General features: G+C 50.5%; 49 protein-coding genes and 1 other annotated feature (1 of these 50 running past the window's edge). Of the genes, 3 read left to right on the forward strand and 46 right to left on the reverse strand.

The features are described from left to right. Positions 1–444: 444 nt before the first annotated feature. The 19 genes from leuS to HMPREF9443_RS07035 form a co-directional block, all read right to left on the reverse strand. The gene (gene leuS, locus HMPREF9443_RS06945) at positions 445–2,934 is read right to left on the reverse strand and encodes a leucine--tRNA ligase (protein ID WP_009145856.1); all 2,490 of its coding nucleotides are present in this window, start codon (positions 2,932–2,934) and stop codon (positions 445–447) included. Between the two features lie 60 nt (positions 2,935–2,994). Further along, positions 2,995–3,191: a binding site (T-box leader), on the reverse strand. A 62-nt stretch (positions 3,192–3,253) separates the two neighbouring features. Further along, a complete protein-coding gene (gene uvrB, locus HMPREF9443_RS06950; protein ID WP_326569846.1) occupies positions 3,254–5,266 on the reverse strand; it encodes an excinuclease ABC subunit UvrB in 2,013 nt (670 codons plus the stop codon). 82 nt (positions 5,267–5,348) lie between these two features. Then, positions 5,349–6,101, reverse strand: coding sequence for an exodeoxyribonuclease III (locus HMPREF9443_RS06955; RefSeq protein WP_040565230.1), 753 nt, complete (start codon positions 6,099–6,101; stop codon positions 5,349–5,351). A 170-nt stretch (positions 6,102–6,271) separates the two neighbouring features. Beyond that, a complete protein-coding gene (locus HMPREF9443_RS06960) occupies positions 6,272–6,754 on the reverse strand; it encodes an N-acetyltransferase (RefSeq protein ID WP_044484792.1) in 483 nt (160 codons plus the stop codon). A gap of 161 nt (positions 6,755–6,915) precedes the next feature. Further along, positions 6,916–7,638, reverse strand: a complete 723-nt coding sequence (gene nuoB / locus HMPREF9443_RS06965) for an NADH-quinone oxidoreductase subunit NuoB (protein WP_009145861.1) — start codon at positions 7,636–7,638, stop codon at positions 6,916–6,918. A gap of 12 nt (positions 7,639–7,650) precedes the next feature. Then, on the reverse strand, positions 7,651–9,159 hold the full coding sequence (locus tag HMPREF9443_RS06970) for a hydrogenase large subunit (RefSeq protein WP_009145862.1): 1,509 nt from the start codon (positions 9,157–9,159) through the stop codon (positions 7,651–7,653). 4 nt (positions 9,160–9,163) lie between these two features. Continuing rightward, entirely contained in the window at positions 9,164–10,639 is a 1,476-nt protein-coding gene (locus tag HMPREF9443_RS06975; RefSeq protein WP_009145863.1) for a hydrogenase 4 subunit F, read from the reverse strand. Between the two features lie 8 nt (positions 10,640–10,647). Next, positions 10,648–11,277: a hypothetical protein gene (locus HMPREF9443_RS06980; protein ID WP_009145864.1), complete on the reverse strand. Its 630-nt coding sequence runs from the start codon at positions 11,275–11,277 to the stop codon at positions 10,648–10,650. Positions 11,278–11,287: 10 nt separating this feature from the next. Then, positions 11,288–12,178, reverse strand: a complete 891-nt coding sequence (locus HMPREF9443_RS06985) for a respiratory chain complex I subunit 1 family protein (RefSeq protein WP_009145865.1) — start codon at positions 12,176–12,178, stop codon at positions 11,288–11,290. Next, positions 12,175–14,184 (reverse strand): proton-conducting transporter transmembrane domain-containing protein, encoded by a 2,010-nt coding sequence (locus HMPREF9443_RS06990; RefSeq protein WP_009145866.1) that lies wholly within the window; start codon positions 14,182–14,184, stop codon positions 12,175–12,177. Before HMPREF9443_RS06990 ends, HMPREF9443_RS06985 begins: the two co-directional genes overlap by 4 nt. A gap of 167 nt (positions 14,185–14,351) precedes the next feature. After that, positions 14,352–15,281 (reverse strand): WYL domain-containing protein, encoded by a 930-nt coding sequence (locus HMPREF9443_RS06995; RefSeq protein ID WP_009145867.1) that lies wholly within the window; start codon positions 15,279–15,281, stop codon positions 14,352–14,354. Next, positions 15,268–16,518, reverse strand: a complete 1,251-nt coding sequence (locus HMPREF9443_RS07000) for a WYL domain-containing protein (RefSeq protein ID WP_040565232.1) — start codon at positions 16,516–16,518, stop codon at positions 15,268–15,270. Before HMPREF9443_RS07000 ends, HMPREF9443_RS06995 begins: the two co-directional genes overlap by 14 nt. A 117-nt stretch (positions 16,519–16,635) precedes the next feature. Beyond that, entirely contained in the window at positions 16,636–18,465 is a 1,830-nt protein-coding gene (gene glmS / locus HMPREF9443_RS07005) for a glutamine--fructose-6-phosphate transaminase (isomerizing) (RefSeq protein ID WP_040565233.1), read from the reverse strand. A 514-nt stretch (positions 18,466–18,979) separates the two neighbouring features. After that, positions 18,980–20,320 (reverse strand): phosphoglucosamine mutase, encoded by a 1,341-nt coding sequence (glmM, locus tag HMPREF9443_RS07010; protein ID WP_009145872.1) that lies wholly within the window; start codon positions 20,318–20,320, stop codon positions 18,980–18,982. A 243-nt stretch (positions 20,321–20,563) separates the two neighbouring features. Then, on the reverse strand, positions 20,564–22,168 hold the full coding sequence (locus HMPREF9443_RS07015) for an NAD(P)/FAD-dependent oxidoreductase (protein ID WP_009145873.1): 1,605 nt from the start codon (positions 22,166–22,168) through the stop codon (positions 20,564–20,566). Between the two features lie 7 nt (positions 22,169–22,175). Continuing rightward, a complete protein-coding gene (locus tag HMPREF9443_RS07020; RefSeq protein ID WP_009145874.1) occupies positions 22,176–23,108 on the reverse strand; it encodes a CdaR family protein in 933 nt (310 codons plus the stop codon). Beyond that, positions 23,105–23,944 carry a diadenylate cyclase CdaA gene (gene cdaA, locus HMPREF9443_RS07025; RefSeq protein WP_009145875.1) on the reverse strand — a complete coding sequence of 280 codons (840 nt, stop codon included), beginning with the start codon at positions 23,942–23,944 and terminating at the stop codon, positions 23,105–23,107. The genes HMPREF9443_RS07020 and cdaA overlap by 4 nt, the downstream gene beginning before the upstream one ends. Before the next feature lie 48 nt (positions 23,945–23,992). Further along, entirely contained in the window at positions 23,993–25,792 is a 1,800-nt protein-coding gene (gene lepA / locus HMPREF9443_RS07030; protein WP_009145876.1) for a translation elongation factor 4, read from the reverse strand. A gap of 155 nt (positions 25,793–25,947) precedes the next feature. Beyond that, a complete protein-coding gene (locus HMPREF9443_RS07035) occupies positions 25,948–26,322 on the reverse strand; it encodes a MerR family transcriptional regulator (RefSeq protein WP_009145877.1) in 375 nt (124 codons plus the stop codon). Positions 26,323–26,513: 191 nt separating this feature from the next. Between HMPREF9443_RS07035 and rpsT the strand changes: the two genes are divergently transcribed. Beyond that, positions 26,514–26,777: a 30S ribosomal protein S20 gene (gene rpsT / locus HMPREF9443_RS07040; RefSeq protein ID WP_009145878.1), complete on the forward strand. Its 264-nt coding sequence runs from the start codon at positions 26,514–26,516 to the stop codon at positions 26,775–26,777. 334 nt (positions 26,778–27,111) lie between these two features. Here rpsT and HMPREF9443_RS07045 read toward each other — a convergent pair whose 3' ends face one another. The 6 genes from HMPREF9443_RS07045 to HMPREF9443_RS07070 form a co-directional block, all read right to left on the reverse strand. After that, positions 27,112–28,827, reverse strand: coding sequence for a B12-binding domain-containing radical SAM protein (locus tag HMPREF9443_RS07045; RefSeq protein WP_009145880.1), 1,716 nt, complete (start codon positions 28,825–28,827; stop codon positions 27,112–27,114). Between the two features lie 74 nt (positions 28,828–28,901). Then, positions 28,902–30,380 carry a polyphosphate:AMP phosphotransferase gene (gene pap, locus HMPREF9443_RS07050; RefSeq protein ID WP_009145881.1) on the reverse strand — a complete coding sequence of 493 codons (1,479 nt, stop codon included), beginning with the start codon at positions 30,378–30,380 and terminating at the stop codon, positions 28,902–28,904. Positions 30,381–30,418: 38 nt separating this feature from the next. Continuing rightward, positions 30,419–31,021: a hypothetical protein gene (locus HMPREF9443_RS07055; protein ID WP_009145882.1), complete on the reverse strand. Its 603-nt coding sequence runs from the start codon at positions 31,019–31,021 to the stop codon at positions 30,419–30,421. A gap of 14 nt (positions 31,022–31,035) precedes the next feature. After that, positions 31,036–32,043: a flotillin-like protein FloA gene (gene floA, locus HMPREF9443_RS07060; protein WP_009145883.1), complete on the reverse strand. Its 1,008-nt coding sequence runs from the start codon at positions 32,041–32,043 to the stop codon at positions 31,036–31,038. Between the two features lie 4 nt (positions 32,044–32,047). Beyond that, on the reverse strand, positions 32,048–32,521 hold the full coding sequence (locus HMPREF9443_RS07065) for an NfeD family protein (protein WP_009145884.1): 474 nt from the start codon (positions 32,519–32,521) through the stop codon (positions 32,048–32,050). 496 nt (positions 32,522–33,017) lie between these two features. Continuing rightward, positions 33,018–34,385: a restriction endonuclease subunit S gene (locus HMPREF9443_RS07070; protein ID WP_040565234.1), complete on the reverse strand. Its 1,368-nt coding sequence runs from the start codon at positions 34,383–34,385 to the stop codon at positions 33,018–33,020. A 123-nt stretch (positions 34,386–34,508) separates the two neighbouring features. Here HMPREF9443_RS07070 and HMPREF9443_RS11215 point away from each other — a divergent pair, with 123 nt between their 5' ends. Then, entirely contained in the window at positions 34,509–34,595 is an 87-nt protein-coding gene (locus HMPREF9443_RS11215; RefSeq protein WP_374111448.1) for a putative holin-like toxin, read from the forward strand. Between the two features lie 326 nt (positions 34,596–34,921). Here HMPREF9443_RS11215 and HMPREF9443_RS07075 read toward each other — a convergent pair whose 3' ends face one another. From HMPREF9443_RS07075 to prmA, 8 genes are all read right to left on the reverse strand, one after another. Further along, on the reverse strand, positions 34,922–36,334 hold the full coding sequence (locus tag HMPREF9443_RS07075) for a class I SAM-dependent DNA methyltransferase (protein ID WP_009145886.1): 1,413 nt from the start codon (positions 36,332–36,334) through the stop codon (positions 34,922–34,924). Beyond that, positions 36,331–39,606 carry a type I restriction-modification system endonuclease gene (gene hsdR / locus HMPREF9443_RS07080; RefSeq protein ID WP_009145887.1) on the reverse strand — a complete coding sequence of 1,092 codons (3,276 nt, stop codon included), beginning with the start codon at positions 39,604–39,606 and terminating at the stop codon, positions 36,331–36,333. The genes HMPREF9443_RS07075 and hsdR overlap by 4 nt, the downstream gene beginning before the upstream one ends. Before the next feature lie 220 nt (positions 39,607–39,826). Beyond that, positions 39,827–40,276, reverse strand: a complete 450-nt coding sequence (locus HMPREF9443_RS07085; RefSeq protein ID WP_009145888.1) for a GatB/YqeY domain-containing protein — start codon at positions 40,274–40,276, stop codon at positions 39,827–39,829. A 15-nt stretch (positions 40,277–40,291) separates the two neighbouring features. After that, a complete protein-coding gene (rpsU, locus tag HMPREF9443_RS07090) occupies positions 40,292–40,468 on the reverse strand; it encodes a 30S ribosomal protein S21 (protein ID WP_021720854.1) in 177 nt (58 codons plus the stop codon). A 117-nt stretch (positions 40,469–40,585) separates the two neighbouring features. Continuing rightward, on the reverse strand, positions 40,586–40,924 hold the full coding sequence (locus HMPREF9443_RS07095) for a histidine triad nucleotide-binding protein (protein ID WP_009145890.1): 339 nt from the start codon (positions 40,922–40,924) through the stop codon (positions 40,586–40,588). Positions 40,925–41,010: 86 nt separating this feature from the next. Next, positions 41,011–42,324 (reverse strand): tRNA (N(6)-L-threonylcarbamoyladenosine(37)-C(2))-methylthiotransferase MtaB, encoded by a 1,314-nt coding sequence (gene mtaB, locus HMPREF9443_RS07100; RefSeq protein ID WP_009145891.1) that lies wholly within the window; start codon positions 42,322–42,324, stop codon positions 41,011–41,013. A 6-nt stretch (positions 42,325–42,330) separates the two neighbouring features. Next, positions 42,331–43,074 carry a 16S rRNA (uracil(1498)-N(3))-methyltransferase gene (locus HMPREF9443_RS07105; protein WP_009145892.1) on the reverse strand — a complete coding sequence of 248 codons (744 nt, stop codon included), beginning with the start codon at positions 43,072–43,074 and terminating at the stop codon, positions 42,331–42,333. A 12-nt stretch (positions 43,075–43,086) separates the two neighbouring features. Further along, a complete protein-coding gene (prmA, locus tag HMPREF9443_RS07110; RefSeq protein WP_009145893.1) occupies positions 43,087–44,022 on the reverse strand; it encodes a 50S ribosomal protein L11 methyltransferase in 936 nt (311 codons plus the stop codon). 153 nt (positions 44,023–44,175) lie between these two features. On the opposite strand from prmA, the gene ilvA reads away from it, so the two are divergent. Further along, complete coding sequence (gene ilvA, locus HMPREF9443_RS07115) at positions 44,176–45,390, forward strand: threonine ammonia-lyase (RefSeq protein WP_009145894.1); 1,215 nt, start codon at positions 44,176–44,178, stop codon at positions 45,388–45,390. Positions 45,391–45,688: 298 nt separating this feature from the next. Here ilvA and glmS (HMPREF9443_RS07120) read toward each other — a convergent pair whose 3' ends face one another. The 13 genes from glmS (HMPREF9443_RS07120) to htpX all read right to left on the reverse strand — a co-directional run. Continuing rightward, on the reverse strand, positions 45,689–47,527 hold the full coding sequence (glmS, locus tag HMPREF9443_RS07120) for a glutamine--fructose-6-phosphate transaminase (isomerizing) (protein WP_009145896.1): 1,839 nt from the start codon (positions 47,525–47,527) through the stop codon (positions 45,689–45,691). A gap of 39 nt (positions 47,528–47,566) precedes the next feature. Further along, complete coding sequence (gene galE, locus HMPREF9443_RS07125; RefSeq protein ID WP_009145897.1) at positions 47,567–48,583, reverse strand: UDP-glucose 4-epimerase GalE; 1,017 nt, start codon at positions 48,581–48,583, stop codon at positions 47,567–47,569. A 118-nt stretch (positions 48,584–48,701) separates the two neighbouring features. Further along, positions 48,702–49,286, reverse strand: coding sequence for a hypothetical protein (locus HMPREF9443_RS07130; RefSeq protein ID WP_009145898.1), 585 nt, complete (start codon positions 49,284–49,286; stop codon positions 48,702–48,704). Between the two features lie 16 nt (positions 49,287–49,302). Then, complete coding sequence (gene udp, locus HMPREF9443_RS07135; protein WP_040565236.1) at positions 49,303–50,103, reverse strand: uridine phosphorylase; 801 nt, start codon at positions 50,101–50,103, stop codon at positions 49,303–49,305. A 14-nt stretch (positions 50,104–50,117) separates the two neighbouring features. Further along, complete coding sequence (locus HMPREF9443_RS07140; RefSeq protein ID WP_040565237.1) at positions 50,118–51,341, reverse strand: phosphopentomutase; 1,224 nt, start codon at positions 51,339–51,341, stop codon at positions 50,118–50,120. Positions 51,342–51,406: 65 nt separating this feature from the next. Continuing rightward, positions 51,407–52,045: a lactate utilization protein gene (locus HMPREF9443_RS07145; RefSeq protein WP_009145901.1), complete on the reverse strand. Its 639-nt coding sequence runs from the start codon at positions 52,043–52,045 to the stop codon at positions 51,407–51,409. Positions 52,046–52,082: 37 nt separating this feature from the next. Continuing rightward, on the reverse strand, positions 52,083–52,634 hold the full coding sequence (gene pyrR, locus HMPREF9443_RS07150) for a bifunctional pyr operon transcriptional regulator/uracil phosphoribosyltransferase PyrR (protein WP_009145902.1): 552 nt from the start codon (positions 52,632–52,634) through the stop codon (positions 52,083–52,085). Positions 52,635–52,703: 69 nt separating this feature from the next. Further along, the gene (locus tag HMPREF9443_RS07155) at positions 52,704–53,648 is read right to left on the reverse strand and encodes an RluA family pseudouridine synthase (protein ID WP_009145903.1); all 945 of its coding nucleotides are present in this window, start codon (positions 53,646–53,648) and stop codon (positions 52,704–52,706) included. Beyond that, a complete protein-coding gene (gene lspA, locus HMPREF9443_RS07160; protein ID WP_009145904.1) occupies positions 53,606–54,055 on the reverse strand; it encodes a signal peptidase II in 450 nt (149 codons plus the stop codon). Before lspA ends, HMPREF9443_RS07155 begins: the two co-directional genes overlap by 43 nt. Positions 54,056–54,179: 124 nt before the next feature. Next, positions 54,180–55,574, reverse strand: a complete 1,395-nt coding sequence (locus tag HMPREF9443_RS07165) for an alanine/glycine:cation symporter family protein (RefSeq protein WP_009145905.1) — start codon at positions 55,572–55,574, stop codon at positions 54,180–54,182. A gap of 238 nt (positions 55,575–55,812) precedes the next feature. Next, positions 55,813–56,325: a cob(I)yrinic acid a,c-diamide adenosyltransferase gene (locus HMPREF9443_RS07170; RefSeq protein WP_009145906.1), complete on the reverse strand. Its 513-nt coding sequence runs from the start codon at positions 56,323–56,325 to the stop codon at positions 55,813–55,815. Positions 56,326–56,397: 72 nt separating this feature from the next. Next, complete coding sequence (ndk, locus tag HMPREF9443_RS07175; protein ID WP_009145907.1) at positions 56,398–56,811, reverse strand: nucleoside-diphosphate kinase; 414 nt, start codon at positions 56,809–56,811, stop codon at positions 56,398–56,400. Between the two features lie 80 nt (positions 56,812–56,891). Next, on the reverse strand, positions 56,892–57,671 hold the 3' portion of the coding sequence (gene htpX, locus HMPREF9443_RS07180) for a zinc metalloprotease HtpX (protein ID WP_009145908.1). Its footprint extends 63 nt past the window's final position; the window shows 780 of its 843 coding nt (coding positions 64–843); the start codon falls outside the window, past its right edge; its stop codon occupies positions 56,892–56,894.

Here is a 57,671-nt window from a genome sequence, read left to right on the forward strand (position 1 = left end):
TGTGCAACTGTTTTCTGAACTCTATCCCCTCTCAGTTACCCTTACGGGTGACAGCTCCCCCCTAGGGGAGCCTCCTTTAAATTAATCGCTGGATAAACATCACAAAAAAACAAAAAGAGCCCCCAAGAATAACAATTACGTTATTCTCAGAGACTCTGAAAATGTAAGCGTTATTTAGTACTACTAAATAATGTCATTGCTGACATGCACTGCTTATTTTTTTGTCCGCGCTACAGTCTGCGGAAACTGCCTGTTGCAGGACAGCTGTAACTGCGGTGGTCGCGGTTAGTAATTAGTGGTTAGTGGCCAGTAATACTAAAGCTCGCGACAGATTTTATTTCTAATTTTATTTCTCCCCTCTTCTTGCTCGCTATCCGCTCGCAACGGGGATTCGTTCCACCATTTCACTTTCTCGCTTCGCTATTGCTCGCGACAAAGTGGGTGTCACTTCGCTACGATGTTTACCAGACGGCCGGGTACGCAGATAACCTTACGTACGGTTGCATCGCCGATGTGAGCCTGAACGTTAGCGTCAGCCATAGCAATCTTCTCCAGCTCTTCCTTGGTAGCTTCAGCCGGAACAGTCAGACGACCGCGAACTTTGCCGTTAACCTGCAGAACGATTTCTACATTGTCAACCTTCAGGGCTTCTTCATCGCACTCAGGCCAGCTTTGTTCATGTACGCTGCTGTTGGCATCGATAGCACCGCGCCACAGCTCTTCGGTGATATGCGGAACAAACGGGCTCATCATCTTGATAAGGTCGGAAATTGCTTCGTAAACCAGACCAGCATTCGGCTCTTTAGCAGCTTCTTTATAAGCATAGAGAGCGTTAACCAATTCCATCATAGTGGAAATAGCAGTGTTGAAGTTGAAGCGGGTTTCGATATCGTTGGTAACCTTCTTAATGCTGCTATGCAGTACACGGCGCAGGTCCTTATCTGCTTCGCTCAGGTTGCTGTGATCGTATTCGGTAACCTTTTGTGCCAGAACAGCTTCAAATGCTTGTACAATACGCCAGATACGGTTCAGGAAGCGGAAGGAGCCTTCAACGCCCTGGTCGCTCCACTCCAGCTCTCTTTCAGGAGGAGCAGCGAAGAGGATGAACAGACGCGCGGTATCAGCACCGTATTTGGAAAGAATTTCTTCAGGGGAAACAACGTTGCCCAGAGATTTACTCATCTTAGCACCGTCTTTGATTACCATGCCCTGAGTCAGCAGGTTGCTGAACGGTTCATCGTAATCAACCAGGCCTGCATCGCGCAGAACCTTTACAAAGAAGCGGGAATACAGCAGATGCAGAATAGCATGCTCAATACCGCCGATATATTGGTCTACAGGACCCCAATAGTTATTGAGCTCCTTGTCAAACGGCATCTTGTCGTTGTGTGCGTCGGTATAACGCAGATAGTACCAGGAGGAGCACAGGAAGGTGTCCATGGTATCGGTTTCACGGGTTGCGTCAGCACCACATTTCGGGCATTTGCAGTGAACAAATTCTTCGGATGTTGCCAGCGGAGATTTAGCACCGGCATTGAAGCTTACGTCCTCAGGCAGGCGAACCGGCAGCTGGTCTTCCGGAACCAGAACCTCGCCGCAGTGCGGGCAATAAATGATAGGAATCGGAGCGCCCCAATAACGCTGACGGCTGATCAGCCAATCGCGCAGACGATAGTTTACACGGCGTTTACCGAAGCCTTCAGCTTCAGCCTTATCCATGATAGCGCTCATAGCCTTGTGCATTTCCATGCCGGTGAATTCGCCGGAGTTAACCAGCATGCCTTCTTTTTCTTCGTAAGCGCAGGTCATTTCTTCCAGCTTCAGCTCTTTGCCAATAGGGCAGATGGTAACGATTTTTTCAATGCCGTATTTGTCAGCAAACATCCAGTCACGTTGGTCACCAGTAGGAACGCCCATTACAGCGCCGGTACCGTAATCATACAGTACATAGTTGGTTACCCAGATTTCTACCTTGCGGCCGGTGAACGGGTTGATGCAGTATACGCCGGTGAATACGCCCTCTTTTTCGGATTCGCTGGAGGTACGTTCAATTTCGGACTGATTGCGTACACGCTCGCAGAAGGCGTTGATTTCGTCAGCCTTCGGATTGTTTTCGCAAATCTTTTTAATCAGCGGATGCTCAGCAGCCAGAGCCATGAAGGTTACGCCGTAAGCAGTATCCGGACGGGTGGTGTAAACAGCAACAGTATCGTTAAGTGCCGGGATTTCAAAGGAGAATTCCAAGCCTTCGCTACGGCCGATCCAGTTATGCTGCATGGTTTTTACGCGCTCGGGCCAGCCCGGCAGCAGGTCAAGATCCTTCAGCAGCTCATCAGCATAATCGGTGATTTTGAAGAACCATTGGCTCAAATCCTTTTTAACAACCTCATGGTCGCAGCGCCAGCATTTGCCGTCGATAACCTGCTCGTTAGCCAATACGGTGTTACAGGTGTCGCACCAGTTTACGGCAGATTCCTTTTTAACTGCCAGACCGCGTTTGTAGAACAGCTCAAAGAACCATTGAGTCCATTTGTAATAATCTTCCTTACAGGTGGTAACCTCGCGGTCCCAATCGTAGGACAGACCGAGAGCCTTCAGTTGGCGAGTCATGTTAGCGATGTTTTCCAGAGTCCATTTTTTAGGCGGAATATTGTGTTTGATAGCAGCGTTTTCAGCAGGCATACCAAAGGAGTCCCAACCCATCGGATGCAGAACGTTGAAGCCCTTCATGGTGCGGAAACGTGCGATTACGTCGCCGATGGAATAGTTACGAACGTGACCCATGTGCAGGTTGCCGGACGGATAGGGGAACATTTCCAGAACGTAGGATTTAGGCTTATCCTTATCCATCTCTACTTTAAAGGTTTTGTTTTCTTCCCAGTATTTTTGCCATTTAGCTTCAATATCATGGGGAGCATACTTTTCTTGAATCATTTCATTACCTCCCAGGTATTATAGTTGGTCGAAAATAAAAAATCCCCGACCTTAAAGAAGGTCAGGGACGAAAAATTCGCGGTACCACCCTGATTGCGGCTACAGCCGCCACTCAATTAGCCTTAACGCAGCATCACGTCCGCACATTTCCTTGCGGCTTCTTCACGGTGAGTTCATCTGCCCTAACTGCCGGCTCGCATCAACCGCCGACTTTCTGTAAGATACTGCAGACTACTGCTCCGCTTCACAGAATTTGAATAAAAATATATTGTATATTATATAACGCCAAACAGGAAAAGTCAAACTTCCGCATCGGCATTTATTTTTTCTTTTTCTTCGGCACCAGCTTCTGCCCCAGCTGTCCTTTGACGATAATCAGCTGGTCACGCAGCTCGGCCGCCGCCTCGAAATCCAGCGCCTTCGCCGTCTCCTGCATCCGTCTTTCCAGCTCGCGGGCCAGCGTGTTCAGCTCCTTAGTTGATTTCTGCTTCAGCTTCTTACTGCTACCATAGGACGTTGCCTCCTCGGTGTCTGCCACCTTCGTCAGCTTAATCAGCTGGCGCTGCTCCTTGTAAATCGTCTTAGGCGTAATGTGGTGCTCCTCGTTGTACGCCTGCTGCTTTTCACGGCGGCGATTAGTTTCGTCTATCGCCCGCTGCATGCTGTCGGTAATACGGTCGGCATACATAATAACACGACCGTGAGCATTACGCGCAGCGCGTCCGATAGTCTGAATCATCGCCGTATCACTGCGCAAAAAGCCTTCCTTATCGGCATCCAGAATCGCAATCAGCGATACCTCGGGCAAATCAAGGCCTTCACGCAGCAGGTTAATGCCTACCAGCACGTCAAACTTACCGGCACGCAGGCTGTCGATGATCTCCGCTCTTTCAATCGTGGCGATTTCCGAATGCAGGTAGCGCACACGCACCCCTGCTTGCTTCAGATATTCCGTCAAGTCCTCCGCCATGCGCTTCGTCAGCGTAGTCACCAGCACACGCTCGCCTGCGGCGGCAACCTTGTTTATTTCGCCCAACAAATCGTCAATCTGTCCCTTAATCGGGCGGATTTCAATCTGCGGGTCCAGCAGTCCGGTCGGACGAATAATCTGCTCGACAACATTGTCCGCCTGCTCCAGCTCATACTTCGCCGGCGTAGCAGAAACATAAATCGCCTGCTTAATCTGTGCCTGAAACTCATCAAAGGTCAGCGGTCTGTTATCATAGGCCGAAGGCAGACGGAAGCCATGCTCCACCAGCATCTCCTTACGCGAGCGGTCACCGGCATACATAGCGCGAATCTGCGGCAGCGTTACATGCGACTCATCCACTACCAGCAAAAAATCCTTAGGAAAATAATTTACCAGCGTAAACGGCGGCTCACCGGCCTTACGGCCAGCCAGATGGCGCGAATAGTTTTCGATGCCGGAGCAATAGCCCATCTCCTGCATCATCTCGAGGTCATAATTCGTACGCTGCTCAAGACGCTGTGCCTCCAGCAGCCTGCCATGCTTATTCAGCTCATCCAGGCGCTCGTCCAGCTCCTCGCGGATATCATTCATAGCGCGTTCAAGATTCTCACGGCTCGTTACATAGTGGCTCGCCGGGAAAATTGCCACATGATTGCGCTGCGCCAGAATCTCGCCCGTCAGCACATCAAATTCCACAATGCGGTCAACCTCATCATCGAACATTTCAATACGCACTGCCTTCTCGCCGTAGGCCGCCGGAATAACCTCAATCACGTCACCGCGCACACGGAAGGTGCCGCGCTTAAAATCAATATCATTGCGCGTATACTGAATCTCCACCAGCTTATGTAAAATCTTCTGGCGGTCGATAATCTGCCCCAAGCGCAGCGACAGCACCATATCATAATACTCCTGCGGAGCGCCTAAGCCGTAAATACAGGAAACGCTGGCTACGATAATAACATCCTTGCGCTCAAACAAAGCGCTGGTCGCACTGTGGCGCAGCTTATCAATCTCATCGTTAATCGAAGCATCCTTCTCAATATACGTATCCGACTGGGGAATATACGCCTCCGGCTGATAATAATCATAATACGAAACAAAATATTCCACCGCATTCTCCGGGAAGAACGCCTTCAGCTCACTCGCCAGCTGTGCCGCCAGCGTCTTATTATGCGCAATCACCAGCGTCGGCTTGCGCACCTTATTGATTACCTGCGCAATCGTATACGTCTTACCTGTACCCGTTGCGCCCAGCAAAACCTGCGTGCGCAGGCCCTGCTCTACGCCCTCCGCCAGGTTGGCAATCGCCTGCGGCTGGTCGCCGGCAGGCTCAAACGGAGCCTGAATTTTAAAATCCATGTTCATCACCAACTAAAAAACAAAAACCAAAACCGTAAAAATGAAAGTACAAAATATGCAATTGCAACGCCAGACTCAACCCTTACACATCCAGCTCAATACTTACCGGACAATGGTCGCTGCCGAAAACCTCATTGTGAATCTCCGCACTCTGCAACTTATCCGCAATCCTGTCCGACACCACAAAATAATCAATACGCCAACCCGCATTCTTCTCGCGCGCCTTAAAGCGATAGCTCCACCAGCTGTACTTAACCTCCTCCGGATGCAGATAACGGAAGCTGTCCGTAAATCCAGCGGCCTTCAGCTCACGGAACTTAGCACGCTCCTCATCCGTAAAGCCTGCATTCCTGCGGTTAGTCTTAGGATTCTTCAAATCAATCTCCTCAGCCGCCACATTCAGATCACCGCAGACAACAACCGGCTTCTTCGCATCCAGCTCCTGCAGATAAGCACGGAACACATCCTCCCACACCATGCGGTAATCAAGACGCGCCAGGCCATCCTTGGAATTAGGCGTATACACCGTCACCAGATAAAAGCTCGCAAACTCCAGCGTAATCACACGGCCTTCCTTATCGTGCTCCTCCTGTCCCAAGCCATAGGTAACAGCCAAAGGCTTAACCTTCGTAAACACAGCAGTACCGCTGTAGCCCTTGCGCTCCGCACTGTTCCAATACTCCTCATAGCCGGGGAACACAAAATCAGCCTGCTCACGCTGCATCTTCGTTTCCTGCAGACAAATAATATCCGGTGCTGCCTCCTGCAAAAATTCGGCAAAGCCCTTCGTCATGCAGGCACGCAAACCGTTAACATTCCAGGAATATAATTTCATAAAATCAACCTCTTTTCCGTAAATTTATCCGGTATAACAACGGTAAAATTACCGTGTAAAATTTATACTCTGTCTTTTTATTTTAACATTCGATGCAAAAAAATAAAAGAGCTGCCCTCAGCGCAGCCTCGTCATCAGCGATGACAAATGTGCACGGCAGCCCTTAAATTTTAGAATTTGATTTGCGACGGCTCATAATCAACTGTTGTCTTGATGAAAGCAATCTCATTGCAGTACGGATACTGCGGACAATACACGCATTCCTTCCATACCTTCTGCGGCAGCTTATCCTTCGCAGTTTCAATATAATCGCACTTGGCAAAAAATCCCGGCTGATAGGTCAGAGTGAAAAACATCGTCACTCCGCGCTCAATGCCCTCCTTTTCCAAATGCTCCACCAGCTGACGGCCTATACCTGTTTTCTGCAAGCTCGGTTCCACCGCCAGCGAGCGGATTTCTGCAAAGCGGTCCCAGACAAAATGCAGCGCACCGCAACCCAACAAGCGGTTGTTTTCCACCGCTAAAATATAATCGCGCAGATTCTCATAAATTGCATTGCGCGCACGTGGCAGCATCAAGCCTTCCTTTGCATAATAATTCAGCAATTTGTGTATATGTTCTACATCGCTGAAAGTTGCCGGTCTAAAAACAATCATTTTTCAAACCCCCTCATTTGTATTCCCCATATCAGTTTATCTAACGTAACTGATTTTCTATATATTATCACGTATTACAGCAGAGTACAAGTATAAAAATGCAAAAAAAGAATTAATCAGTGTAATAAAATACTGATTAATTCTTTTTTAAAACAAGGTTACATTCTTTCCTTCAGCATGTCTGCCGCAGCACACAAAGCCACAATAATTGCAGCAGGTCGCGGCGGGCATCCAGGCACAGCAATATCAACCGGCACCACGTCAGCCGCACGTCCTACAACAGCATAAGTGCTGCCATAGGTTTCGCCGCCACAGGCACAGGCACCGCAAGCCATAACCATTTTCGGTTCAGGCATAGCGTCATAGGTCATACGCAGCGCCTGCTCCAGGTTGCGCGTAACTACGCCGGTAACCATCAGCATATCCGCATGACGCGGAGAAGCAACGAAGGCGATACCGTAACGGTGTAAATCATAAACAGGATTGCTCATCGCACCCAGCTCAAAGTCGCAGGCATTGCAGCTGCCAGCGTCAAGATGACGTACATGCAGAGAGCGTCCCAGCTTTGCCGTAACAGCCTCGCTGACCTCCACGGCACTGTCAGCCAGAATCTGCGCCAAAGCATCATGGTTCGTATGCACCAGCGCCTTACGCGCGCAGGCCTCCACACAGCGTCCGCAGAAAACGCACTTACTGTAATCTATTTTTGCTTTACCGTCAGCCACACTCACAGCGCCGACCGGGCAGGCAGCGGCACAGGCACCGCAGCCGTCACAGCCGCCGTCGCACTGCAGCTGACCGCGCAGACGCTTGTGGCCCGTAGTATCAATATTTTCGGTAGCAATCTTTCCGTGAAAAATTGCCTCCAGCATTTTTAACATCTTGCCACCTCCTTAGCGGTCTATGCAGGCATAGCATAACTCAAAGCTCTTATTTATTAACGGGAAGTCCGGAATGATGTCGCCCTGTACTGCCACAGTTAGTGCCGGCCAGTTAGGATAGGAGGCACTGCGCACAAACAGGCGGTCTATGCGGCCTTCCTTATCCAGCAGCAGGCAGTGCAGATTATCACCGCGGGCAGATTCGCTGATGCCCCAGGTAAAATGACCTTCCTCCTGCTGCAGCTCGCCCAGCTCTACCGCCAGCTGCGTTTCCGCGTTGCGGCGCAGCTTGCTGATAAGCTGACGCACCAGCTTCAGGCTCTGGGCAACCTCACCGATACGCACCTTGATACGTGCTTCGACATCCCCAGCTGTTTCCGTAATAACCTCAAAATCAAGCTCATCATAAATACCGTAGCCGATATCCTTACGGCTGTCACGGGTACTGCCGCTGGCACGCGCACCCACGCCTACCATAGCCAGATCAAAGGCAGTTTCCGGACGCACTCTGCCGGTGGTACGGATACGGTTGACGAAGTTCGCCTGCTCCCACATGATATGCACCATATCGGCATAAACAGCCTCTACCTCACGCAGAACCTCCTCGATTTCCTCCAACATTGCGTCAGTAACATCGTACTGCACACCGCCGGGGATAATCAGGCCGCGCAGGAAACGGTTGCCTGCCAGCATTTCGTTAAGCTGCATCAGGTATTCCTTCAGACGCGCCCCCATGCTGATTACAGGCGAGAAGCCGACACCGGCGCAAATATTGCCCGTATCGCCCACATGGTTATACAAGCGCTCCATCTCCGCAGCCAGTGTACGGATTAACCACGCACGGTAAGGCACCTCCGCCTCCGAACATTTTTCCACCGCCTGACAGAAGCTCAGCGTATTTGCTACACTGCAGGCACCGCAGATGCGTTCTACAATCGGCAGTGCCTCCATCGGAGTAAGACCTTCGACAGCCTTTTCAATGCCGCGATGGGTAAAGAACAGCTTGGCATCCAGCTGCAGCATAGCCTCGCCTGCCTGACTGAAGCGGAAATGACCGGGCTCGATGATGCCTGCGTGGATAGGACCTACAGGAACCTCAAAGAGGCCTTCGCCCTGAGAGGTAAGCATTTCGTATTCACGATTTCCGCGTGCATCGTAATTCTTAGGATATTTTTTCAGCAGCGGATGAAAGCCTTCGGGAAAGCTCTCATGCAGCACCAGCGGACGCATATCGGGATGTCCCTGCGGCTCGAAGCCGAACATATCATGCAGCTCACGCTCATACCAAGCAGCAGCCGGCAGCAGCGTAGTCAGCGACTGATATTCCAGCGGACCATCCGCAGGGAACGGAGCCTTCAAAACATCAATATCGCGTTTGGCAGCATTATAGAACAGGCAGTAGATGGCCAGACCGCCGCCCTGCAGCGTTTCGTCTGCGCCGAACATGGCAGCCAGCGGACGCTTGCCGCTGTCGCTGCAGATATTGGCAGCACCACGCAAATTTTCCGGTTTAACTAGCATTATCTCAGCCTCCTATAATCCGCACAGCCTGGGTCAGCAGATTGTTGAGCCAGGGAATATTTTCAAAGCCGGCGCCCACTACGCAGGTCAAAAGCAGCAGCACAGCCAGCACAGATACGTCGGTCGCGCCCAGCAAATCGCCCAAGGGCTGACGCTTCGATTTATCGCACAGCATACGCATGCCGTGGTACAAAATACCGATTAAAACGCCGGCCAGCAGGATAATCAGCAGACTGCCTGCTACCCAATGTCCCTCACGGAACATAGACGCCATAATGTAAAACTTACTGAAGAAAAGGCCCATCGGCGGCAGGCCCAAAATGCCCAGCATACCCAAAAGCCAGAAGGTCGCGGTATGCGGTACATCCTTAATCATACCATGAATACGCATCATATTACGTGTCTGATATTCTTGGATAATAGTGCCGGCAATATAGAACAGAACAAACTTAATCATCGCATGGCTGTACATATGCAGCATTACAGCCTTCAGGGAAAAAGCGGAAAAGACGCCGATACCGGCAACCATAATGCCGATGTTTTCCATGGAGGAATAAGCCAGAATACGCTTAACGTCGCGCTGTACAACAACGAACGGTACCGCAATGGCCACAGTCAGCACGGCAAAGAACAGCAGCATGCTGCTCATCATCGCAGCGCCTGCTGTCGGCAGCAGGATAACCAGATTACGCAGCAATACATAGATAGCACAGCTGCAGAGTGCACCGCTCAGCATACCGCTGGTCAGCGACGGAGCCTCGGCGTAGGCATCAGGCAGCCAGGTATGCATCGGCGCCATGCCTGCCTTCGTACCGTAGCCGATAACGATAAACAGCAGTGCCAGCTTAGTCATAGCCGGGTTCAGGCTTTTGGCATGCTCATGCAGGTACAGCCAGCTGAGCGCCTTTTCGCCGCCCAACGCATCAAGCTGTGCATAATACAGCACCAGTGTACCCAAAAGTGCCAGACAAATGCCGACGGTACAAACCATGATGTATTTCCACGTTGCTTCCAAAGCAGCGCGGGTGAATTTAAAGGAAATGAGCAACGCACTGATTAAGGTAGTCGCTTCGATGGCTACCCACATCAGACCCAAGTTTTTTACCAGCAGTACGATGAACATCGTCCAGCAGAAAAGCTGCATCAGCGCAAAGTAACGGCCGGTCTGCAGCTGCTCGCCCTTGAGTACGCCGCAGCGCTCTTCACGCGTAAGATAATTACGCGCAGTCCAGGTCGCTGCCAGATAAAGTGTGGTAATAATAATGATTACCCACATATTCAACGCATCAATGTAAAAATAATCGTCTACATAGGGCACAGCGGGATTAAAGGACTTTGCCATCAGCGCTACGCACACACCTACCGCAGTTGCCGTCAGGCGGTGCAGCCAATGCAGGATATTATTGCCGAAGCCCGCAGCCAGTGCCAGCACCGCGCACAAGGGTGGCAGGCATAACAGTACCAAAATATATGTTAACATTACATCCCCTACCCTTTCAGCTTGTCCAGCACATTTGTATCCGTCGTTTTAAACGACAGACGCAGACGCGAGGTTAAAATAACAAGAATAACAACAGCAATCAGCACATCAAGGAAAATACCCAGCTCGATAATCAGCGGCAAGCCTTCTGTCATAATCAGACCGAGCAGGTAAATGCCGTTTTCCAAGGTAATCAGGCCGATCATCTGCATAATGGCACGGCTGCGCATAACAATCAGCGCCAGACCGGTCATAATCATAAACATAGAGGTCGCTAAAATATCGCGTCCCTCTGCCTGCGGCAGCAGACCGTCAATTACCATGTAGCCGAGTGCCATACTGCAGGCTGCAAAAGCAGTGGAATAGTTAACATTGATATCACTGACAATTTCACGCTCATCGCGCAGCTGATTTACCACGCGCAAAATAGCGTAAGGAATAAAGAGCACCTTAACGGCAATCGTCAGCACACCGGGCAGCCAGGCATGCAGGCCGCTGCCATGGCTCATGCCTACGACGAGGCAGGCTGCCGCAATCAGTGCAGACTGCAGCGCCAGGCACAGAGTTGCGCGGCGCAGCTCCACAAAGCGCGTCTGCAGGAAAACGATAAACATTAAACTTACAACCAAATATTCCATCGTTACCTCCTTACTGTGCCACTACTGCCAGCAGCAGCATCAGGCCCGCTGCGGCCAGATATACACGCACCTTGAAAAGGCGCATCTTATTGTTCAAGGTTTCAACCACACCTACAGCCACCGCACTGATAAGCACCTTAAATACAACCGGCAAATCCAGCGGCAGATACAGCATAGCGAAGAGCACTAAGAATACCAGCAGCTTAAGCTGGCTTGCCCAATGGATGAGCGCCAGCAGACGGCCGGAATATTCCAGTGTCATGCATTCATGAATCATCGTCAGTTCCAGATGCGTATCAGGGTTATCAACCGGGATACGGCTGTTTTCTGCGAGCAGCACCAGGAAGAAGGCAATGCAGGTCAGCACGCCTGCTACCGTCAGGTTAACCTCATCCGTACGCAGGCTCATGCCTGCCAGCGAGGTGCTGTTGGTGTGCAGCACGTTGGAAAGCACGGCCAGCATTACCACAGGCTCAACGAAGGCTGCCACATAAACCTCACGGCTGCCGCCCATGCCGCCGAAGGCGGTGGCTGCATCCATCGAGGAAACTGCCATAAAGAAGCGTCCCAAAGCCAACAGATAAACAAATACAAAAACGTCGCCGAAGCCGGCCTGACCGCCTAAGAATCCCGGCAGCATGCAGGCTGCCGCAAAGGTCGTCAGAAAATATACGCAGGGTGCCAGACGGAAGGTGATGCTGGTATAAGGAGTAAGCATAGTAGGCTTGCCCCACCATTTGCGGATATCGTAATATTCCTGCCAGATGCTGCTGCCGATACGGTTCTGCATCCAGGCCTTTACCTTTTTAACAATGCCGGTTACCAGCGGAGCGCACAAAAGCAGCAAAACTGCCTGCGCCATACCGAGGGCCAGCTGTAACAATTCATTCTCTAAAATCATTTATAAAGCGCCCCCCATACCAGTACAAACATCATTGCCACCATAACATAGGCAACATATAAACGCACACTGCCCTGCTGCAGACGGCGCAGGAAGTTGGAAACACTTACAAAATGCTTCTGCAGGGGCTGATAAAGCTTTTCTGTAATCATATCGGGAATTTCCAGCTTGTAGGAAAGCTGACGGCCGAAGTAAGCATGCTCCTTGCGCATGTAGGTTACCTGACGCTTGGGCTTCAGCAGATAATCGAAGGCACGACGTACAGGCTTACTGAAGCCGGTTGCGGAATACTGCTGACGCTGCGTCGGATAGGTACCGCAGTTCCAGGTAACATCCTCCACAACAAAGCAATCCTTAACAGCGAGCCACAGCACTGCGCCCAGTACCAGCAGCAGAGCCAAGAGCAGCAGCGGCTTGTAGCAGACAGCAGTGCCTACACCGGCCCACGCCAGATTCATACCGAAGGCATCAAGTGCGACAGGCATGCCCAACGCCAGCATTGCTGCACGTACAACAGGCAGCGGATAAAGACCGCAAGCAACAACTAAAACAGATGCTACGCCCATAGCAGCGAGCATAAATTTATCGGATTCGTGCGCATGCTCCACGATTTCACTGCGAGCACGGCCCAGGAAGGTGATGCCGAAGAAGCGTACAAAGCAGCCTAGAGCCAGTGCTCCGGTAAAGCCCAGCAGAACAAAGGACACTGCCGTCCACAGGCGGATATCCTGACCTGCGCAGCTTGTACCCAGGCTGATAAAGCTCTGCAGCACCAGCCATTCACCGGTAAAGCCGTTCGTCAGCGGAATAGCGGCGAGTGCCAGCGAGCCGACGAAAGCAAAAACAGCGGTATACGGCATTTTGCGTGCGAGGCCGCCGAACAGCTCCAGGTTTTTGCTTCCGGTACCGTGCATAATACTGCCGGCACACATAAACATCAGCACCTTCATAATGCTATGGTTAAAGGCATGCACCAACGCAGCCACAAAGCCAAGCATATAAAAGCTGCTGCCGGAAGCCTTCATCAGCATACCGCAGCCGAAGGCAGCAAAAATTACGCCCATATTTTCCACGGAGGAATAAGCAAGCACGCGCTTGATATCCGTTTCCATCTGGGCATAGAGTACGCCCAAAAATGCGGATACTACGCCTGCCAGCAGTACAGCAACGCACCACCAGTAATTCCAGGCAGGCAAAAAGCTGAACATAAAACGACCGAAGCCATAAAGCGCAATCTTCAGCATAACACCGCTCATCAGCGCGGAAACGTGACTGGGTGCTGCCGGATGCGCCTTAGGCAGCCACACATGCAGCGGCACCAGACCGGCCTTCAAAGCAAAACCGACAAAGGCACAGACAAAAACAAGATGCTGCCAACTGCCATCCAACGTATTCTTGGCCATAGCAGCAAAGCTGAAGCCCTCGCTGGCAGAGCCTGTCAGCAAAAAGGCAATCATAATCGCCGCCGTACCTACGCTGGTCATAACCAGATACTGATAGGCAGCATTCCAGGTAGCACGCTTTTCGGATTCATGGTTAACCAGCATAAAGGAGGCTACGGCCATAATCTCCCAGAAAAGCAGGAAGCTGAAGGCATCGCCGGCCAGCAGCACCAGTACCATAGACATGATAAACAGGCACCACATACCTCCCAAAAGGCGCAGACGGCTGCCCTCATAACCACGCGCATAACCAAGCGCGTACAGGCTGGTAACAACACCGGCGATACCGATCAAAAGCAGAAAGACTGCGCTCCAGCCATCGCAGCCTAAAGAATACGAGCCCCAGATCAGGGGTGCGGGGCTCACGCCGCCGAAAAGCAGCAGGCCTGCTGCATAAGCGCAGACAGCGCTGCCAAAAAGGGCAGCGCTGTTAGCAAGCCAGTGTGCAGCACGCTGCATGCCGTGGGGAAGCAGCATGGTTAATACGCCGATGCCATAGAAGCCCACAGACACCAAAAACATTTCCATTTCATCACCTACACATAAAAATTTCAACTTCTTCACAAAAATGACATGTATTGTTAATTATAACACATTTGTTGATTGCGTAAAAGCAAATTACTGTTAAGAATACAAAAAAATACACCGAACCTGCAGAAATTCCACAGATTCGGTGGTTTATAATAAGGCTTCGGCATCAAATGAGCTTCCGGCAAATTATATTTTTACCCTTACTCTTTAGCCCGCAGCGCCAGCTGCTTACGCAGCCTGTGACGCAGCAGCTCAATAAAGCCTGCCGCCTCCTGCACCCGCAGCAACGGTCCGAAGGATAAAATACGGATAACCATTTCCGTTTCATCACTTTTGTTATACATCAGCTGCAGCCTGTAATGCTTTTCATCCAAGCGTTCCGTTATCTTTTCCAGATGCGAAAAATGCAGCATCGCCCGCTCCAGAGCATTGCGCTCGTCCGTCAGCAGGACGGTAACCGCACATCGCTCCGGCTCCAGCAGCATGCAGGCCTCCTCACCCGTCTGCTCCAGCATTTTGCAGCTTTTTATGCGCCCCACATTAACGTAATGCAGATGGCGCTCGCACACCGCCTTCAGGCGGAACTTGTCATCCTTCGCCGAATATTCCAGCTGCAGCGGCAGATATTCTTTCCGCACGCTCTCGTTTTTGCCGCTGATAAAGCTGATTTCTACCCTGCGCTTTTCCGTTATCGCCTGCAGCAGCAAGCGAAAATGCTGTTTGTACTCGGGATCATCATAATTATCACCGTCGCTGTAACGGTCGAAATACACAAACTGTTCCTCACTGAACAGCGGCTCCACATTCTCCAGTCCGCTGGAATCTACATCAAAAAGCTGTATCCGCTTATCCGTCAGCAGGCTTTTCAGCCAGCGACGCTGCAATGTTGTCAACGGCATCGCCGGTGCATGCCGCAGCGGCGTAGTCATATCCTTCTGCAGCAGCGGCCAGCTTCCGTCCTGCAGTGCCTTGGGAATGGTCAGGCAGCTGTCGGCAAAGGCCTGCTCCCGCACCAACAGCTCCAAGCTGTCCTTCGTCAGCTGTTTTTCCTGCGCCTGCCGCAGAATACTGCTCACAACATTAAAATAGGTGCCGTATATTTCGTTAAAAAAGCTGTCATTTTTCGCCATCCGCTTGCACCTCCTGCAGATAATAGGCTGCCGTCTGCTCCAGATCATCATAAAAAATGCGCTCTATTTCCTCGTTACTGCAGCTAAAAGCAGTAATACGCCCGATAAAGGTGCGTATCCACGGCAATAGCTCACGCGCATCATACACGGCAGCACTGAAGCAATAATGCTCCGCATCCAGCTGCTGCACCGTTCCGCAGCGCTTTTCGCGCTCCAGGCGCTGCACAATAAACTGCTCGTCAGCTGCCGCCTCCACCGTAAAGCTGATTTCCTCCAACCGATCTGTCCTGAGCATGCCTGCGCCCCAGATGTGCGGCGCCACCTCTTTGGCCAGCTGCAGAAACTCCTCATAACGTCCTTCTGCGCGTTTAACCTCAATACTCTCGATATGGTCCAAGCGGTTGAACAACAGCTTCCGTGCAGCATAGCTATAGCTCAAAAGATACTGTCGTCCTGTCCTTGTGCTACAGTAAATTTTCAAAGGACAAACATATTGCGGTATGCTGCTGCCGTCCTTGTCACAGCGGTAAAGCGTTACGGACTGCCTGCTGTTCATCGCCTCCAGCAGCTCAAACAAAAGCCTGCTGTCCATAGTATAAAGAATAAAGTGATGCTTAAAAGCAAACGCTTCGCAGTCCTCGGCAAATTTATCCAGCAGATAGGAGCCAACCTCTCCCAAAGGCGCTGCCTCGGAAAAGAAGGCGCAGGCAAGCTGCCAACTGCGCCAGTTCACTTCATCACGCGCCAGGCAGTAAAGATTGCGCCGTCCCTGCTTCACTAGCCGCAGCATTCCCAGCGCAGTATATTCATTCAGCTTGTTGCGCACCGTCGATTCATCGGGCTGACGCAGCCGATTATCGAAACAGTTAAAATAACGGCCGCTCAGCAGCTCCAACAGCTCTGCCGCCGAATAGGCCTTGCCGTCTGCAAGAATATCCAGCAGATAAAAATGCAGCGTAATATCCATGGACGTAAAGCTCTTGGCCTTCCAGCTTTTATACAAAGGATTATGACTGATACTGCTGCTGTCGAAGGAAATGCGGTAGGCTCTGCCGTCCGCTTCGCTCTTGAAGCTCATGTAATCCTCCAGCCAGCTGTCCAGACGCCGGCGATTATCATCGTAGCTTCTGGAGCTTTTGGCGGTAAAATCCTGCCGCTTTTCAAAGCCATATACATAAAAGCGCCGCATAAAATTGCGTATATCACTGTAATTTTTAAAAAGCTCGCTATAAGCCATCTGCTTCTGTTCCCCTTCCGCGCTAAATTAATATTAGTATAACATAAGCAACGTATCTCTGTAATTACAAAAACGGCGCAACAGATTTTTACATCCGTTACGCCGTTAATTTATTTTTTATTCAACTGTTACACTCTTTGCGAGATTACGCGGTTTATCAACATCACAGCCACGAGTCAGCGCCGCATAGTAGGCCAGAAGCTGCAAGGGCAGCACTGCCATCAGCGGTGCCAGATATTTGTCCGTACGCGGGATGTAGATAACGTGATCCGCATATTTTTCCAGAGAGGTGTCGCCCTCAAAGCCGATAGCAATAACCACAGCCTCGCGCGCCTTAACCTCCTGCAGGTTGCTGACGGTTTTATCATATACATCCATCTGCGTTGCCAGCACGATTACCGGTACACCGGAAACAATCAAAGCCAAGGTGCCGTGCTTCAGCTCGCCTGCTGCATAAGCCTCCGCATGAATGTAGGAAATTTCCTTCAGCTTCAGCGCACCTTCAAGCGCTACGGCATAATCAAGGCTGCGTCCCAGGAAGAAGGCATCCTCACTGCTGCCGTATTCACGCGCAAACACCTTAATCTGGTCCACGTTTTCAAGCATTTTATGAATCTGCTCGGGTACAAAGGTCAGGCCCCGCACCAGCTCCTGCTCACGCTCGGCACTCATGCTGCCGCGCAGACGGCCTACATAAATCGCCAGCATCAGCATTGCCAGAAGCTGTGTAGTGTAAGCCTTGGTAGATGCTACGGCAATTTCCGGACCGGCATATGTATAAACAACCTGGTCTGCCTCGCGCGCAATAGAGCTGCCGACAACATTTGTAACTGCCAGAGTGCGGGAACCAAGACGCTTAGCCTCGCGCAGCGCTGCCAGTGTATCACTTGTTTCACCGCTCTGGCTGATAACAATCGTCAGGCTGTTGCCATCAACAAGCGGATCGCGGTAACGGAACTCGCTGGCAATATCCACCTCAACCGGCACACGTGCCAGCTGCTCCAGATAATATTTGCCGACAATGCCTGCATGGTAAGCGGTACCGCAGGCCACAATAAAGATTTTATTGATTTCCCGCAGCTCCTCGGCTGTCCAGTTCAGCTCGGGGAAGCCGATGGTTTTTGCTGCCGCATCCAGACGACTGGTCATGGTATCGCGCAAAGCCTTGGGCTGTTCATAAATTTCCTTCAGCATGAAATGCTCAAAGCCGCCCTTTTCCGCTGCTTCGGCATTCCAGTTAACGACAAACACCTTCTTGCTGATGGGAGTTCCGTTGATATCCTGCACCCATACACCGTCTGCCGTTACCGTAGCGATTTCGCCGTCGCTCATGATAAAGGTACGGCGCGTATGGTTGATAATTGCCGGAATATCGGAAGCGATAAAGTTTTCACCCTCACCCAGGCCGATAATCAGCGGATTATCCTTTTTGGTGCAGATGATTTTATCAGGCTCGTATTCGCACATAAACACCAAGCTGTAGGAACCCTTGATGAGCTTCAGCACCTTTTTGACGGTTTCTTCGAAATCTCCGTCATATTGGTCCGCCATCAGATGAGCTACAACCTCACTGTCTGTTTCGGACAGGAATTCATGTCCCTTGGCAATCAGTTCTTCCTTCAAGCCAAGATAGTTTTCAATAATACCGTTATGGACAACGACAAACTTACCGCTGCTGTCCGTATGCGGATGCGCGTTGCGATCCGACGGACGGCCATGTGTTGCCCAGCGTGTGTGACCGATGCCTACATTGCCCACAGGCATATTATCCGCTAATTTCTGACGCAGTGCGTCAAGACGGCCTACACATTTTTCTACACGGATGCTGTTGTTTTCATAAACAGCAATGCCGGCAGAATCATAACCGCGATACTCTAGCTTGCTCATACCGTCAAGCAAAAAGGGGGCTGCTTCGTGATTACCGATATAACCTACAATTCCGCACATAAGTAGTAATCCTCCTCTACGCTGCAAGGTATAAGGCATCATCTGCTTCGTCAGGTTTTCTCGTATCTGATACCTTCTCCCTTGCGAGCCTGTATTATATTCTTTGCCCTTTCTGCCACCGTGCTTTTCTCTCCCCCGTTACCGGAGGACTTTGTACACGGTTTGCGGCCTGCAGCCGGCCGTGAGGCATCCGCTGACTGATCGATAACCTCATTCCTCGTCCACCGCCTAAGCGGTACATGCGCTTACATCCTTCACTGTCTGCTTTTAGCAGCAAAGACAAGGCTCTGCTGATTTATGAGCAAACAGACAATGAGCCGCGCAGGCAGGCAGTCCCACGCGGCACATCCTCAGACTAATTTAATTTTACAATATGATGACTGACAGGTCAAGAAAACATTCCTTGAATTTTTTATACCAAAAAAGAAATGCCAGATAAAAAACTAGACCTTTACCAACTGCAAATACGGTAAAAGTCTAGTTTTACTTTAAAAATATTTTAGCAAAGGCCTGCTTATGCCAGCTCCTTGGTTACAACGTCGGCAATAGCGTTGGCAATCTGTTCCAGACGCTCCTGCTTCGGTCCTTCGGCCATAATACGGATTAAAGGTTCGGTGCCGGAAGCACGTACCAGAATCTGACCGTTTTCGCCCAGCTCCTCCTGATATTTTTTGATTACTTCCTGAATAGCAGCCTTTTCTTCCCAGCCGTTTTTATTCTTCACGCGTACATTCAGCAGAATCTGCGGGAATTTAGTCATTACGGCGCCCATCTCGGACAAAGGCTTGTTGTTGCGAACCATTGCGCACAACAGCTGTACAGCAGTCAGAATGCCATCACCAGTTTTAGCGAATTCGGAGAAAATGATATGACCGGATTGCTCGCCGCCGATAGAATAATTATGCTTGAGCATTTCTTCCAGTACATAGCGGTCACCTACCGCGGTTTTGACAGTCTTGCCACCATGAGCCTTCATAGCCTGATGCAGGCCGACGTTACTCATAACAGTGGTTACCAGCATATTGTCATGCAGCTTGTTGCGCTTCATCAGCTCCAGAGCGCAAATCAGCATAATTTGGTCGCCGTCCATAGCCTCGCCGTTTTCGTCAACTACCAGGCAGCGGTCGGCGTCGCCGTCATTGGCGATACCCACATGAGCGCCAACCTCGACAACCTTCTTCTGCAAAGCCTCCAGATGAGTGGAGCCGCAGCCGTTGTTGATGTTGATGCCGTTAGGCTCGTTGAAAATTGCCACAACCTCAGCACCGAGGCTGCGCAGGATAACCGGTGCGATTTCGCTGTTGGCACCGTTGGAGCAGTCCATAACAATCTTCAGACCGTTCAGCTTAGCATAAGCAGTGCTCAGAATGTGCTTAATATACAGCGCAGACAAATCCTTTTCATGAATAATCTGGCCGACGCTGCTGCCGCTTACTGCCTGAGTGTAATCAATCGGTGCAGCAACGATAGCTGCAATTTCGTCCTCTACTGCATCAGGCAGCTTGTGGCCTGTCTGAGAGAAGAATTTGATACCGTTATCTTCAAACGGATTGTGAGAAGCAGAAATTACTACACCGGCGTTAGCCTTAACCTCACTGGTCAGGAAAGAAATTGCCGGAGTAGGCATAACGCCCAGAAGATGTGCATTGCCGCCGGCGCTGCAGATACCTGCTGCCAAAGCGCTTTCCAGCATTTGTCCGCTGCGGCGTGTATCTCTGCCGATAATAATTTTCGGGCAGGAAACCTCGCGGCCAAAGTATTTTGCGGCAGCATAGCCCAGCTTAAAGGCCAGCTCCGGAGTAAGCTCTACGTTCGCTACACCGCGAACACCATCAGTACCAAATAATCTTGCCATTTTTTGTAATAACCTCCCTAATGTTAATTCGTTTATATGTGAGTTGGGAATTGTTGAGCTAAAAAATCAAATTGATAGGCTCCCCTTGGGGGAGCTGTCACCCACAGGGTGACTGAGAGGGGTTGGTACTCGCTATGCTTACTAACAGCGTTATGTTGAGCGCGCCCCTCTCCGTCATCGCTACGCGATGCCACCTCTCCCCTAGGAGAGGCTTTATCACCGTATTTTTCGTATTTTATTATCCTACTTCACCGGCGCAAATCGTTCCATAATCGCGCGCGCTACATGATAGCCGTCAAGCGCGGCGCTCATAATGCCGCCGGCATAGCCTGCGCCTTCGCCGCAGGGATAAAGCAAATCATGCGTCAGCGATACATAGCTCTGTCTGTCGCGCTCGATGCGAACCGGCGCCGAGGTGCGTGTTTCCACACCCGTCAGCAACGCGCCGCCGTCGGCGTAACCAGCCAGCTTGCGTCCGAAGCTCGTAATGCCCTCGCGCAGAGTATCCGTAACGTAAGCAGGCAGCACCTTGTCTAAGCTGCAGGCCGTCAGTCCCGGACGATAGCTTGGCTGCACCAGACATTCCAGTGACGGAGTGCTGCGCTTCAAAAAGCTGTCCAGATCTTGCGCAGGCGCATAATAGCTGCTGCCTGCCGCCGCATAAGCAAGCTGCTCATAGCGGCGCTGGAATTCTACACCTGCCAGCGCACCATCACCGAAATCCCTGCTGTCCACATTCACCACCAACGCGCTGTTGGCAATGCCGCTGTCACGCTTAAACATGCTCATGCCGTTGACAACCACGCCACCGGCCTCCGAAGCAGCGGCAACTACCTGACCGCCAGGGCACATGCAGAAAGAATAGGCTGTGCGTGTTTTATCCTGAGTATGGTAAACAAGCGCGTAATCCGCTGCGCCCAGCAGATGATGTCCGGCAAAGCTGCCGTACTGCGCCCTGTCAATCAGCTCCTGCGGATGCTCGATGCGCACACCGATAGCAAAGGGCTTCGCCACAATGCCTACGCCCCTACGTGCCAGCATAGCGTAGGTATCGCGCGCGCTGTGACCGCAGGCCAGTACCACGGCTCCTGCCGCCAGTCTTTCGCCGCCGTCGAGGATTACCCCCTGCACAGCATTATTTTTAATATCCAGATCAACAACATGCGCATCATAGCGCACGCTGCCGCCCAGCTCCGCAATGCGGCGGCTGAGCCCCTGCACCATCGCACGCAGCTTATCCGTGCCTACGTGCGGCTTGTGCTCGTACAAAATATTTTCCGGCGCGCCTGCATCTACAAACAGTTGCAGGATTTCAGCCATCATAGGATCATTCACACGTGTAGTCAGCTTGCCGTCCGAAAAGGTGCCTGCACCGCCCTCGCCAAACTGAACGTTGGACGCGGGGTTAAATTCTCCCGTCTGCCAAAAGCGCTGCACATCCTGCACGCGCTGCGCCACCGGCTTGCCGCGCTCCAAAAGCAGCGGCTTGTAGCCATGCTCCGCCAGCTGCAGTGCCGCCAAAAGTCCCGCAGGACCGGCACCGATAACCACAGGCGGTGCGCTCAGCGGCAGTGTGCCAAGCTCCAGCGTCGGCTGCTGCTGCTCCTGATATTGTGTAATATCACGGTCCGCCAGCAGACGCTTCGCCTGTCTGCCGCCTGTTTCAACCTCTGCCAGCACATGGTAGTTGAGGCAGATATCATTTTTCTTGCGCGCATCCACTGCCTTGCGTACTATCCTCACACTGCCCAAAGCCTCGCGCGGTATACCGCATTTGCGGCACACCGCCTGCTCCAGCGTCTGCTCCTGTCGCAGGCTGATACGCACATTATTTATTTTCAGCTTCATCTATAAATCAGTTCTGCCTTTCTACCGATATTTTAATCTGCACCGTACGTCTTTCTGGAATAACCTTTTCCGGCAAATCAAGCTCAGCTGCAACAACAGTACTGCCATTGAGCTTGCTTACATCCAAGGGCTTAGTTTTGACATCCTTCAGCTCCTTCAGCACGGAAGGCGGTGCGGTAACGCGAACGCTTGTCGGCACAATCTCTGTTTTGGTAACAATAATACCGGCAGGCAAATCACCGCTCATAACCAGCTTAACCGGAATATCAAGCGAATGCATCTGGCTTACCATATTGGCCTGCACCATAACGCGCTCAGGGATAATTCTCATATTAGGAATATCGTAACCGTCGTCACTCACGGCAACCAGCTCGCTTTCCGTCTGGAAGCTGCCGCTATGGTTGCTGATATCTATCGGAGCAACCACACGGTTTACCTTGTCAATACGATGTGTTGCACCACGCAAAGTAACCTCCGCTGGAGTAATTATACTGCTGCCGATGGTCATATCACCGTTCACCGCGCCAACGATACGCGTAGTAACGGGAACCTTTTTCTCGCTTACCGTATCCACATATACGGAAACCTCCTTAGGCGTTACGGATACAATCTCGCCGCCGGAGTAGGTTACCGTAATCGGCAGGCTCTGCTGACCTTCGGTTATATTTTTTAAATTGATAGAAGCATTGATTTCGGCACTCAGATTATCGGAACTCAGCTTGGCACGCGAACCGCGCACCTTTACCAGAATTTTATCGGGAGCATTAAAGACCATCATATTTTGCGGCAGATTTCTCTGCTGCAGGCGCACCTCGATATTGCGCTCGATTATCGGGTTCTGGTCGGTCATTACATATACCCACAGGCCGCAGGCCATGAGCAGGCAGATAATCCTTGCCAACAGGTTTTCCTTACGCGCCAGCCTTTGCAAAAATCTCATTTTTTCTCACCGCCCCACAAGCTCTTGATTTTATCAACCAAAGAATTCTTAACTGCTGCATGCGAACGGAAAATTGCCGTGCGCAAAATTTCCTTCACATCATCCACCGTCAGATAACGCATCAGCTCGCCGTTGCGGGCAATGGAAATCGTACCGGTTTCCTCGCTGACAACAAGAATCATCGCATCGGACTGCTCGGACATACCGATAGCGGCACGATGGCGGGTACCAAGCTCCTGGCTCAGATTACGGTTTTCCGTAAGCGGCAGCAAGCAGCAGGCAGCAACAACGCGGTTGCCGCGGATAACGACAGCGCCGTCATGTAGCGGTGTATCCTTAACAAAAATGTTCTGCAGCAGTCCCGAGCTCACCAGACCGTCAATCGGCACACCGGTTTCGATACGCTCTGCCAAACCGGTAGCACGCTCAAAGACCATCAGCGCACCTACCTTGTTTTTGCTCATCACCTTAGTGGCATGAGCAACGGAATCCAGCATTTCCTCCAGCTCCTGCTCGTCCAGCTCGCTGCCCTTATGAAACAGCTTGCCGCGGCCGATTTGCTCCAAAGCACGTCGCAGCTCCGGCTGAAAGACAACAGGCAGGGCGACCATAATCACCGTCATGCTCTTTTCCAGCAGCCAGCTGATAACATGCAGGTTCAGCCAACGGCAGATAAGCGTGAAGCCTATCAGCACCATAAGCCCCTTACCCAATGTTGCGGCACGGGTGTTTTTCAGCATCAGGAACAAACGGTAAAGAAAATAGGCAACGACGACAATATCTATAACATCCAAAAATGTGATTGTCGAAAGCAAGCCTTGCAGTTGTATCATCATAATTGCATTGCTCCTATCTATCAGACACTATCGACTAAGCGCTAAGCCTTAGTCCATTTTCAGAATCGCCATGAATGCCTCCTGCGGCAGCTCTACACTGCCAACCTGCTTCATGCGCTTTTTACCTTCCTTCTGTTTTTCCAACAGCTTACGCTTACGGCTGATATCACCGCCGTAGCATTTCGCCAGTACGTCCTTACGCATAGCGCGGACGTTTTCGCGGGCAATAACCTTGTTGCCGATTGCTGCCTGTACCGGAATTTCAAACATTTGACGCGGAATCAGGCTGCGCAGCTTTTCAACCAGCTGACGGCCGCGAACAGTAGCAAATTCCTTATGCACAATCGCGGAAAGCGCATCGACAGGCTCGCCGTTCAGCAGGATATCTACCTTCACCAAATCGGAATAGCGATAGCCGGACAGCTCGTAGTCCAAAGAAGCATAACCGCGGGTAGCGGATTTCAGACGGTCAAAATAGTCAAAGATAATCTCACTCAGCGGTAATGCGTAGTGAATCATTACGCGGGTATCATCAAGATAGGTCATATTATCGTATTCACCGCGTTTTTCCTGGCTCAGCTCCATAACAGCGCCGACGTAATCCTTCGGCACAATGATGGTTGCATTAACGAAAGGCTCCTCAACATGGTCGATAACGGTCGGGTCCGGGAAGAGGGACGGGTTATCTACCATTTCAACGTCACCGTTGGTGCGGAACACCTCATAAATAACGTTCGGTGCGGTAGTAATCAGGCTCAGATTATATTCGCGCTCCAGGCGCTCCTTGATAACGTCCATATGCAGCAGGCCCAAAAAGCCGCAGCGGAAGCCAAAGCCCAGCGCGGTAGATGTCTCCGGCTCAAATACCAGAGAAGCATCGTTCAGCTGCAGCTTTTCCAAAGCATCACGCAGGTTATCGTAATCGGAATTCTCTACCGGATACAAACCGCAGTATACCATCGGTGTAGCCTTGCGGTAACCGGGCAACGCTTTTTCGGCAGGATTATCGGCATCGGTTACGGTATCGCCTACGCGTGCATCCTTAACATTTTTGATGCTGGCAGCAAAGAAGCCTACCTGGCCCTCCTCCAGCTCATCAACATTGACAAGGCCGGGTTTGAAGTAACCGACCTCGGTAACATCAAATTCCGCACCGGTTGCCATCATGCGAATCTTCATGCCCTTGCGCAGACGGCCCTGCATAATGCGTATATATAAAACTACGCCCTTGTAAGCGTCAAATTTGGAGTCAAATACCAAGGCCTTCAGCGGTGCTTCCGCATCGCCCTGCGGCGCCGGCACGCGCGCTACGATTGCTTCCAGTACGTCCTCGATGCCAATGCCTGTCTTGGCACTGCACAAAACTGCGTCGGAGGCATCAATACCGATAACGTCCTCAATTTCCCTTTTAACATGCTCCGGGTCCGCACTCGGCAAATCAATCTTATTGATAACCGGGATAATCTCCAGATCGTTATCCAGCGCCAGATACACGTTAGCCAAAGTCTGCGCTTCAATGCCCTGGGTAGCGTCAATAACCAGCAGTGCGCCCTCGCACGCTGCCAATGCACGCGAAACCTCGTAGGTAAAGTCTACGTGGCCCGGGGTGTCGATAAAGTTCAGCATATACTCCTCGCCGTTGCGCGCCTTGTAAATGCTGCGCACAGCCTGCGCCTTGATGGTGATGCCGCGTTCACGCTCCAAATCCATGGAATCGAGAATCTGCTCCTCCATCTCACGCTTGCTCAGCGTTCCTGTATATTCAATCAATCTGTCCGCCAGGGTAGACTTGCCATGATCTATATGGGCGATAATAGAAAAGTTGCGAATGTGATTTTGTTCAATCATAAATTACTCTTCCTGCTCCTTCATTAGAATGTATTATTTCAGGCCAATATTGGCTTGAGCCTGTTTTATTAGTACTAATTATTATACCATTATACGGCAAAGCCTGTAAACTAAAAAGAGAGACAGCTCGGCGCCATCTCTCCTCGTACTGCGTTTTATTTCAGTTTGCTATCCTCAAATTCAACGCACTTGTAATAATTATCGATTTTGTAATTCAGCTTATCGAGCGTTTCCTGCATCTGCTCCATGCGCTCGAGCAGCTTGGCACGCTCCTCGATTAAAATTTCCTTGCGTGCGGCCCGCGTTTTGTCGCCCTGCTGAAACAGTGCCACATATTCAATCAGGCTTTCTACCGAAATGCCTGCTGCGCGCATGCATTTGGCAAAGTTTACCCAGTTGCAGTCCGTTTCGGTGTAGTCGCGAATACCGCTTTCGTTGCGGTTCACAGTCGGAATCAGGCCGATGCGCTCATAATAACGCAGCGTATCCGCTGTAATATCATACATTTTGCTTACTTCGTTTATTTTCATCCCGCTTACCTCCTGCCAAGATTGTTTCCTGCTTTCTGCTTATATTTTAGCATTTGGAGTCAGCTCCAGGTCAAGCGTCCGCAAAATATTTTTTACAGGAACAGGCAGGCATATTTGTGATTTTCTCTTGCATAATGCTCTCATTCGTGGTAGAATAATGCAGTACAAGAAAATTCAGGAGGTGAAATTCGTTGCCGAACATTAAATCTTCCATCCGCAGTGTAAAGACCGACGCAGAACGTCGTGCTAAAAACGCTCCGATTAAAGCATCTCTCCGTAATGCTTCCCGCAAAGTAGAGGCTCTGACTAAAACCGGCGCTAAAGAAGACGCTCAAGCTACTATGGCTACTGCTTCCGGTTTGCTCGATAAAGCAGCTCGCAAAGGCATTATCCATAAGAATGCTGCAGCTCGCAAAAAATCCAGACTTGCAAAGAGAATCAACGCTATGGCTTAATTCTTACAAGCTGACCTGCTCTGAAAAGAGCAGGTTTTTTGCATTTCAGGGATAAATTTTTGCAGGCAGGCCATTCCCAAGGTCATGCCCAAAAATAATTTCTTTTGTATATCCCTCCATTGATTGCGGAACGAATATATCTCCCCCGTAAGGGAAGGTGGCTGCGAGCACCGGCGAGCAGACGGAAGGGTTGTTACCGCTTCCGAAGCAGCAAAAGCTGTGTTTCTCAGCATCATTATAGCGTAAAAAAGCAAAAGCATCCCCACACTTTTACTGCAAAAAGTGTAGGGGTGCTTAATTTTTTATCAGCAGCAGTCATTTCACTGCCTACGCCTTACTCCCGGCAGACACCGCAGCGACGGCAGCCGTCAAAGCACATCGGCGTAAACTTGCCGCTCTCGCTGCGCTGCAGCTCGGCAGCAAGATATTCCTGCGTCACGCCCATGTCCAGATGCTGCCACGGCAGCGGCTGGCCGAGCTGCAGCTCGCGCTCCGCCAGCTCCTCGGCATCAAGGCCCTCCTCCTTCAGCACCTGCTTCAGGCTACGGCCTTCCACATGTGCCTTCAGCAGCGCTTCGCCGATACGTCTGCTGCCGCGCGCCAGCACGGACTGCACCACTGTTTCCTTCAGCGATTCGGTAATCAGCTTGATGCGCTTTTCCTTCTTCAGACCGTCGCTCAAAATCTTGAAGCGCTTCTTCAGCGTGCGCACATTGCACAGCGGCGCCCACTGGTACGGCGTAAAGGGCTTAGGCACAAAGCCGTTGACCGAAATAACCAGCTCGCCCTTGTTGCCCACCGCGTCCATTTTGGCACGCACGCGTTTAATCATCTCCACCGTTTCAACGATATCCTCGTCCTTTTCTCCCGGCAGACCGATCATATAATACAGCTTGATGTTGCGCATTCCGGCAGCAGCAGCCAGCTCGATAGAATTATAAACATGCTCCTCCGTAATGCCCTTGTTAATCGCAGCGCGCATCCGCTCGCTGCCTGCCTCCGGCGCTACGGTCATCGTGCGCTGTCCGCTCTGCGCCAACGCATGCGCAATCTGCTCCGTGAGCATATCGGCACGCATGCTGGCCACGGAAAACGGTATCTTATGCTCTACCAGGTATTCCGTCAGCTCCGCCATCTGCGGATGGTCGGAAACGGCAGCTCCCATCAGGCCCACCTTTTTCGTGCGCTCGGGACGCTTGGCGATATCCGCCAAAATATTTTCCAGCTTACGCGGACGCGGCTTGCGGAAGCAATAGCCTGCCATGCAGAAGCGGCAGTGACGGCCGCAGCCACGCGCCACCTCGACAATAAACATATCCTCAAATTCCGTTCCGCTCGTCACAATAGCAGAGGTGTGCGGATAAGCGTCGATATCACGCGCCCACTGGCGTGCTACCTTCGCCGGCGCACCTTCCTGCGGCAGCAGGGCGGTAAACTCGCCCTCATCATCGTACTGCGCCGTATACAGGCTGGGCACATAAACACCCGGCACCTGCGCCAGCGCCGCCAGACGCTCTTGCTTGCTTTCCTCGCGGTAGATGGTATCCAACACGTGCTGCACCGTTTCCTCACCCTCGCCGATAACAAAGGCGTCAGCCACAGCAGCCATCGGCTCGGGATTAAAGGTAGCACAGGGACCGCCGATAATCACCAGCGGCTCACGCTGATTGCGCTCCGCCGCCCGCAGGCGGATATTGCCTAAATCGAGCACCGTCAGCAGATTATCATAATCCATTTCAAAGGACAGCATGACGAAGATAACGTCAAAATCTGCCAGCGGACGCTGGTTTTCCAGGCTCAGCAGCGGTGTTTTGCTTTTGATATGCTCCTGCTGCAAACGTTTATCCGGCAAAAAGAAGCGTTCGCAGGCACTGTCACCGCGCTCGTTAATCATCTGATACAAAATGTGCATTCCCAGGTTCGACATGCCTAAATGGTAGACGTTGGGGTAAATAAACGCTACCGGATGACGTAAGCCCGGCGGATACACCTGCGCGCCGGTTTCATTTTCTCTTGTTTCTTTAATATAGTTTTTGATTATCCAGGACAAAGCATTTCCTCTCCGAGTATCTATAATGTATTAAGAAAATATCAGCGCAGAATTACGCTGATATCTCTTGTATTTTACTGCTGTTTTTCTGCCAATTTGCGTTCAAACAAATCGATAACTGTTTTCAAAACCTTTAAGCGGACATAATATTTGTTGTTTCCCTCAACCACGGTCCACGGTGCATAGGAGGTGTCGGTGCGTACCAGCATTTCGTTGACTGCTGCTTCGTAAGCATCCCATTTATCACGGTTGCGCCAATCCTCGTCCGTAATTTTCCACTGCTTGTTGGGGTCATTCTGACGATCATTGAAGCGTCGCAGCTGCTCATCCTTGTCAATCTGCAGCCAGAATTTGGCGATGGCGATACCGTGCTCGCTCCACTGCGCCTCCATATCCTTAATTTCATCGTAGGCACGCTGCCATTCCTGCGGTTTGGCGAAGCCTTCGATACGCTCTACCATAACACGGCCGTACCAAGTGCGGTCAAAAATCGCTATAGTGCCCGGCTGCGGCAGTCTGGTCCAGAAGCGCCACTGATAATGGAACTGCTTTTCAACCACGTTCGGCGCCGCAATCGGGTGCACATGAAAGCCCAACGGGTCCAGTGCCGCCGTCAGTCTGCGGATAGCACCGCCCTTGCCGGCAGCGTCCCAACCCTCAAAGCCGATAACTACCGGTATCTGCGCCTTGAACATTTCAATCTGCAGCTGTGTCAGCTTTTTCTGGTACTTATCGAGCTTTTCCTTATATTCTTCCTTGGTAAGCTCCTTGTTGGCGTCAATCGTGCTCAGCACATCGTAGGTTGCCGCGGTGCGCTTGTCGGCAGCAGGCTCGACAGGCATCTGCACAGCTTTTTCGATAGCATCGGCAATCTTAGTAAAAACCTCCAGACGCGCGCTGCGCGGATCATCGTCGGCAATCAGGTGCCAGGGAGCGTTTACCGTATCGGTAGCCTCCAGCATTTTTTCGTAATGCGGCAAAAACTTATTGTAATCTTCGCTTTCATCAATCGCAGGATTCAGATCACGCCACGCTTTGCCCAGTGTTTTGGCATTCTTGGCGATATTTTTCTTTTGCTGCTCCGGTGACAGATGCAGGAAAAATTTGAGCACAAGATAATTATCGTCCGTGAGCATTTTTTCAAAGTTGTTGATATGCTCGAAGGAAACTACGGGATATTTGGAATCGTCCTCTGCCTTATCCGCCATCTCGTTGGCGTTTTTCAGATAATACCAGCTGCGGTGATAAACGGCAATATGTCCCAAAGCCGGCAAACGCTTCCAGAAGGCACTGAAAAACGGCTGCTCCTGCAGAACGCCGCGCAGGCGCACGCTGGAATATACATTAAAGCCGCGGGCATCCATCTGCTGCATCATTTCGTTAATCAGCGCACTGCGGCGCGCACCGCGCCAGCCCTCAAACACGATGATAATTGGTCTTTTGGCGTCGCGGGCCATGCGCTGCGCCTTTCCCAGGCGCTCACCCAGCACATCCATCTGCTTGTTGTAATCTTCCTTGGACACTTTTTTACTCAAATCCAGCTTTTCCAGCATTCTCCAACATCTCCTTACTGTTTGTGAGAATCTTTAAATCAGCGCTCCTCATAGGGGTTAAGAGCGCGCGGTTTTCCTAATACCTCTGCCATGATAATGCCGTTGACCAGCGCCGCATGCTTCAGCTTCACACGCTTTTTTGCTGCAGGCTGCGCCTGCTGTGCGTAGTGCGCATTAAACGCCGCTGCGGCAGCGTTCATCTTTGCTTCGTCGTAGCTGTAATCACTGCGGGGATCGTAATAAACCTTGCCCTTGTCATGCACCAGGGCTTCGTTTTCACGGTGAATTCTGCCGGTGTGGTCATGCATTGCTTCGCCGTCGCGGTGAACTCTGCTGTCGTCATCACGCCTTACGCGCGTTCCGTCATGCACCACGCCGCCTTCGCGGCTGTTTTGACTTTTGCGCGCCTGTGCTTCCTCCGTAGTCTTTTTCAGACGGCGTTCAAACTCGGCAGCAAGGTCTTTAGGCTTAGTCTGCGTTTGCTGCTCTGCCTGCGTCGGCTCCGCCGTTTCCTGCGGCTGCTCTTGCGGCAGCTCCTGCTGCCTGCGGCGGCGGCGGTTGCGCCTGTCCCAAAATACGTTGGCCAGCATTACGAGGACAAAAAGCAGAGGGATTAAATCACTGTCAAACAAACCGCCCATAAGCTGCACCTCGCTTATTTGCCGCCCTCAGGCTTTTCCTCGCCCTCCGGGCTTACCTCAGCAATCGTGCGACGCATCTGCGTATCTGCCTGAATGTTGTTAAGGCGGTAGTAATCCATTACGCCCAAGCGGCCGTTGGCCAGTGCCTCCGCCATAGCTGTCGGCACCTTAGCCTGTGCTTCCACAACCTTCGCCTGCATTTCCTGCGTATAGGCCTTCATTTCCTGCTCCTTGGCAACAGCCATCGCACGGCGTTCCTCAGCACGTGCCTGAGCAATGCGCTTATCTGCCTCCGCCTGGTCTGTCATCAGCGCAGCACCAATGTTACGTCCAACATCTACGTCCGCAATATCAATGGAAAGAATTTCAAAAGCGGTGCCTGCATCAAGGCCCTTGTCCAAAACTGTTTTGGAAATATAGTCGGGGTTTTCCAGTACCTTGCTGTGGTCGGCGCTGGAGCCTACGTTTGTTACAATGCCTTCGCCGACACGCGCAATAATCGTTGCTTCGCCGGCACCGCCTACCAGGCGGTCAATGTTGGCACGCACGGTTACGCGTGCCTTTACCTTCAGCTCAATGCCGTCCTTGGCAACAGCGCTTACTACCGGAGTTTCGATAACCTCGGGGTTAACGCTCATCTGCACAGCCTCCAGCACGTTGCGGCCTGCCAGGTCGATAGCACAGCCACGCTCAAAGCTCAGCTCAATCTGCGCTCTGTGGGCAGCAATCAAAGCATCTATAACGCGGTCAACGTTACCGCCTGCCAGATAATGCGCCTCCAGCTGGTTGACATTTACGTCAAGGCCTGCCTTGTTAGCCTTAATCAGCGGCAGCACAATCTGCGACGCGGGCACGCGGCGCAAGCGCATACCGATGAGGTTGAAGATGCCTACGTTAACACCGGCGGCGATTGCCGAAATCCACAGGCCCAACGGCACAAAGTTAAGAAAAATCGCTATACCGGCAATAGCAATGATTACTGCAAAGCCACTGCCGAAAATCATACTGAATAATAAATCCATAATGTCACTCCTTCGTTTGTTCTACAAAAATTTTGCTGCCCTCTACCCGCACGATAATCACGGGAGCAGACTTTTCGATATAATCTCCCTGACTGCTCACATCAAGACGCTTGCCGTCCACCAAAATCGTACCTGCAGGACGCAGCGTAGTCAAGGCTGTGCCTCTTTTGCCCACCAGCATGCTCCAGTTTTTGCCGCCGGTGTAGCCCTCGCTGTTCTTTTGGCGTGTCCACAGCACAAAGGGATTATACTTGCTTTCCTTGGGAAGATACACGCACAGCAGCGTAATTACCAGCACCAAAAACAGATACACTGCCAACAGCACCAGCGCCGCCCAGGCATTGCCGCCCAAAACGTAAAAGCCGCCGACTGTCAGGCACACCATGCCGCTGACACCGAAAACTCCGAAGCCCGGCACAACAAATTCTATCAGCAACAGGACAAGGCCCGCCAGCATAAAATAATATTCTAATGGCATGACTGCACCTCCTCAACGCTTATACAATTATAGTATAGCAGAGTAAAAGCATGAAGTAAATTTAAAGTTTGGGATGCAGCAAGGCTGCGGACCATCTTCAAACAAAATCACCGGCGTGATTTGACGCTTACGTAACATCAGCTTCTTTCATAACTGAAAGAAGCTGCAAGAAAGGTTCGCGCTTTTTGGAAAGCGCGGCAAAACAAAAACTTTTTCGGGAAAAAGTTTTACCAAAAAGCTTTAAATAAGCTGAATCGCTTTGCTGGAAATAGCTATTTTTTCGTAATTCTGCCGAACGATATACGCGGTAGTGTTTACAAATCTATGGTTAGCTTATGCCCAGACTGGCGTGACTAAGGTTGGGGTTAACTGTAAGCTGAAATGCCTAAGGTTCGCATGAGCAGCTATGGGATATCCAAGTATTTCGCTGCAAGACGCTAAAAAAGACCTTAGCTTCAGCTTTTGCCGCTGCCAAGGTCTTGATTTTTGTTTAGCTTCAGTTTTCCGCCAGCACCTGCTTTAAAAGCTCCAGCGCGCTCGCTTCGCTCGCTTTGTTCGTGCCCAGCTCACCGCGGAAGGCACGCGCAAGGATGGACTTCTTCATCAGGTCGATGCTTGCCAGCGCCTGCTCCGCAGCCTGCTGTGCTGCGCGCTCACGCGCCAGCAGGTCGTCGATGAGGCGCACGATTTCGTGCTGTTCTGAGAGGGTAGGAAGCAATAATTGATATTCCTGTAAAAAAGTTTTAGGAACTCTCTGCTGACCAACGACTCCTGTCATAACAGCTTTAGCCTCTGCTCTAAATGTCGTATTTCTAACCATATGGTACAAATATTTATTATTGAGTTCTTCCTTGCATCTCAACACATAAAATTCAGTGCTACCATAGCCTATATCATTTACTAATGGTCCAACAATAGCAGATTTGCCATTTTCCATACAAGGTGTAATCTTAGCGAAGATTACGTCACCCTTAGAAAAATTCGTAAAACCTGTGCGAACATCCTGTAAGTTTTTTACTTCATGGTTGACTATTTCACCCAATACATCAGAAACGGCAGCCATAGGAACGAACGACACTTCTAAGTTATCATCTAAATTTTTTGCATCAATCTTCTTAGGATTAACTGTGCAAACATCACCTAAAAGTTTATCTTCCCAACTTTCATCACTCACGCCGTTTTCCCGGCGCCACTGCTTTGTCAGCTCGCCAGTAAACGCCTTGTGCAGAATTGCTGCCTTGCGCACGGCAAAGCTGTAGGCACCCTCCTGCAATCTTTCCTTTGCTTCATCCAGCTTGGCGAAAAGCTCTTCGATGCGCTCAACAATGCGTTGCTGTTCAGAGAGCGGAGGGAGAGGGAAAGCACAGCTTTCCATTTTGCTCTTATTGACAATAGCAATAGTAGTTGCAGAAGCCATCGAAAGCAAATCCTGAACGAAATTCTCCGTACAAAGATAATAATACAGGCATAGACTATTGATTTTAGGTATAGCAGAATTTATCTGTTGATTGGTGGTACCCTCGCACATCAAATACCCACACTTACCAATACTGCCAATACAACATACTGCGGTTGAATTTTTAGGTATGATTCGAGAAACGTTTTTACCTTCTTCACTTAAATACTCAGACGCATCATACGTTAATCTTCCTTGATCTAAATCACTAGGTTTATAAAAAGGAAAATTTCCACCATAATACTCAGGATGTTTTTTGCTGGGTGTTCCACCAGTAACAATTTCAGCTATCGCTCCTAGCCTCACCCACACCCAATTCTCCGGCACCTCATAAGGCTGTTCCTCCGCAGGCACCAGCGCCTGCTGCAAGCGTTCTTCTATTGTCAATGCTGTCTTTTTCTTTGGCATTGCCAGCTCTCCTTTATAAGCAAACATTATATTGCTTTAATCTATAATTTATGATAAAATGTTTTCGACAACCGGTTCACGGGGTGGGATTGCCTTCATTCTCTACGAATGGAGGTGATGTCTATGGTATATTTCAGCTTTCAGGATTTAATGTCCTTTGGAATTTTTATCGTAGCATTACTTACGTTCATTTTTCAGAACAAAAAGTAAAAAAGTTACGGACATAGAAAAACCGCCCCCTGACTTTGGCGAGTTCGGAGCGGATTTTTCTTAACCAACTTGGCAACCCACCTCTGTGGGCGGTTGTCTTTTTCTATTTCTAATATACCACACAATTCATAGCTTTGCAAGTTTTAGATTGTGCAGAATGTAGTGAAAGGCTCCCCTCGGGGGGAGCTGGCGCCCGCAGGGCGACTGAGAGGGGTCTGCTGTCTTTATGCTTTCTTATAGTGAACCCCTCTCCGTCATCGCTACGCGATGCCACCTCTCCCCAAGGAGAGGCTCTTCCCTTTCTTCCTTCATCCTTCACTCTATTCTTATCTTTGCAAGCTCCTCAGCTCCTGCGCCACACTCTGCAGCAAATCCACGGCCTCCGCCAGCTTTTCCGCAGCCTCTGCTGCGCTTTCCGCCGGGTCCGGCAAATCCTCGTAATCGAGCACGCTATCATCCTTAATCAGGCCAAGGTCCAGACTGTTGCCCTTTTGCGCAATTTCCTCACGCGTAAAGCACTGCCAGCGCTCGTCCGCCACCTTGCTTCTGTCCTCTGCCGTGTAGGCAGCCTCAAAGCCAGCAAAGTCGCTCGCCTTCAGCGGGTTCGTCTTGCCGAAGGACGGCATATTAGTGCGCAAATCATAAAACCACACGGCCTTGGTGCTGTCCTTATCCGTTTTTTCGCGCGTAAAGAAAAGTACGTTGGTCTTGACACCCTGAGCGTAAAAAATACCCGTCGGCAGGCGCAGAATAGTGTGCAGATTGCACTTATCCATCAAGTCGACACGAATCCTTTCGCCGTCACCGTCGGCAAAAAGCACATTGTCCGGCAGCACTACGGCAGCGCGCGCCTTGCCGTCAGCCTTCAAGCTACGATAGATATGCTGCAGGAAGTTCAGCTGCTTGTTGCTCGTGGGATAGGTAAAGTCGTCGCGCGTTGCACGCTCGCCGCCTTTTTTCGTACCGAAGGGCGGATTTGTCAGCACCACATCATAGCCCTGCATCTCCTTGCCTACGTTGGAAAGCGTATCACCCAAAATAATTTTGCTCTGGATGTCATGCAGCATCGCGTTCATCAGCGCCAAGCGGTGCGTATCATGCACCAGCTCGCAGCCGGTGAAGGCCTGCGTATATTCAAACTCCGCCGTTTCCTCATCCAAATCAAAGAAATCGTTCGTCTGCTCACGCACAAAATTGCTTGCCGCAATCATAAAACCGAAGGTACCGCAGGCAGGATCGTTACAGCGCTCGCCGGCCTTGGGTGCCACCAGGCGCGTCATCACGTCAATCAGCACACGCGGAGTGAAGTACTGCCCGGCGCCGCTCTTCTTTTCGTTAGCGTTTTTCTCCAGCAGTCCCTCGTAAAGATTACCCAGTCCCTCCTCCTTCGCGCTGAACCAGTCCAGCTCGTCAATCGTCCTGATAATCTTTTCCAGGTTCTTCGGCTCGTCGATGTTCGTCGCCGCGCCCTTGTAAATCTCCTGAATGCGTCCCGTGCACCGCTCGCCCAAATAATCCAGCAAATTCTTATAAAAGCCCTTCAGCTCCAGGCCCTTGCGCGCCAGCAAATCATCCCAGCGATAGCCCTCTGGAATATTTTCCTCGCTGCCGGTTTCCTTGGCCATTTTCAAAAATAAAATATATGTCAGCTCCGTAACGTACTGATGATAAGTAATGCCGTCATCACGCAGCACGTTACACAAATTCCAGAGCTTTGCTACAATCTCCTGTGTATTCACGCAGTCTTGCCTCCATCTTCATATAAATAACCATTGAATTCGCTCACGATATTATCCAAATCGTCGGCGAATATTTTTTGTGCGCGCGCATAACCGCCCAAGCGCTGCAATCGTTTGTCCTCCTTAAAGGCCTCCACGCTCAAAATATCCTGCTGCTGCATATAGCTGCGGATAATATCCAGCCACTTCTGCTGGGCAGGCGTAAATTTGTGGTTTTTGTTCAGCTTGTCAAAGGCACGGCTCAGCTGCGAATTTTTGCTCACCAGCTCCGTTCCCAGCATATAGCGCCTGATGAGGCTGATAATGCCTGCCACCATCGTGCTGTTCGTGTATTCCGAATAGGCATCGTTCAGCTGCAGCGCCGTAAAGCCGTTGGCATCGAGCGTCAGCAGCAGCTCCTTCAGCTGCGCCTTCGTCAAATCCTTCGGACGGGTGCAGATGATATGCAGGGCAGCAATTTCGTTGGCGTGGCTCTTTAAGTACGCCGCAAAATCGTTCAGGTAATCGCCGGGCTTGGTCTTTTGTGCACCGTAGCCGCGCGTATGGCTGGTAAGCTCATCCTTGCCGTCATAAATCATGCCGCCCATATCGCCGCCGGCCCGGTATTTTTCCAGCTGCTCCAACGCCTCTTGGTGCTGCAGCAAAAGCTCCTTGGCCTTGGCGGCATCCGCCTTCTGCAGCTCGCCGGCAAAGGCTGCCGCATCCTTGCCCGTCGCCAGCACAAACTCCTTCTTCGTCTGCTCGTCCAGCTTATTCAGCTTGCGGCGCAGCTTCAAGGCCACCTGCTTGGCAATATCGGTAATCGTCTCCGGCTCCTCCGTTTCCGCCAGCTGCTTCAGCAAATCCTTCACGGAAATCTGCGGATTGGCAACGGCAGGCATGGTCACCACCGGCTGCAGGCTGTCATATACGCCCACTGGGTCATAAATCTCAAAATGATCCTTGCCGATTTTATCGCAGCGGCGCGTTGCGCGTCCCAGCATCTGCTCAAACAGGATACGCGATTTCACGCAGCGCATAAACACCAGCGTGGTAATCTCCGGTACGTCGATACCGGTAGTCAGCAAATCCACCGTCACCACAATGCTCGGGAAGCGTTCGTTCTTAAAGCGTTTGATTTTCTCCTGAATCTTTTTCTGGTCACCGTTGGCCACGCTGCCGGTAATCTTCATAATCGCGTCGCTGTCCAGATTATCCTTGGCATAAAGCTCCTGCAGCATGCTCACAATCATATCGGCATGCGTATCGGTAGCAGCGTAAATCAGCGTTTTGCCGTAGGTTTCCGGCGCGTCGGGATAAAGATTTTTTGCAATCTCCGCCAGCACCGCCCTGTTGAATTCGGGCACGATAACCTTGCGGTTGAACTGGTCCACATCAAGCTTCACATCATCGTCCAGATAGGCAGTGTCGATTTTGCCCGTCTTTTTATTGATATATTTAATAGTATCGCCCTTGTTTATTGTAATTCCCTGCTCGCTGAGCTTCGTTTTCAGCTGATGCGGTGCGTCATGGTCAATCAGGTAACCGTCCAGCACAGCCTCGCGATAACTATAGGTATAAACAGGCTCGCCGAAAATTTCCGTCGTCTGCAGGGCAGGCGTTGCGGTGAGCGCAATTTTTACCGCGTTAAAATAATCTAGCACATAGCGGTACTTACTCTGGTAATCGCGCTGGTCGCGGTAAAGCTTCTCCGCCTCCGCCATTTCCTTATCCAGGATATAACCGCGGTGCGCCTCGTCGATGATGATTAAATCGTAATCGCTGACTGCGGGAATGCAGTCCTCGCTTTCGGCGTACATAATGCGCTTCATCATACCCTGTACGGTAGCAACGTGTACGGCGGTTTCCGCATCAATCAGCTTATCGGTAAGCTCCTTGATATTGTAAATCTGGTCCAGCGTCTGCAGACTTTCCAGCTTCACCTCTTTAAAGACATCCTGCGCCTGCACGCCCAAGGCATTGCGGTCAACAAGGAACAAAATACGCTTAAAGCGCTTCGCCTTCAAAAAGCGGTAAATCATGCCCAAAACCGTGCGTGTTTTGCCGGTGCCTGTGGCCATCGCCAGCAGCGCCGTCCGCTTGCCGCAGCGCACTGCCTCATCCACCGCCTGCACAGCCTTCAGCTGATAATCGCGCAGATGCAGGCCGTTTTCATCCTGCAGGAAATCATACGGCAAAGCATCGAGAGCAGCGTTGCCCTCCGCAGTATTTTCCTGCAGCATTTCTTTTAAACCTAAGGGAGAAGGCCAGCCTGCCATAGCCCGCGGCATATTGCCGCTTTGGCGCAAATCCGCAAACCAGATGCCGGATTTTGTCTGCAGCTGCTGCACATACGGCCTGCCGTTGGCAGCAAAAACAAAGGGCACCTTAAAATCCTGCCACTGACCAAGCAAATATTCCGCGTCACATTTTCTCACAGCGCGCGCATAATCCTTGCATTGGTAGCTGATGACACTGGAAATATCCGTGTCCCACTTTTTCGCTTCGATAATGCCCACCAGTTTCTCGCCGACGAAAAGCGCGTAATCGGCGTAGCCCTTTTCCTCGTTGCCCGGCACCTTGTCCGTAGGCCATTCGGCAATCGCCAGATTGCGTCCCTTGGCAGGACGGCAGCCCTTGCTGTAACGCAAAGCAGTGCTGTCCGCCTCCCAGCCTACCTGTCGCAGCTGCTCATCAATCAGGCAGCGTGTTTCCGCCTCTGTTTTCGGTCGTCTGTTGGCAGCCTGCAGGTTCGTTTTGCTGCGCTCCTGCTGCGGCAAAGGCACAGCCTTCTGCGCCTTCTCGTTATCCTGCTTACGCAGGCGCGCTTCCTCGGCCTTGTCCTTGGCAGTTTCGACAAAGGCTGCCTCTGCCTGCTCCGTCGGCAAATGATATTCCTGATGCTGATAGCTGTAATCGCCATACACCTGCATGAACCATTCGCACAGGCTGTACGCCTGCGGCAGCAGCAGCTTGGCCTTCTGCAGCGAATCCGTACCCTCGTGGCGCGCTTCGTTGCCGCCCAAGCGCAGGCGATGCATAATGCGTGCCAAATCCTCTGTGATATACTCTTCGTTTTCCAGCAGGCGAATTTTGTTTACCAGTGTATCCTTCATCTGATAAGGCATTACTATATTGTCAAAGTCAAACATTTTATTAACGATATCTTCGCACAGCAGGCCCAGCTTAAAAAGGCAGGAGTTGGAATCACTGTACAGATAGCGCTCCGCGAACTCGCCTGTTTTTTCCAGACCGGGAAATTGTGTGCGTAAAAAGCTGAAGCCAGATGCCATAAAAACGGCCTCCTTTAAGCTGTAAAAATGATAATAATATATTTATATTCGCCTTGAAATAAAATTTACCTGCTGAATATCTTTTCGCAAAAGATCTTGCCGCTGCAATAAAAAAGCCGCCTGCCCTCCTGTACGAAGAAAGCAGGCAGTCCTTCGGTCCGCTAATCGCTATAAAGTAAAATAACCGCGCCAAGATTTCTCTTAGCACGGTTATCAGTTGTTATTTGAGCAATTCACGAACCATAACGTTAATACGTTTGCCATCTGCACGGCCTTTGGTTTTTGCCATAACTGCCGGCATTACCTTGCCCATATCCTTGGGACTTGTAGCGCCAACAGCAGCAATAACTTCTGCCACGATAGCCTTCAGCTCGTCATCGCTGAGAGCTTCCGGAAGATATTTTTTCAGTATAGCAATTTCTTCCTTAGCTTGGGCAACCAATTCGTCACGACCTGCTTTTTGGAATTCCTCAACAGAATCCTGACGCATTTTGACCTCTTTCATCAAGACAGCCAGAACCTCATCATCTGTAAGTTCCTTTTTGTCATTGATTTCAACATTTTTAATATTAGCACGCACCATGCGGATAACAGACAAACGCAGTTTACCTGCTTCCCTGTCCTTCATGGCCTGCTTCATATCAGCAGTCAATTGGTCTTTTATAGACATACAGCCCGCCTCCAATTATCTGGTTTTACGTTTTCTGGCTGCTTCGGATTTTTTCTTACGTGCAACGCTCGGCTTTTCATAGTGCTCGCGTTTTCTTACCTCAGAAAGAATGCCTGCCTTTTGGGTTGCTCTTTTAAATCTGCGCAGTGCGCTGTCTAAAGTTTCATTCTTGCCAACTTTAATTTCTGCCATCTGTTCTCCCTCCCTCCACACACTTAGGGAAGTGTATATGCAAATTAAGTTTCAGCCGTTGCCAGCTAAAAACACTTACTGATTAATTATACAAGAAAAGACAAGCATTGTCAAGGTTTAGCATGGGGGCCAACCCAAAGCTTTGCCGCCAATTACGTGAATATGTAAATGTTTTACTGTCTGACCGCCTTCATCGCCGGTGTTGATAACAACGCGGAAGCCTTTTTCGGCAATTCCGGTCTTTTCAGCGATCATTTTAACCTTGCCCAGCATGTATGCAACCAACTCGGGGTCCGCAGTAGTGATGTTAGCTGTGTGGTCCTTAGGCATCAGCAGCACATGAACCGGAGCAGCCGGAGCAACGTCATTGATAGCAATCATTTTATCATCTTCGTACACTTTGGTAGAAGGGATATCGCCCTTAATGATTTTGCAAAAAATACAATCCTCAGCCATTTCATGTCCCTCCTCTCATTTATCGTATCCAGTTATATTCTGTATTTATTTCTTTTATCCTGCTAAAGAAATAATTTTTTCACAAATTAATTCAATTCGCCCAGCAAAAAATCCTCTTTGATGCCGGTAATTTTTACCTTGACAATGGTATTCGCCAGCTCCGCAGTTCCCGGAACAACAACGCGCAGATACGGACCGCACAGGCCCTCCATATGCTCATCATCCACAGGCTGCTCAAACAGCACTTCCTCCACCTTGCCGACAGTGCTCTGCAGCATTTGCTGATGCAGCTCCTCGTCCACCTTCGCCAGACGCGCCGCACGCTCGCTCTTCACAGCCTCGTCCACCTGCTCCTTCATTTCGGCAGCAGGCGTACCCTTGCGCTTGGAATAAGGGAAGATATGCATTTTGGCAAAGCCGCATTTCTTGGCAAATTCCAAAGTAGTCGCAAAGTCCTCCTCGTTTTCGCCGGGGAAGCCCACAATAACGTCCGTAGTAATTGCCACATCAGGCACCTGCGCACGGATTTCGTTCACCAGCTCCGTAAAGCGCTTTGTGTCATAAGGACGATGCATAGCGCGTAAAATCTTGTCGCAGCCGCTTTGCAGCGGCAGATGCAGGTGACGCTGCAGGCGCGGTTCTTCTGCCATCAGCTGCAGCAGGCGCGGTTCCACCTCCACGGATTCCAAAGAACCGAGGCGCACACGCTGCACGCCTTCAACGCTCAGCGCTGCCTTTACCGCATCATACAAAGTAACGTGCTTGCCTTCCTTCGCCAGCTCCTTGCCGTAGCAGCCAAGGTGAATGCCGATGAGCACAACCTCCTTGTAGCCTGCGGCAACCAGCTTGCCAACCTCCTCGCGGATGCTGTCCAGGCTGCGGCTGCGCAGCGGACCGCGGGCAAAGGGAATAATGCAGTAGGTGCAGTATTGGTTGCAGCCCTCCTGAATTTTGAGGAAGGCGCGGGTTTTATCGGTTTCCGTGCCAACGCCCAGCTCTTCAAACTTAGTATCTACAGTCATCTGCTGCACATTGTCCAGAATCTCCGTGCGCTTGTGCTCCAGCGCCTCCTCAACCAGCTCAACAATGCGGCCGCGCTCCTGATTGCCGATGATTACATCAACACCTTCGATAGCACGCACCTCCTCCGGCGCAGTCTGCGGATAGCAGCCGGTAACAACCACCAAGGACAGCGGATTGTGACGCACAGCGCGGTTGATAATCTGACGCGATTTGCGCTGACCGGTATTGGTAACAACGCAGGTATTAACTAAATAAACGTCTGCCGGTTCACCGAAAGGCACAACCTCATAGCCCGACGCACGGAAAATCCCCTCCATGCTGGCAGTATCAGCCTGGTTGACCTTACAGCCCAGCGTATAAAATGCAATTTTTCTCATCTATGTTTAATCTCCTAAATCTCCGGTTTCATAAAAAATCGCTGAAATAGCGACAAGGCCTGCCGTTTCCGCACGCAGAATACGTCTGCCCAGCGATACAGGCACAGCGCCTGCGGCACGTGCCGTTTCCAGCTCCGCTTCGCTGATGCCGCCCTCAGGACCGATAATCAGCAGTAAATCAGTCAGCGCGCCCTTGGCCTGCGCCTCCTTCAGTGCCGCCTTCAGGCTCTTTTTATCCTCGCACTCGTAAGCGATAATCTTCGTAGCGCAGTCATTCGCCGCCAGCATTTGTGCCATCGTCTGCACAGGCTGCACCTCGGGAATAATATCGCGCTTGCTCTGCTTCGCCGCGGATTCGGCAATCTTCTGCCAGCGCTCCACCTTCTTGGCAGCCTTCGCACCGTCAAGGCGCACCACGGAATGCTCCATAGCAACAGGTACCACGCTGTAAGCGCCCATCTCCACAGCCTTCTGGATGATGAACTCCATCTTCTCACCCTTCGCCAGGCCCTGCGCCAGAATCAGGCGCACAGCCGGCTCATGGCTTTCCGCCAGCTTCTCCAGGCAATGCACAGTAACGCACTCACTGTCAATCGCACTGATTTCCGCCAGCGCGCTCACGCCGTCGTCACTAACAATCTGCAGCTGCGCACCCGGCTGCATGCGCAGCACCTTACTGATATGACGTGCATCCACGCCCTCAATAGTCATTGTTTCGTTATATAATTGCGGTACAAAAAAACGATGCATATAGGTTTCCCCTTACTTTTTCTTCTTCATCTGCATAACAACCCAGCCGCCGCGATGGTCAACCGCGTCAACATAAAGTCCCTGCGCCTGCGCTGCAGCCTCCACATCCGGCATACGCTCCTCAATAATACCGCTCGCCAACAGCACACCGTTGTCATTCAGCTTCTGCGGAATATCCTGCAGCAGCATAATAACAATATCGGCAATAATATTAGCGATAATTACATCAGCCTTGCCCTCGGTACCATGCAGCAAATCGCCCTCGCGCACCTCAATCTGCTCGCTCAGGCCGTTATCCGCAACATTCTCCTTCGCCACGCGCACTGCCACACCGTCAATATCAACAGCCTTTACAGACTTAGCGCCCAGCATTGCCGCAGCAATCGCCAGAATACCGCTGCCGGTACCAACGTCAAACACTGTAGAATCAGGCGTAATAACCTTCTCCAAGCGCTCCATCATCATATTGGTAGTGTGATGCGTGCCTGTGCCGAAAGCCATACCCGGATCGATTTCAATAACATGCTCGCCTTCCTTAGGAGCATACTCCTCCCAGCTCGGCTTAATAACAAGGCTCTTGCCCACATGAGTAACATGGAAATACTGCTTCCATTCGTTAGCCCAATCCTGCTCGCTCACCTTGCGGAAGCGAGTATTACCGAAACGGTATTTGCCGATGCGCTCCTCAATCAGCGCCAGCTGCTCGTCAATCTCCGCCAGGCGTTTTTCCAGCTTCTCATCATCAGCATAATAAGCGCTGACGGTAACAACCTCGGTATTCTCCTGCTCCGGAATATCGCACAACTCCCAGGTACCACTGTTTCTCAAATCATTAATCAGCTGCGGATCCTCAATCGCAACTCCTTTAGAACCGATACTCGTAAGCATATCTGCTACAGCCTCAACTGCTTCATGCGTTACCGATACATTAACTTCTATCCACTGCATTGTATGCACTCCTTTGAAAATTATTCATTATATTATTATACACTATCACGGCAGGAAATGTACATAATCACTTGACGCAATGCGCCAATCAATTTATACTTGATATAGTATTTTATACTATAATAATTAAGGGAAAGAAAATAAGGTAACCAAATGCTCTCATTAGACAAAATTTATCATGCAGCCTTCATCCTCAAAAGCGTAGCACGTAAAACAGATTTAATAGCTGCTCCGCATTTAAGCGAAGGCAACAACTTATATCTGAAAACAGAAAACCTGCAGGTAACAGGCAGCTTCAAGGTACGCGGTGCCTATTACAAAATCAGCCAGCTTACACCTGAGGAAGCAAGCAAGGGCGTAATCGCCTGCAGCGCCGGCAACCACGCTCAGGGCGTAGCCTTGGCTGCAACCAGCATGGGCATCAAAAGCGTCATCTGCATGCCGGACGGCGCACCGATTATGAAGGTAGAAAACACCAAGCGCCTGGGTGCGCAGGTGGAGCTTGTTCCCGGTGCCTACGATGAAGCACATGACCGCGCCGTACAGCTGCAGGAAGAAACAGGCATGACCTTTATCCATCCTTATGACGACGAGCTTGTTATTGCTGGTCAGGGCAGCATCGGTCTGGAAATTTTAGACCAACTGCCGGATGTTGAAGCAGTAATCGTACCGATTGGCGGCGGCGGCCTTATCAGCGGCGTAGCCTTCGCTATCAAAAGCCTGCGTCCGGAGGTTAAGGTTTACGGTGTGCAGGCAGCAGGCGCAGCCAGCATGTACAAAGCTTTCCACGACCATAAATACGAAACATTAGATCACGTCAGCACCTTTGCCGACGGCATTGCTGTAAAAACTCCGGGTGAAAACACCTATGAGCTCATCAGCAAATATGTTGACGATATCGTCACCGTAAGTGAAGATGAAATTGCTACAGCAATTTTAACCTTAATAGAAAAGCAAAAACTAATTGCCGAAGGTGCAGGCGCAACTCCGGTAGCAGCAGCGCTGTTCGACAAGCTGCCGATTAAGGGCAAGAAAACCGTTTGCGTTGTATCCGGCGGTAACATTGACGTTAATATTCTTTCGCGCGTAATCACCCGCGGTCAGGTTACCAGCGGCAGAAGGGCAGACCTCGTTATCGCTTTGCAGGATCGTCCCGGCCAGCTGCGTGAAGTGAGCGAAATCGTAAGCAGCTGTGGCGCTAACGTTGTAGGCGTACAGCACAACCGCAGTGATGCCGATATGGATATCACAGGTTGCTTCCTGCGCTTAGAACTGGAAACCCGTGATGCGGAACAAATCAACGAAATCCGTGCAAAGCTTACCAAGGCAGGCTTTACACTGATTGATAAAAACGCCGCTCATTATTAACAACAAAAAAATTACCACAGCCTACATAAAATGTAAGCTGTGGTTTTTTATAGTGCGTTACATTATTCTGTTCCTTGTAAGTACGAAGTATACGACGTTTATATTACGCTATCTTATAAGAGCGGGGAGAATGTACCGGAGGCGATGCGAACCTGACGAACGCGTACTTTTAGTACGTGGAGGATGGTTTGCGATGCATACGGTGCGTTATACCCGCTCTTGCTGAAGCCGACGAACGCGTACTTCTAGTACGTGGAGGATGGTTTGCGATGCATACGGTGCGTTATACCCGCTCTTACTATTCTACGGTAACGCTCTTAGCCAAGTTCCTAGGTTTATCTACATCCAAGCCCTTAGAAACACTCACATAATAACCCATAAGCTGCAGCGGAATAACTGCCAGGCTGGTCATGAAATGCTCGTCGGTCTTAGGAATATACACTGTGAAATCAGCGGTATCCTCAATATTATAGTTACCATAGGTAGTCAGGCCCATCAGGTAAGCGCCACGGCTGCGGCACTCTACCATGTTGCTGACAGTCTTTTCGTAAAGCTCGCTTTGAGTCAGCACACCGATAACCAGAGTACCGTCCTCAATCAGGCTGATAGTACCATGCTTCAATTCACCGGCAGCATAAGCCTCACTATGAATGTAGGAAATTTCCTTCATCTTCAGGCTGCCTTCCAGGCTGACAGCGTAATCAAGACCACGGCCGATAAAGAAGATATCCTTAGCGTTAACCTGCTTAGCGGCAAACCATTGGATGCGTTCCTTATCCTCGATAATCTTTTGGATTTTATCCGGCAGCTGTGCCATTTCCTGAATCAGCTCCAGATATTTAGCTTCATCAATAGTGCCACGAACAATAGCAAACTGAATTGCCAGGCAGTAAGCAGCAATCAGCTGAGTGCTGTAAGCCTTGGTAGTTGCAACGGCAATTTCCGGTCCTGCCAGAGTATAGAAAACATTATCAGCTTCACGGGCAATAGAGCTGCCTACTACGTTAACGATGCCAAGAGTTTTGATGCCCTTTTCTTTAGCCAGACGCAGAGCTGCCAAGCTGTCGGCAGTCTCACCGGACTGGCTGACAATAATAACCAGCTCGTTCTTGCTCAGCAGAGGCTTGCGGTATCTGAACTCGGAAGCCAGCTCGGTGCGAACCGGAATCTGTGCCAAATCCTCAATTACATATTGCGCTGCCACGCCTACATGATACGCACTGCCGCAGGCAACGATGCAAATCTGGTCAATCTTTTTGATATCCTCATCGCTGAAACCGACAGCGCTCATATCCAGCTTGCCGTCAACCAGTACGGAATTCAGGGTATCGCGAACTGCCTTGGGCTGCTCGTGAATTTCCTTCATCATGAAATGCTCAAAGCCTGCTTTTTCGGCAGCTTCGGCATCCCATTTAATTTCGGTCAGCGGTTTTTCGCTTACTTCTTCATCAACGTTGTAGAAGGTAACCTCGCCGTTAGCCAGACGAGCCATTTCCAGATTGCCGATGTAATAAACCTTACGGGTGTATTTCAAAATAGCAGGCACGTCGCTGGCAACATAGCATTCGCCGTCCTGTACGCCGATGATCATCGGGCTGTCCTTGCGGGCAACATAAATTTCACCAGGATATTCCTTGAACATTACTGCCAAAGCATAGGAGCCGCGCATACGGATCATAGCATGGCTCAGAGCATCGGTAGGAGTATGCTCGTATTTTTTATAGTAGTAGTCAATCAGCTTAACGGCAACCTCGGTATCAGTCTGAGAATAGAAGGTGTAACCGTTATGCAGCAGCTTTTCCTTCAGCTCCTGATAGTTTTCGATAATACCGTTGTGTACGGCAACTACATTGCCATCAGCACTTGCATGCGGATGCGCATTAGTTTCGGAAGGCTCACCATGGGTTGCCCATCTGGTATGACCGATACCACAGGTACCAACGAGGCTTTGACCGCCGTTAGTCTTGGCGTAAAGCTCCTTCAGACGGCCCTTAGCCTTAACAATCTGCACCGGCGCACTGCCGTCACGCACTGCTAAACCGGCAGAATCATAGCCACGATATTCCAGCTTAGACAGGCCATCCAACAAAATAGGCGCTGCCTGCTTATCTCCACAAAATCCAACAATACCACACATAAATATTTTTCCTCGTTTTCTCCAATTTTTCTTTATGCCTTACGCTTCAAAACCGTTAGGGTTGTTTTTCTGCCAGTTCCAGGAATCGCGGCACATGTCCTCAATTCCCAGCTCTGCCTTCCAGCCCAGCTTTTCCCACGCCTTCGAAGGGTCCGAATAGCAGGCTGCAACATCACCTGCACGGCGTTGGTCGATTACATAAGGTATTTTTATTCCGTTGGCCTTTTCGAATGCTTTCACCAGGTCCAGCACCGAATAGCCAATGCCTGTACCAAGATTATACACCTCTATGCCACATTTGTCATCTATTGCCTTTAATGCTTTGACATGTCCCTTCGCCAAATCCACAACGTGAATGTAATCACGCACACCTGTACCGTCCGGAGTTGGATAATCATTGCCGAAAACATGCAGCTCCTTTAATTTGCCGGCAGCAACCTGCGTAATGTACGGCATCAGGTTATTGGGAACGCCGTTGGGATTTTCACCTATCAAACCGGAGCTGTGCGCACCGATAGGGTTAAAATAACGCAGCAACACTACGTTCCATTCATTATCAGCCACATGCAGGTCTCGCAGGATTTCCTCCAGCATCGACTTGGTATTACCGTAAGGATTGGTGCAATGTCCCTTGGGACAGCTTTCGGTAATCGGCATTACAGCAGGATTACCGTAAACCGTTGCCGAGGAGCTGAAGATAATGTTCTTGCAGCCTGCGTTACGCATTTCCTCCAGCAAAACCAAGGTACCGGAAATATTATTGTCATAATACTTCAGCGGCTTCTGCACCGATTCTCCTACTGCCTTCAAGCCGGCGAAATGAATGCAGCAGTCAAAGCTGTGCTCAGCAAAAATTTTCCGCAAGCCCTCGCGGTCCCTGATATCCGTTTCATAAAAAGGAATCTGCCGGCCGGTAATTTTTTCTACACGCTGCATTGCCAACCTGCTGGAATTGACAAGATTATCTACGACTGCAACGCTATGTCCGGCGTTAAGCAGCTCTATAACTGTATGCGAGCCGATATAACCGGCCCCCCCTGTAACTAATATATGCATATTTTCACCTCAATTTACGCTTCAGGCAACTATTCTATTATACCGCCTGCAGTATTATTTTACTACCTGCTGCCTTAAACTAAGGTGAACAAGCTAACTCTTTTTTCATATTTTCTGTTTAACTGCCGATAATCGGCTTATTTTCCATAGTATTTACCAGCTTGGAAAGCTGCCATTTAATTGTTTCTGCCGGCTTGTCATAATTGCCCATATCGCGCAGTCCGCTTTCACGCACACGCTTCTTCAGCAGCTTATTGCCATCCTTTTTATATACGAAAAGGTCTGCATCCGCTACCACACGCACATAGGTATCGTGGTCAAAGCGAAATCCCCAACCGCTGACAAGGCTTTCATCCATTTCATAAATACGGGCAACAACCAGCACATCTGTTTTGCTCTTTTCCGCCAAAGCGGACAAAGAAGCAGCATCCAGCTTTACGCCGTCACGCACTGCCCGGCTCACCAGCATCTGAGGCTCGCCGCCATCTATAATCTGATAATATGGGAAGCGATAAGCCAGCTTGACCATCTGACGCCACTCCTTATAAACAGCGCCGTCCACACCGCCGTCCTGGTCGATAACCACAAAGCCAACAGGACGCTCCGCAAAATCTGCCCGCGCCGTCTGCGGCATTAAGGCTGTAAACAAGGAGGCAAATACCACTAAAAAGCATATTTGCAGCAGCCATCTAATTTTTTTCATAAGTATCACCTACCAATTAATCGGCATCCGCTGCCAACAACAGCTCAACAGCTCCGCGTGTCACCTGCACCATATAGCCGAAGGCACGTTGATAAACATCAGGCGGTGCTACGCTTTCGCTCTGCGTGCGCTTAACTACCACGCCGCAGACAGCACCGGCCTCTAAGCCTAACGCCTGCGAGGTCACGAACAAAGCAGAGGTTTCCATTTCATAGTTCAGCACGCCCAGCGCCTGCCATTCCTGCATCGTCCCACGGAAGCGGCGCGGTACATAGCCGGTGAAGCTGTCGTAACGCTCCTGTCCCGGCCAGAAGGTGTCGCTGGAGGCCGCAATGCCCAAATGATAGAGCGCACCGGCATTCTTGGCTGCCATTACCAGTGCGGTTGTCACCTCAAAGCTGGCAACAGCCGGGAACTCCAACGGCGCATAGTGCTGCGAGGTGCCGTCAAGGCGAACAGCTGCCTTATCAACAATAATATCACCCAGATTAACCTTTTCCTGAATCGTTCCCGTCGTACCGAAGCGGATGAGCTTTTTGATACCCATACGCGCCAGCTCTTCCAGACAAATTGCTACGGAAGGACCGCCCATTCCCGTAGAGCAGACAAGTACCGGAGTATCGCTGATTTTAGTCAGCCAGCTGGTGTATTCGCGATGGCTGGCAATAAAGCTTGCATCACTGCCCAAGGCCTTCGCCAAAGGCTCCACACGTCCGGGGTCACCGGGAAGCACGGCAACAGTTGCGCCCTGCAGTTGCTGTGCCGAAAAACCTACATGGTATAAAATCTCCTCAGGTGCTGCGTAATGTTTGCTCATATTGTCCACCTCTTTCAAAACAAGTCCGCTTTAGTTCCAGTAAGGGTTGGTTCTATTTTCATATAATCGGCAATCGTCTGTCCTATATCGGCAAAGGTCTGCATAGGCTTAAGCTGCTTGCATTCAATGCCTGCTCCCGAAAAGAGTACGGGAATTTTTTCGCGCGTATGGTCCGTGCCGCTCCAGCTGGGGTCATTGCCGTGGTCCGCCGTCATCAGCAGCAAATCGTCCGGATGCAGCAGAGCGGTAATTTCCGGCAATCTGCTGTCGAAATATTCCAGTGCCTCACCATAGCCCTGAATGTCACGGCGATGTCCGTAGGAGGAATCAAAGTCAACAAAATTAGTAAAGACAATGGTATTATCCATAGCATCGGCTACAGCCTGCTTCGTTGCATCTACCAGCTTATCCAGTCCGCCTGCCGCATAATGCTTCGTAATACCGCGATGCGCAAAAATATCGGCAATCTTGCCTACGGCGTAAACGCTGCCGCCGGCTGCAACCATTTTATCAAGCAATGTCGGCTGTGGTGCCGGTACTGCGTAATCGTGACGGTTGGTTGTGCGGGTAAAATCCGCAGCACAGGTGCCGACGAACGGACGCGCTATTACCCGGGCAATATTATACGGCTGCACCAGCTTAAAAGCTAGCTTGCACAAATCATACAAGCGCTCCAGGCCAAAGGCTTCCTCGTGCGCTGCTATCTGCAACACGCTGTCGGCGGAGGTATAAATAATCGGCTTGCCGCTTCTTACATGCTCCTCGCCCATCTCCTTGATGATTTCGGTACCACTGGCATGGCATTCGCCCAGCACTCCCGGCAAATTGCCTTGGCTGATAATTGCATCCACCAGCTCCTGCGGAAAGCATTTCGGCACATCCGGGAAATAGCCCCAGTCAAATTTAACCGGCACACCGCTGATTTCCCAATGTCCGCTCAGTGTATCCTTACCGCGGCTGACCTCCTGCGCATAGGTATAAGCACCGATTGTATGCTCGGCGCCTAAGCCTGCCGGCAACGCTTCGCCGCGGCTCAGCTCGGCAGCTGCCTGCAGTCCGCGCTCAGCCAGATGCGGCAAATGCAACGGCATCGGCGCTTCGCCTGCGTGCCGCGGATTTTTCGCCAGCCAATCGCAGATATGGCCCAAGGTATCTGCACCCTTATCACCATAAGCTTCGGCATCATGGGCATAACCGATACCGAAGGAATCCAACAACAGAATAATAGTACGAGCCATTTTTTCACCTGCTTTCTTAAGCAAAAGGGAGCTGCTAACACCAACGCTAAACAACTCCCCTAAAATCAGAATCCTAAGCTTTCGCCAACTAAAATGATTTTAATGCGTCCCTTATTACGACTGGTACGCGTTATAACAATCTGCGAGCAGATGCAGTCCGCAGAAAGGCAGTCACCGCAAAGGCCAGCTTTATAACAAGGTGTCTGCAGTCCGGCAAACCTTTTGGCATTTATCGGCGCAGCTACATTGCGCGCTCTGTCCATGGCAGCCTCCAAGGAGCCTGTAACCTTGTTCATACCGGCAATAACCAGCACCTGCTTCGGTCCGAAAATCAAAGCGGCGCAACGGTTGCCGTTGCCGTCAATATTTACCAGCTGACCGTCGCTGCTGATGGCATTGCTGCTCATTAAATATGTATCACATAAAAGCGCCTGACGCATCAATTCTGTTTTTTCTTCCGGAGTTGCTGCCGCAGCTCTGTCGATAACCTTATTGCGCTCCTTTACTGCGCTCAAAAGGCCTATTTCATCAATCGTTACAGAACCGCCCCAGGAAACAACATCATCCTGCGGAATCAGCGCCAAAGCCTGCTTAAGCGCTGCCTGCTTATCAGCACAGTAATAAGCATCAAAGCCACGCAACTTCAATTTTTTTACCAAAGTTGCGCCCAAAGCCTCATTGCGCAACATTTCAGCCTGCTGCATAGAATCTCCTCCTGTTCCATTAACAAGCTACGGTCGATTATTCTTCGATATCACCGATTGCTACTTCATCAATGCCGTCTTCCTCTGCCAGGTATACGTTGATAGCTTCCTTGTGGGAGGTAGGAACATTTTTGCCGGCAAAGTCAGCACGAATCGGCAGCTCGCGATGTCCGCGGTCGATAAGCACTGCCAGCTGAATAGCCTTCGGACGGCCCATATCCATAACAGCATCAAGAGCGGCACGGATGGTACGGCCGGTGTACAGCACATCATCAACCAGAATTACGGTTTTGCCGTTCAGATCCAGGGCAATTTCTGTACCGTGTACAATAGGATTATATGCAAGAGTAGACAGGTCATCACGATAAAGAGTGATATCCAGCATTCCTACCGGCAGCTCAACATTCTCTATATCTTTAATTGCTGCTGCCAGACGTTCCGCAATAGGTACACCGCGGGTACGGATACCGACAATAACAACATTGTCTACGCCTTTATTTCTTTCGATAATTTCATGAGAAATACGGACAATTGCACGACGCATAGCCTCTGCATCCATAATAACATTCTTTTTAACAAAATTGCTCATTTGGCTCACCTCTTATTTTTATTCAGGCTTTTTAACCTGCTATCAAGACTGCCCTAAGGCAGAACTCTGCTAATTAAACTGTCCCAGGCGCAGGCGGGTAACAATCTTATGCATATCCTCCGGCAGCGGAGCTTCAAAGCTCAAGCGTTCTCCCGTACGTGGGTGGGTAAATTCCAGTGTCTGCGAATGCAGAGCCTGTCCCTGAATGCTGAAGGGAGTTTTCATCGGAGAATATTTTGGGTCACCAACCAAAGGATAGCCCAGATACTCCATATGTACGCGAATCTGATGCGTGCGTCCCGTTCGCAGGCGGCAGCGCACAATAGTATATTTGCCGAAGCGCTCCAGCACCTCGTATTCGGTAACAGCATCACGTCCGCCTTCTTTGACAACCGCCATTTTCTTACGGTCGTTTTTATCACGGGCGATAAGCGTTTCAATCACGCCGCTGTCTGTCTTTATGTTGCCGCGTACTACAGCAAGATAGGTACGCTGGGCGGTTTTAGCCTGTATCTGCTGCGACAGAGAAAGATGCGCCGCATCATTCTTGGCACAAATCATAATACCGCTGGTATCCTTATCCAGACGGTGCACGATACCCGGGCGGATAACGCCGTTGATACCGGATAAGTTTTTGCAGTGATACAAAAGCGCATTGACCAGCGTTCCGTTTAAATTGCCGGCCGCCGGGTGGACTACCATCCCGCGCGCTTTGTTGACAACAACAACATCCTCATCCTCATAAATAATATCCAGAGGAATATTTTCCGGCTGTACATCCAGAGGCTGCGGCTCAGGCAGAGTAACATCAATTTCGTCACCCAGACGCAGCTTGTAGTTGGATTTCAGCACCTTGCTGCCGCGCACAGCACGGCCCTCCTCCAGCAGCTTCTGCATATTCGAGCGTGTAAGCTCCAGCATTGCCGCCAAGCCTACATCGGCACGCTGTCCGGCCTCTTGTTCAGTTATAATCAATCGTTGCTGCTCAGCAGCTCCGTTTTCAATATGCTCCATATAATCAAACCTACTCCCACACAAATTGCTATATCGGCCACATTAAATATCGGCCAGATACGAAAATCAAAAAAGTCAATTACCACACCGCGTGTAGTGCGGTCAATCAGGTTACCCAAAGCACCGCCGGCAAAAAGCGCTGTTCCCCAGCAGGCCATTACGCCGCTTTTGGCAATCTCACGGCGCATAAACCAGACACCGCCGATTACAGCAACCGCAATCATTACGAACAGCCAACGGCTGCCCTCCAGCATGCCGAAGGCGGCACCACGATTCAGTATAAACGTCCAGTGAAATACATTATTAATCACCGGTACGCTCTCCCCTAACGCAAAATGTGTTACCACATAATACTTTGTTGCCTGGTCCAGCAGAACCACCAGCAAAGCTAACAAACCATAAACCATTTTATTCTCCTATTATCTTGATATGTATATTATAACACACTAAAGACATAAAAATACAGATGACACAAAAACTTAATGAAAAAAAGCCATTGCATATTTCCGCAATGGCTTTCGTAAATACTAATTAATTATTTTCAGTTGCCAGATCTTCACGAATCTCAGCAAGCTGTTTGCGACGGCTGTGAACCTTTTCCCAATGCTCGAAGTACAGCTTGGTTTCTGCAACAACTACCCCGCTCAGGCCCAGCAAAGCAATCAGGTTAGGAATAGCCATCAGACCGTTAACGATATCGGCAATAATCCAAATCATTTCCAGCTTCAGGAATACGCCCAGACCTACCAGAATGATGTAACCGATACGGTAAGGCATGATGCATTTTACGCCGAAGAGATATTCTGCGCAACGCTCGCCGTAATAGCTCCAGCCGATAATAGTGGTGAAGGCGAAGAGTACCAGGCCGCCGGTCAGGACATACTTGGCAACAGCCGGGAAAGCAGAAGCAAAAGCAGCCTCAGTCAGAGCAGCACCGTTCAGGTCGCCGGTCCAGGCACCGCTGACGATGATGGACAGGCCGGTCATGGTGCAGATAATGATGGTATCGATAAAGGTACCGGTCATAGAAACAAGGCCCTGTTCTGCAGGCCATTTGGTTTTCGCTGCAGCTGCTACGATAGGAGCAGAGCCCAAGCCGGATTCGTTGGAATAAATACCGCGGGCGATACCGCTGCGCATTGCCAGCATAATTCCGGCACCGGCAAAGCCGCCTGCTGCCGCAGTACCGTTGAAGGCACCGTCGATAACCAGCTTAATTGCTGCCGGAAGAGCATCAGCATAAAATAGCAGCACAGAAACGGTTACGATAACATAAACAGCAGCCATGAAAGGAACAATCTTGCTTGCTACGTTAGCAATGGATTGCAGACCGCCGATAATAACAACAGCAACAAGAACAGTCAGGATTGCTGCTACAACGTATTCGGAAACGCCAAAGGATACATTAACAATAGAGGTGATTGCATTTACCTGAGTAAAGGTACCGCTGCCCAAGCAGGCAGTCATAACACCGAAGATAGAGAACATTACAGCCAAAGGCTTAAATTTTTTGCCCAAGCCCTGTTCGATATAGTACATCGGACCGCCGGAAGCGTTACCGTTTTCATCATAGGTACGATACTTAACAGCCAGCACGCCTTCGGAATATTTGGTTGCCATACCGAAGAAAGCAGCGAGCCACATCCACAGCAGAGCACCAGGACCACCGAGCTTAATTGCCGTTGCTACGCCAACGATATTACCGGTGCCGACAGTTGCGGCCAAAGCAGTGCACAAAGCCTGAAAGCTGCTTACATCACCTTCGCCCTTGCTGCGGGCGGTAAAAATCAGCTGCAAGGCTTTAGGCAGCTTCATAACCTGAAGCAGACCAAGACGGACGCTCATTAAAATGCCTGTGCCCATAAGCAGCATCATCAAAGGCGGGCCCCAAATGAAGCCATCAATAGAATTCAAAATCTCCAACATAAAAAAATTCCCCCCAGTAAAAATTTAAAACACGTTTACAATTTAAGGCTTTTTCCCGAAGCCCATGTATAGTATTGTATCACATCAATATATAGTGTACAATACTTCACACGATTGTATACACGTATTCTTCTTAACGGCAGGGAATAGTGTGACAAATCACTGCATGCAAAGCAAAAAGCCTCCGTCTGCGGCCAAGGGCCACAGGCAGAAGCTTCTATTCCTTAATCAGCAATGCTTATTTTACTTCGCATTCTACACGTGCCAGAATAAAGCACAAATCAGACAAACGGTTCAGGCAAACCAGAACATTGGGGTTAACCGGTTCGTTTTCAGCCAGACGCAGCAGGCAACGCTCGGCACGACGGGTAGTAGTGCGTGCGATGTCCAGTGCGGCAGCACCTACAGTATCGCCGGGGATAATAAAATGGCCCAGCGGCTGCAGCAGAGAATCAAACTTGTCGATTATATCTTCAAACAGCTTAACGTGTTCTTCTTTGATGTAAGGTTCGGGCAGGTTGAGGCTGGCAATGTCAGCCATCACAGACATGAGCAGCTTTTGTACATTGAAAATGGTTTCACGCACATCCTCACGCGTAACCTGAGCACGTGCCAAACCTAATGCCGAGGAAATTTCATCCACAGTACCATAGGCTTCTACACGCAGGCTTTGCTTGGGAACGCGTTCTCCGGTGTACAAACCTGTAGTTCCTTTGTCACCGGTTCTGGTATAAACAGCAGCTTTCTTCATTTCTGCACCATCCTTTCCGTGAGAGTGTACCCCCTCTCAGTCAGCTCATGGCCGCCGAAAGGCTAAAGTTAATTAGTAAATTTCTTCCGGAGCGAAGAAGTTGTTGATTTCGCGTTCAGCAGCTTCCGGGCTGTCGGAACCGTGAACAATGTTTTCACCGATGCTCAGAGCGAAGTCGCCGCGGATAGAACCGGGAACTGCTTCGATCGGGTTGGTAGCACCGTTCAGTTGACGAACAGCTTTGATAGCGTTTTCGCCGCGGATTACAGCGCAAACCAGCGGAGCGGAGGTAATGAAGTCAACCAGTTCGCCGAAGAAGGGTTTGCCTTCATGCTCAGCATAGTGGAATTTAGCTTGAGCTTCGGTAACTTTAACCAGTTTCAGAGCTGCAACTTGCAGGCCTTTGTGTTCGAAACGAGCGATGATATCGCCGATCAGATTTTTCTTAACTCCATCAGGTTTTACGAGTACGAGTGTTTGTTCCATTTGTAAATCTCTCCTTAAAGTGTAATTAAATTTTTATACTAACCCAGTCACCGATGTGACTTAGAGGTATAGTTGAATTATTAACGGATACCCATTTTTCTTGCCTGCTCACGCAGCAGCTGAACTCTTTCCTCAGTTGCGGGGTGAGTACTGAAAAGCTGCTTGGCATCAACACCGGCAAAGGGGTTGATAATAAACATATGCGCAGTTGCTTCGGTAGCACCGGGCATTACACGACGCTCCGCATAGGCTTCAATCTTCAGCAGGGCATCAGCCAGAGCATTTGGATTGCCGCAAAGCTCACCGCCGGATTTATCTGCCATATATTCGCGGGAACGGGATACTGCCATCTGAATCAGCATAGCTGCTAGAGGCGCCAAAATCATAACCAGAATAGAAGCGATAGGATTACGGCTTTCGCCATCCTCATCACGTCCGCCGCCAAAGAACATACCCCATTGGGCAATCGTGGAAATAGCACCTGCCATAGAAGCGGCAATAGTACTTACCAAAATATCATGATGCATAATGTGACTCAGCTCATGACCCAAAACACCGGCCAACTCTTCCTTGGTCAGCATATCTGCCAGCGCAGTATTTACCGCAACGGCAGCATGCTCCGGATTTCTGCCGGTAGCAAAAGCGTTAGGCACCGGACTATTGATAATATAAACATTCGGCATAGGAATATTGGCTTTTTTAGCCAGCTTTTCTACTATTCCGTACAGCTCCGGCGCACTGTTGCGGTCAACCTGTTGTGCATCATAGTGTGCCAGAACCATCTTATCGCTGTTCCAATAAGCAAAGAAGTTCATTGCCACGCCTACAAAAAGCATTACGGTCATGCCGCGCAGACCACC

Source organism: Phascolarctobacterium succinatutens YIT 12067 (assembly GCF_000188175.1).
GTDB lineage: Bacteria > Bacillota > Negativicutes > Acidaminococcales > Acidaminococcaceae > Phascolarctobacterium_A > Phascolarctobacterium_A succinatutens.

What these genes read in the sequence shown, in the direction of transcription:
- leuS (WP_009145856.1), bottom strand. Translation starts at nt 2,934, where the DNA reads ATGATTCAAGAAAAGTATGCTCCCCATGATATTGAAGCTAAATGGCAA.
- uvrB (WP_326569846.1), bottom strand. Translation starts at nt 5,266, where the DNA reads ATGGATTTTAAAATTCAGGCTCCGTTTGAGCCTGCCGGCGACCAGCCG.
- HMPREF9443_RS06955 (WP_040565230.1), bottom strand. Translation starts at nt 6,101, where the DNA reads ATGAAATTATATTCCTGGAATGTTAACGGTTTGCGTGCCTGCATGACG.
- nuoB (WP_009145861.1), bottom strand. Translation starts at nt 7,638, where the DNA reads ATGTTAAAAATGCTGGAGGCAATTTTTCACGGAAAGATTGCTACCGAA.
- HMPREF9443_RS06970 (WP_009145862.1), bottom strand. Translation starts at nt 9,159, where the DNA reads ATGCTAGTTAAACCGGAAAATTTGCGTGGTGCTGCCAATATCTGCAGC.
- HMPREF9443_RS06975 (WP_009145863.1), bottom strand. Translation starts at nt 10,639, where the DNA reads ATGTTAACATATATTTTGGTACTGTTATGCCTGCCACCCTTGTGCGCG.
- HMPREF9443_RS06980 (WP_009145864.1), bottom strand. Translation starts at nt 11,277, where the DNA reads ATGGAATATTTGGTTGTAAGTTTAATGTTTATCGTTTTCCTGCAGACG.
- HMPREF9443_RS06985 (WP_009145865.1), bottom strand. Translation starts at nt 12,178, where the DNA reads ATGATTTTAGAGAATGAATTGTTACAGCTGGCCCTCGGTATGGCGCAG.
- HMPREF9443_RS06995 (WP_009145867.1), bottom strand. Translation starts at nt 15,281, where the DNA reads ATGGCGAAAAATGACAGCTTTTTTAACGAAATATACGGCACCTATTTT.
- HMPREF9443_RS07000 (WP_040565232.1), bottom strand. Translation starts at nt 16,518, where the DNA reads ATGGCTTATAGCGAGCTTTTTAAAAATTACAGTGATATACGCAATTTT.
- glmS (WP_040565233.1), bottom strand. Translation starts at nt 18,465, where the DNA reads ATGTGCGGAATTGTAGGTTATATCGGTAATCACGAAGCAGCCCCCTTT.
- glmM (WP_009145872.1), bottom strand. Translation starts at nt 20,320, where the DNA reads ATGGCAAGATTATTTGGTACTGATGGTGTTCGCGGTGTAGCGAACGTA.
- HMPREF9443_RS07015 (WP_009145873.1), bottom strand. Translation starts at nt 22,168, where the DNA reads ATGAAGCTGAAAATAAATAATGTGCGTATCAGCCTGCGACAGGAGCAG.
- HMPREF9443_RS07020 (WP_009145874.1), bottom strand. Translation starts at nt 23,108, where the DNA reads ATGAGATTTTTGCAAAGGCTGGCGCGTAAGGAAAACCTGTTGGCAAGG.
- cdaA (WP_009145875.1), bottom strand. Translation starts at nt 23,944, where the DNA reads ATGATGATACAACTGCAAGGCTTGCTTTCGACAATCACATTTTTGGAT.
- lepA (WP_009145876.1), bottom strand. Translation starts at nt 25,792, where the DNA reads ATGATTGAACAAAATCACATTCGCAACTTTTCTATTATCGCCCATATA.
- HMPREF9443_RS07035 (WP_009145877.1), bottom strand. Translation starts at nt 26,322, where the DNA reads ATGAAAATAAACGAAGTAAGCAAAATGTATGATATTACAGCGGATACG.
- pap (WP_009145881.1), bottom strand. Translation starts at nt 30,380, where the DNA reads ATGCTGGAAAAGCTGGATTTGAGTAAAAAAGTGTCCAAGGAAGATTAC.
- HMPREF9443_RS07055 (WP_009145882.1), bottom strand. Translation starts at nt 31,021, where the DNA reads ATGGGCGGTTTGTTTGACAGTGATTTAATCCCTCTGCTTTTTGTCCTC.
- floA (WP_009145883.1), bottom strand. Translation starts at nt 32,043, where the DNA reads ATGGATTTATTATTCAGTATGATTTTCGGCAGTGGCTTTGCAGTAATC.
- HMPREF9443_RS07065 (WP_009145884.1), bottom strand. Translation starts at nt 32,521, where the DNA reads ATGCCATTAGAATATTATTTTATGCTGGCGGGCCTTGTCCTGTTGCTG.
- HMPREF9443_RS07070 (WP_040565234.1), bottom strand. Translation starts at nt 34,385, where the DNA reads ATGCCAAAGAAAAAGACAGCATTGACAATAGAAGAACGCTTGCAGCAG.
- HMPREF9443_RS11215 (WP_374111448.1), top strand. Translation starts at nt 34,509, where the DNA reads ATGGTATATTTCAGCTTTCAGGATTTAATGTCCTTTGGAATTTTTATC.
- hsdR (WP_009145887.1), bottom strand. Translation starts at nt 39,606, where the DNA reads ATGGCATCTGGCTTCAGCTTTTTACGCACACAATTTCCCGGTCTGGAA.
- HMPREF9443_RS07085 (WP_009145888.1), bottom strand. Translation starts at nt 40,276, where the DNA reads ATGTCTATAAAAGACCAATTGACTGCTGATATGAAGCAGGCCATGAAG.
- rpsU (WP_021720854.1), bottom strand. Translation starts at nt 40,468, where the DNA reads ATGGCAGAAATTAAAGTTGGCAAGAATGAAACTTTAGACAGCGCACTG.
- HMPREF9443_RS07095 (WP_009145890.1), bottom strand. Translation starts at nt 40,924, where the DNA reads ATGGCTGAGGATTGTATTTTTTGCAAAATCATTAAGGGCGATATCCCT.
- mtaB (WP_009145891.1), bottom strand. Translation starts at nt 42,324, where the DNA reads ATGAGAAAAATTGCATTTTATACGCTGGGCTGTAAGGTCAACCAGGCT.
- HMPREF9443_RS07105 (WP_009145892.1), bottom strand. Translation starts at nt 43,074, where the DNA reads ATGCATCGTTTTTTTGTACCGCAATTATATAACGAAACAATGACTATT.
- prmA (WP_009145893.1), bottom strand. Translation starts at nt 44,022, where the DNA reads ATGCAGTGGATAGAAGTTAATGTATCGGTAACGCATGAAGCAGTTGAG.
- ilvA (WP_009145894.1), top strand. Translation starts at nt 44,176, where the DNA reads ATGCTCTCATTAGACAAAATTTATCATGCAGCCTTCATCCTCAAAAGC.
- glmS (WP_009145896.1), bottom strand. Translation starts at nt 47,527, where the DNA reads ATGTGTGGTATTGTTGGATTTTGTGGAGATAAGCAGGCAGCGCCTATT.
- galE (WP_009145897.1), bottom strand. Translation starts at nt 48,583, where the DNA reads ATGCATATATTAGTTACAGGGGGGGCCGGTTATATCGGCTCGCATACA.
- HMPREF9443_RS07130 (WP_009145898.1), bottom strand. Translation starts at nt 49,286, where the DNA reads ATGAAAAAAATTAGATGGCTGCTGCAAATATGCTTTTTAGTGGTATTT.
- udp (WP_040565236.1), bottom strand. Translation starts at nt 50,103, where the DNA reads ATGAGCAAACATTACGCAGCACCTGAGGAGATTTTATACCATGTAGGT.
- HMPREF9443_RS07140 (WP_040565237.1), bottom strand. Translation starts at nt 51,341, where the DNA reads ATGGCTCGTACTATTATTCTGTTGTTGGATTCCTTCGGTATCGGTTAT.
- HMPREF9443_RS07145 (WP_009145901.1), bottom strand. Translation starts at nt 52,045, where the DNA reads ATGCAGCAGGCTGAAATGTTGCGCAATGAGGCTTTGGGCGCAACTTTG.
- pyrR (WP_009145902.1), bottom strand. Translation starts at nt 52,634, where the DNA reads ATGAGCAATTTTGTTAAAAAGAATGTTATTATGGATGCAGAGGCTATG.
- HMPREF9443_RS07155 (WP_009145903.1), bottom strand. Translation starts at nt 53,648, where the DNA reads ATGGAGCATATTGAAAACGGAGCTGCTGAGCAGCAACGATTGATTATA.
- lspA (WP_009145904.1), bottom strand. Translation starts at nt 54,055, where the DNA reads ATGGTTTATGGTTTGTTAGCTTTGCTGGTGGTTCTGCTGGACCAGGCA.
- HMPREF9443_RS07165 (WP_009145905.1), bottom strand. Translation starts at nt 55,574, where the DNA reads ATGTTGGAGATTTTGAATTCTATTGATGGCTTCATTTGGGGCCCGCCT.
- HMPREF9443_RS07170 (WP_009145906.1), bottom strand. Translation starts at nt 56,325, where the DNA reads ATGAAGAAAGCTGCTGTTTATACCAGAACCGGTGACAAAGGAACTACA.
- ndk (WP_009145907.1), bottom strand. Translation starts at nt 56,811, where the DNA reads ATGGAACAAACACTCGTACTCGTAAAACCTGATGGAGTTAAGAAAAAT.